This window comes from Streptomyces dangxiongensis (assembly GCF_003675325.1).
Lineage (GTDB): Bacteria > Actinomycetota > Actinomycetes > Streptomycetales > Streptomycetaceae > Streptomyces > Streptomyces dangxiongensis.
This window is the reverse complement of the sequence record NZ_CP033073.1, coordinates 6,599,693-6,657,363: the sequence shown is the minus strand read 5'-3', so window position 1 is coordinate 6,657,363 and position 57,671 is coordinate 6,599,693. Positions and strand designations below refer to the sequence as shown.

38 protein-coding genes, 3 rRNA genes, 5 pseudogenes and 1 riboswitch (1 of these 47 cut by a window edge) are annotated in these 57,671 nt (G+C 70.0%); of the genes and pseudogenes, 20 read left to right on the top strand and 26 right to left on the bottom strand.

Annotated elements, in window-relative coordinates; all coding sequences use genetic code 11:
- Positions 1-3: 3 nt before the first annotated feature.
- The 5 genes and pseudogenes from D9753_RS38250 to D9753_RS30080 all read left to right on the top strand — a co-directional run.
- The gene (locus tag D9753_RS38250; RefSeq protein ID WP_240468318.1) at positions 4-1,332 is read left to right on the top strand and encodes a transposase family protein; all 1,329 of its coding nucleotides are present in this window, start codon (positions 4-6) and stop codon (positions 1,330-1,332) included.
- A 272-nt stretch (positions 1,333-1,604) separates the two neighbouring features.
- Positions 1,605-2,625, top strand: a pseudogene (locus D9753_RS30100) (AAA family ATPase).
- Positions 2,626-3,455: 830 nt separating this feature from the next.
- Positions 3,456-4,307 carry a class I SAM-dependent methyltransferase gene (locus D9753_RS30095; RefSeq protein ID WP_121789863.1) on the top strand — a complete coding sequence of 284 codons (852 nt, stop codon included), beginning with the start codon at positions 3,456-3,458 and terminating at the stop codon, positions 4,305-4,307.
- 121 nt (positions 4,308-4,428) lie between these two features.
- The gene (locus tag D9753_RS39090) at positions 4,429-5,151 is read left to right on the top strand and encodes a TnsA-like heteromeric transposase endonuclease subunit (protein ID WP_338057993.1); all 723 of its coding nucleotides are present in this window, start codon (positions 4,429-4,431) and stop codon (positions 5,149-5,151) included.
- A gap of 178 nt (positions 5,152-5,329) precedes the next feature.
- Positions 5,330-5,965, top strand: a pseudogene (locus D9753_RS30080) (ATP-binding protein); the annotation flags it as partial.
- Positions 5,966-7,042: 1,077 nt separating this feature from the next.
- Here the strand turns inward: D9753_RS30080 and D9753_RS30075 are convergent.
- Positions 7,043-7,843, bottom strand: a complete 801-nt coding sequence (locus D9753_RS30075; protein WP_121791358.1) for a phosphotransferase — start codon at positions 7,841-7,843, stop codon at positions 7,043-7,045.
- A 48-nt stretch (positions 7,844-7,891) separates the two neighbouring features.
- Positions 7,892-8,566, bottom strand: coding sequence for a formylglycine-generating enzyme family protein (locus D9753_RS30070; RefSeq protein WP_121789862.1), 675 nt, complete (start codon positions 8,564-8,566; stop codon positions 7,892-7,894).
- Positions 8,567-8,929: 363 nt separating this feature from the next.
- Here D9753_RS30070 and D9753_RS30065 point away from each other — a divergent pair, with 363 nt between their 5' ends.
- Positions 8,930-9,742 carry a PhzF family phenazine biosynthesis protein gene (locus tag D9753_RS30065; RefSeq protein WP_121789861.1) on the top strand — a complete coding sequence of 271 codons (813 nt, stop codon included), beginning with the start codon at positions 8,930-8,932 and terminating at the stop codon, positions 9,740-9,742.
- A gap of 21 nt (positions 9,743-9,763) precedes the next feature.
- Here D9753_RS30065 and D9753_RS30060 read toward each other — a convergent pair whose 3' ends face one another.
- Both D9753_RS30060 and D9753_RS30050 read right to left on the bottom strand, forming a co-directional pair.
- Entirely contained in the window at positions 9,764-10,564 is an 801-nt protein-coding gene (locus D9753_RS30060; protein WP_121789860.1) for a CPBP family intramembrane glutamic endopeptidase, read from the bottom strand.
- A gap of 294 nt (positions 10,565-10,858) precedes the next feature.
- Positions 10,859-12,376: a glutamate-cysteine ligase family protein gene (locus D9753_RS30050; protein ID WP_121789858.1), complete on the bottom strand. Its 1,518-nt coding sequence runs from the start codon at positions 12,374-12,376 to the stop codon at positions 10,859-10,861.
- A 572-nt stretch (positions 12,377-12,948) separates the two neighbouring features.
- On the opposite strand from D9753_RS30050, the gene D9753_RS30045 reads away from it, so the two are divergent.
- The 8 genes from D9753_RS30045 (at position 12,949) to D9753_RS30010 (ending at position 20,690) form a co-directional block, all read left to right on the top strand.
- Entirely contained in the window at positions 12,949-13,533 is a 585-nt protein-coding gene (locus D9753_RS30045) for a hypothetical protein (protein WP_121789857.1), read from the top strand.
- 346 nt (positions 13,534-13,879) lie between these two features.
- Complete coding sequence (locus tag D9753_RS30040; protein WP_121789856.1) at positions 13,880-14,086, top strand: DUF5999 family protein; 207 nt, start codon at positions 13,880-13,882, stop codon at positions 14,084-14,086.
- Between the two features lie 418 nt (positions 14,087-14,504).
- Positions 14,505-16,463 carry an APC family permease gene (locus D9753_RS30035; RefSeq protein WP_121789855.1) on the top strand — a complete coding sequence of 653 codons (1,959 nt, stop codon included), beginning with the start codon at positions 14,505-14,507 and terminating at the stop codon, positions 16,461-16,463.
- 70 nt (positions 16,464-16,533) lie between these two features.
- Positions 16,534-16,929 (top strand): TOBE domain-containing protein, encoded by a 396-nt coding sequence (locus tag D9753_RS30030; RefSeq protein ID WP_121791357.1) that lies wholly within the window; start codon positions 16,534-16,536, stop codon positions 16,927-16,929.
- A 313-nt stretch (positions 16,930-17,242) separates the two neighbouring features.
- Positions 17,243-18,052 carry a molybdate ABC transporter substrate-binding protein gene (gene modA, locus D9753_RS30025; RefSeq protein ID WP_121789854.1) on the top strand — a complete coding sequence of 270 codons (810 nt, stop codon included), beginning with the start codon at positions 17,243-17,245 and terminating at the stop codon, positions 18,050-18,052.
- Positions 18,049-18,909 carry an ABC transporter permease gene (locus D9753_RS30020; protein WP_121789853.1) on the top strand — a complete coding sequence of 287 codons (861 nt, stop codon included), beginning with the start codon at positions 18,049-18,051 and terminating at the stop codon, positions 18,907-18,909. Before modA ends, D9753_RS30020 begins: the two co-directional genes overlap by 4 nt.
- Entirely contained in the window at positions 18,906-20,243 is a 1,338-nt protein-coding gene (locus D9753_RS30015) for an ABC transporter ATP-binding protein (protein ID WP_394346769.1), read from the top strand. The genes D9753_RS30020 and D9753_RS30015 overlap by 4 nt, the downstream gene beginning before the upstream one ends.
- Before the next feature lie 27 nt (positions 20,244-20,270).
- Positions 20,271-20,690, top strand: coding sequence for a TOBE domain-containing protein (locus D9753_RS30010; RefSeq protein WP_121789852.1), 420 nt, complete (start codon positions 20,271-20,273; stop codon positions 20,688-20,690).
- Between the two features lie 55 nt (positions 20,691-20,745).
- Here D9753_RS30010 and gcvP read toward each other — a convergent pair whose 3' ends face one another.
- Entirely contained in the window at positions 20,746-23,631 is a 2,886-nt protein-coding gene (gene gcvP / locus D9753_RS30005; RefSeq protein WP_121789851.1) for an aminomethyl-transferring glycine dehydrogenase, read from the bottom strand.
- A gap of 174 nt (positions 23,632-23,805) precedes the next feature.
- A riboswitch (glycine riboswitch) is annotated at positions 23,806-23,900 on the bottom strand.
- 119 nt (positions 23,901-24,019) lie between these two features.
- Here gcvP and D9753_RS30000 point away from each other — a divergent pair.
- Entirely contained in the window at positions 24,020-24,409 is a 390-nt protein-coding gene (locus D9753_RS30000) for a PRC-barrel domain-containing protein (RefSeq protein ID WP_205614297.1), read from the top strand.
- A gap of 218 nt (positions 24,410-24,627) precedes the next feature.
- On the opposite strand, the pseudogene D9753_RS29995 reads toward D9753_RS30000, so the two are convergent.
- The 13 genes and pseudogenes from D9753_RS29995 to D9753_RS29935 form a co-directional block, all read right to left on the bottom strand.
- Positions 24,628-26,055, bottom strand: a pseudogene (locus D9753_RS29995) (DNA polymerase IV); the annotation flags it as partial.
- A gap of 68 nt (positions 26,056-26,123) precedes the next feature.
- Entirely contained in the window at positions 26,124-26,807 is a 684-nt protein-coding gene (locus tag D9753_RS29990; protein WP_121789848.1) for a MerR family transcriptional regulator, read from the bottom strand.
- Between the two features lie 260 nt (positions 26,808-27,067).
- Positions 27,068-27,541: a bifunctional nuclease family protein gene (locus D9753_RS29985; protein WP_026253112.1), complete on the bottom strand. Its 474-nt coding sequence runs from the start codon at positions 27,539-27,541 to the stop codon at positions 27,068-27,070.
- A 170-nt stretch (positions 27,542-27,711) separates the two neighbouring features.
- A complete protein-coding gene (gene ftsR, locus D9753_RS29980; protein WP_121789847.1) occupies positions 27,712-28,449 on the bottom strand; it encodes a transcriptional regulator FtsR in 738 nt (245 codons plus the stop codon).
- 44 nt (positions 28,450-28,493) lie between these two features.
- Complete coding sequence (locus tag D9753_RS29975; RefSeq protein WP_205614296.1) at positions 28,494-29,324, bottom strand: FHA domain-containing protein; 831 nt, start codon at positions 29,322-29,324, stop codon at positions 28,494-28,496.
- Positions 29,325-29,514: 190 nt separating this feature from the next.
- Entirely contained in the window at positions 29,515-30,411 is an 897-nt protein-coding gene (locus D9753_RS29970) for a DUF881 domain-containing protein (RefSeq protein WP_121789845.1), read from the bottom strand.
- A 5-nt stretch (positions 30,412-30,416) separates the two neighbouring features.
- Positions 30,417-30,749: a small basic family protein gene (locus D9753_RS29965; RefSeq protein WP_003988855.1), complete on the bottom strand. Its 333-nt coding sequence runs from the start codon at positions 30,747-30,749 to the stop codon at positions 30,417-30,419.
- Positions 30,746-31,663, bottom strand: a complete 918-nt coding sequence (locus tag D9753_RS29960; RefSeq protein WP_121789844.1) for a DUF881 domain-containing protein — start codon at positions 31,661-31,663, stop codon at positions 30,746-30,748. The genes D9753_RS29965 and D9753_RS29960 overlap by 4 nt, the downstream gene beginning before the upstream one ends.
- A 112-nt stretch (positions 31,664-31,775) precedes the next feature.
- Positions 31,776-34,259, bottom strand: coding sequence for a sugar phosphate nucleotidyltransferase (locus tag D9753_RS39085; RefSeq protein ID WP_338058015.1), 2,484 nt, complete (start codon positions 34,257-34,259; stop codon positions 31,776-31,778).
- Positions 34,260-34,380: 121 nt separating this feature from the next.
- Positions 34,381-35,008: pseudogene (locus tag D9753_RS29950) on the bottom strand (CDP-alcohol phosphatidyltransferase family protein).
- A gap of 111 nt (positions 35,009-35,119) precedes the next feature.
- Positions 35,120-35,236: ribosomal RNA gene (gene rrf / locus D9753_RS29945) — 5S ribosomal RNA — on the bottom strand.
- 89 nt (positions 35,237-35,325) lie between these two features.
- Positions 35,326-38,443, bottom strand: a 23S ribosomal RNA gene (locus tag D9753_RS29940).
- Between the two features lie 300 nt (positions 38,444-38,743).
- A 16S ribosomal RNA gene (locus D9753_RS29935) occupies positions 38,744-40,269 on the bottom strand.
- Together the 16S, 23S and 5S rRNA genes form the textbook arrangement of a ribosomal RNA operon.
- A gap of 558 nt (positions 40,270-40,827) precedes the next feature.
- On the opposite strand from D9753_RS29935, the gene D9753_RS29930 reads away from it, so the two are divergent.
- On the top strand, positions 40,828-41,277 hold the full coding sequence (locus D9753_RS29930; RefSeq protein ID WP_121789843.1) for a PTS sugar transporter subunit IIA: 450 nt from the start codon (positions 40,828-40,830) through the stop codon (positions 41,275-41,277).
- Between the two features lie 78 nt (positions 41,278-41,355).
- Positions 41,356-43,026 (top strand): phosphoenolpyruvate--protein phosphotransferase, encoded by a 1,671-nt coding sequence (gene ptsP, locus D9753_RS29925; RefSeq protein WP_121789842.1) that lies wholly within the window; start codon positions 41,356-41,358, stop codon positions 43,024-43,026.
- Between the two features lie 90 nt (positions 43,027-43,116).
- Here ptsP and D9753_RS29920 read toward each other — a convergent pair whose 3' ends face one another.
- Together D9753_RS29920 and D9753_RS29915 are read right to left on the bottom strand one after the other, a co-directional pair.
- Positions 43,117-44,010 (bottom strand): hypothetical protein, encoded by an 894-nt coding sequence (locus D9753_RS29920; RefSeq protein WP_121789841.1) that lies wholly within the window; start codon positions 44,008-44,010, stop codon positions 43,117-43,119.
- Positions 44,011-44,176: 166 nt separating this feature from the next.
- Complete coding sequence (locus D9753_RS29915; RefSeq protein ID WP_121789840.1) at positions 44,177-46,144, bottom strand: acetoacetate--CoA ligase; 1,968 nt, start codon at positions 46,142-46,144, stop codon at positions 44,177-44,179.
- Between the two features lie 214 nt (positions 46,145-46,358).
- On the opposite strand from D9753_RS29915, the gene D9753_RS29910 reads away from it, so the two are divergent.
- Complete coding sequence (locus tag D9753_RS29910; protein ID WP_163010825.1) at positions 46,359-48,659, top strand: glycoside hydrolase family 31 protein; 2,301 nt, start codon at positions 46,359-46,361, stop codon at positions 48,657-48,659.
- Positions 48,660-48,827: 168 nt separating this feature from the next.
- On the opposite strand, the gene D9753_RS29905 is transcribed toward D9753_RS29910, so the two are convergent.
- Positions 48,828-49,364, bottom strand: coding sequence for an NUDIX domain-containing protein (locus tag D9753_RS29905; RefSeq protein WP_121789838.1), 537 nt, complete (start codon positions 49,362-49,364; stop codon positions 48,828-48,830).
- A 295-nt stretch (positions 49,365-49,659) separates the two neighbouring features.
- On the opposite strand from D9753_RS29905, the gene D9753_RS29900 reads away from it, so the two are divergent.
- Positions 49,660-51,312 carry a GGDEF domain-containing protein gene (locus D9753_RS29900; RefSeq protein WP_121791355.1) on the top strand — a complete coding sequence of 551 codons (1,653 nt, stop codon included), beginning with the start codon at positions 49,660-49,662 and terminating at the stop codon, positions 51,310-51,312.
- A gap of 473 nt (positions 51,313-51,785) precedes the next feature.
- Here D9753_RS29900 and D9753_RS29895 read toward each other — a convergent pair whose 3' ends face one another.
- The 4 genes and pseudogenes from D9753_RS29895 to D9753_RS29880 all read right to left on the bottom strand — a co-directional run bounded on the left by D9753_RS29895 (position 51,786) and on the right by D9753_RS29880 (position 56,254).
- Entirely contained in the window at positions 51,786-52,391 is a 606-nt protein-coding gene (locus D9753_RS29895; protein WP_121789837.1) for a GTP-binding protein, read from the bottom strand.
- Positions 52,392-52,615: 224 nt separating this feature from the next.
- The gene (locus D9753_RS29890) at positions 52,616-53,011 is read right to left on the bottom strand and encodes a DUF742 domain-containing protein (RefSeq protein WP_121789836.1); all 396 of its coding nucleotides are present in this window, start codon (positions 53,009-53,011) and stop codon (positions 52,616-52,618) included.
- A gap of 9 nt (positions 53,012-53,020) precedes the next feature.
- Positions 53,021-53,455: a roadblock/LC7 domain-containing protein gene (locus D9753_RS29885; RefSeq protein WP_121789835.1), complete on the bottom strand. Its 435-nt coding sequence runs from the start codon at positions 53,453-53,455 to the stop codon at positions 53,021-53,023.
- Positions 53,452-56,254, bottom strand: a pseudogene (locus D9753_RS29880) (nitrate- and nitrite sensing domain-containing protein). Before D9753_RS29880 ends, D9753_RS29885 begins: the two are co-directional and overlap by 4 nt.
- A gap of 364 nt (positions 56,255-56,618) precedes the next feature.
- Here D9753_RS29880 and D9753_RS29875 point away from each other — a divergent pair.
- Positions 56,619-57,215, top strand: coding sequence for a hypothetical protein (locus tag D9753_RS29875; RefSeq protein WP_240468317.1), 597 nt, complete (start codon positions 56,619-56,621; stop codon positions 57,213-57,215).
- Positions 57,216-57,281: 66 nt separating this feature from the next.
- Here D9753_RS29875 and D9753_RS29870 read toward each other — a convergent pair whose 3' ends face one another.
- Positions 57,282-57,671: the 3' portion of a hypothetical protein gene (locus D9753_RS29870; RefSeq protein ID WP_121789834.1), read on the bottom strand. It continues 4,284 nt past the right edge of the window; only the last 390 of its 4,674 coding nucleotides appear in the window; its start codon lies beyond the right edge, outside the window; its stop codon occupies positions 57,282-57,284.

Below are 57,671 nucleotides of genomic sequence, written 5' to 3'. Positions count from 1 at the left end.
GGGGTGCTGGGCCTGGCCGATCACCGACCGGTCCGCAGGACAGCCGAGTTCGGGGAGGTCGACGATGCGGTGGTGGCCGCGATGCGGCAGGCGATCGAGGAAGCGGTGGACGCCTCGACCCGCACGGGGACGTTCATTTTGTGGCGGACTGGCGAGATCCTCAAAGAAGCACCTGACAAGCAGGGGGCTGGGCTTCCCTCGCAGAGGACGCTCTACCGGCTGCTGGCGAAGCTCACCTCGGGCACCCACACGTCCGGTTCGGCGGTGACCCGCCGGTCCAGGGCCCACGGGGCCACGACGCCGCACGGGGAACTGCCCGTCTTCGCGCCGGGCGAGGTCATGCAGATCGACTCCACCCCGCTGGACGTGCTGGTCCTGCTCGACAACGGCGTCACGGGCAGAGTCGAACTCACCGCCATGATCGATGTCGCCACCAGGACGCTGACCGCGGCGGTGCTGCGGCCGACCACGAAGGCCGTGGATGCCAGCGTGCTGCTGGCCCGCACCGTCACCCCCGAACTGATGCGGCCGGGCTGGACGGACGCGCTCAGGATGTCGCGCTCGGTGCTGCCGCACCGCAGGCTGCTGGCCCTGGACGAGCGTCTGGCCCATGCGGCGGCCCGGCCGGTGATCGTTCCGGAGATCATCGTCTGCGACCACGGCAAGGCCTTCCTCTCCCGCAACTTCATCTCCTCCTGCCGGTTCCTGGAGATCGAAGTGCAGCCGGCCCACCAGGGCTCGCCCTTCGAGAAGGGGCACATCGAGAAGATGCTGGGCTCGGTGGCCACGCTGTTCGCGCAGTTCCTGCCCCCCTACACCGGCCGCAGCACCGACCACCGCGGCCGGCACCTGGAACGCGAACGCGTGTGGTCCCTGCTGGAGTTGCAGGAGCTTCTGGATGAGTGGATCGTCGCGAAGTGGCAGAACCGCAAGCACGACGGTCTGCGCGATCCGGTCCACCCGGGCCGGCTGTTCACGCCGAACGAGAAGTACGCCGCTTCGGTGGAGGCCTGCGGCTACGTCCCGGTCGCACTCAGCGGCGACGACTACGTCGAACTCCTGCCCGCAGAATGGCGGGTGGTCAACGACTACGGCATCAGGATCAAGAACCGCACCTACGACAGCCGGGCCTTGGGACCGATGCGCCGCCAGAACTCCGGCGTCCGGGCCAGACGCGGGCTCTGGGAGGTCCACCGCGACCCCTACGACGTCTCCCGGATCTGGGTACGCAACCACCGCGGTGACAACGAGTGGGTCCCGGCCACCTGGAAACACCTGAACCGGGCACCGGTCCCCTTCGGTGACCCGGCCTGGGACCACGTCAGCCCCTAGCTGCCCCGCGCCACCGAGGCGGAGATCGCCGACGCGGTCGCGGCCCTGCTCACCCGGGCCCACGGCGGCCCGCAGACCGAGCAGGGACCAGGGTCCGGCAAGCGCGACCGACGGGTGGCGGCCCGCACCAAAGCTGCAGGTCCCGTCGTCCCCATGTCCGTTGCCGGTCCTCAGACAGAGCCCGAGGACGAAGCGGACGAGAGTGAGGACTCGGTGGCCGAAGTGATCCCGCTCGGACTGTTCGACCCGCTGGAAGACCCCTGGAAACGCTCATGACGGCATCGTCCGCTCTGCCCCAGGACTCCCAGCGGCACCTGACCACGATCGACGGCTGGCGCCGCTTCGTCGAAGGACCACCGGGCCCGCCGCCCCGGCTGACCGACGCTCAGTACGACGCGCTGGGCGAGGCCGGCCAAGCAGCCTTCGACGAGGCCCGTCTCGACCATCACGGCCGTCTGCTGGTGGTCGCCACCTCCGTCGTCCGTCACACCGTCGCCACCGGCCGCCGCCTGGTCGTACTGAACCGGCACGCGATCAGCGCCCGCCGGGGGCCTGATCGTCTCCGGCCCCGCCGGCACCGGGAAAACCATCGCGATCACCCAGCTCGGACTGTCCCACGAGCTGCTGGACCGGGCCCGGCACCCCACCGCCACCGACCGCAAGCCGGTCATCTACATCACCGTCCCGCCCGCCGCGACACCCCGCATGATCGCAGCCGAGTTCGCCCGCTTCCTCGGACTGCCGGTGATGGCCCGCATGAACATCACCGACCTCATCGAGTCCGTCGTCGGTGTCTGCACCGACGCCCGCACCGGCATGATCCTGGTCGACGAACTCCACAACATCTCGCTCACCACCCAGCACGGCGCCGAAGTCGCCGACACCCTCAAGTACTTCTCCGAGCGGATCCCCGCGACGTTCATCTACGCAGGCATCGACATCGAGCACGGCAGCCTGCTGACCGGCACCCGCGGAGCCCAGATCGCCGGCCGCTTCACCCTGATCCCCACCCACCCCTTCCCTTACAACAGTGAGTGGCGGGGCCTGGTCGCCACCATGGAGAAGACTCTTGCCCTGCGGCGGCACCGGCCCAGCACCCTGGCAAGACTGGACCGCTATCTGCACGACCGGACCGGCGGCATGATCGGCGCCCTCTCCCACCAGATCCGCGGAGCCGCGATCGACGCGATCTTCAACGGCACCGAGAAGATCACCAAAGCCGGGCTGAAGGCCGTCCCGCTGGACGTCGCCGCCGAATCGCCTCACTTCCGCGGGCCCAGGTCCTCCCGATGACCCACGAGAACGTCCGCGTCCTGCCCTTCCAGGTCCGGCCCCGGTCCGGCGAAGGCGTCCGGTCCTTCATCGTCCGCCTGGCCCACGCCAACCACCTTCCGCCCCGCTACCTGCGGACCTACCTCTGCGAACCGCCCGAACATCTCGGTCTTCCCAGCTGGACACGGCTGGCCGCCGCGACCGGCCGCGACCCGGAGACGCTGCTGGCCACCCTGGAAACGAGGCGCTGTCTGGAGTGCGAGGGGGAGATACCGCCGTCCGACGTCATCGGCCGCCAGGCCCTGCGCTGTTCCCAGGCCTGCCGCGAGAAGGCATACCGGAAACGTCATCCTCGGGCTCCAGTGCAGAAGGCCCCCTGCAGAGAGTGCGGCAAGAGCATGAAGATCCAGCCCGGACAGCGTTATCGCTTGTGTTCATCCGCCTGCCGACGAGCCAACTACCTCAAACACGAAGAAAAGTGGTTAGCCGAAGCAGACCCGGCCGATCCATCCGGACCACGTGTCTGTCCCGTCTGCGACGGCCGGATGTTCTCAGCAGCACGCCGGACATGCTCAGACCGCTGCCGCCAGCGAGCACGTCGCCAACAGCCCAGGCAGCTTCCCGCGACCCCACCTTCCCAACCGCCGTTGACATCGCCGACACCACAACCCGCACCACCACCCCTGCCACCCGAACCAGCCCCCACGGCATCAACGAGACCCTGCGAGACCTGCGGAGGACCACTACCAGCAGGGCCCTGCCAGCAACAACGCCGGACGTGCTCACAGCGCTGCCGCCAGAAGGCATACCGGCAGCGGAAGGCACAGCGGGCCTCCGCCTAAGCTGGCGCGGTGACTGATGAGCAGGAGCGGGTGCAGCCGTCGGGAGTGTGGGCCACGGCGGTGGGGGTGGCCAGGGTGCGGGCGCTGGAGACCAAGCGGGAGAACGCGCTGTTCCACGACCCACTGGCACAGGCCTTCGCCACCGCCGGCGGCCTATGGCCCTCATCGCCGCCGCTGCCCGATGACGAGGCCGCGCGACGCCGCCGACTGGCCGTGTCGTTCTCCATCGTCATCAGGACGAAGTTCCTCGACGACCTGTTGCAGCAGGCCTCCGCGTCCGGGGTCCGGCAGGTCGTGCTGCTCGGCGCCGGCATGGACAGCCGAGCCTTCCGGATGGACTGGCCCGAGGGCACCCGACTGTTCGAGGTCGACACCGCCGCGCCACTGGACTTCAAGGCTTCGGTGCTGCGCCAGGAGCGGGCCGTCGCATGCTGCGAGCGGATCACCGTCGCGGTGGATCTGCGTGAGGACTGGCCAGGCGCGCTGGCCGCCGCAGGGCACGACCCGGCCGTGCCGACCGCGTGGATCGCCGAAGGACTACTGATCTATCTGCCCGAGGACGCGGTGGAGCTGCTGCTGGCCCGGATCAGCGCGCAGTCGGCGGCAGGCAGTTGGATGGGGCTGACGTTGGGCTCGCGCGGCGTGATCGAGCGCTTCGGCGCGGACGCCGTGCCGGGATCGGCGGCGTCCATGTGGGTCTCGGAGATGCCCGACGACCCGGTGAGCTGGCTGGCCGGGCATGGCTGGGAGGCCGACAGCTACACCCTGCGCGAGAGCGCTGCCGCCTACGGCCGCCCGATCAGCACCCCTCCGCAGCGCGAGGAGCGGCCCGGCGGACTGATCTCGGCGGTCCGCCGATAGAGCGCCTCCAGGCGGTCAAACTTCAGTGGCAATCGGTCAAGGTTCCCTGTCACAGGACACTGATTGACCTGTGTCAGTGATCGCTGATCGACTGCCACTGAAGGATGATCAACGCTAGTTTGTGCCACCGCAGGTTGATCATTCGGTGTACAGGTACGCGGGGGACGTGGTTGGGGCACCTGTCGGTGTGTTCGAAGAGGCTGTCCTTGATGCCTTTGACCTGGCCTTTTCGATCGCCTCACAGCCGTTCTGGCTGCACTGGCACGACGGCACCCGCAAGCGCCGGCACGCTCCCGACTACTTCGTCCGGCTGTCCGACGGCGGCGCCCGCATCGTTGACGTCCGGGCCGCGGACGAGCTGGATGAGGCGACGGAGGAGGCGTTCGACGCGACCGGGCATGCCTGCCGGGCCGTGGGCTGGGAGTTCGAGTGGGCCGGGCGGCCCGAGCCGGTGTTCATGGCGAATGTCCGCTGGCTGCCCCGGTATCGGCGGGCCCGCTGCGCTCGACCGGTGCCGGTGGCGGACCGGCTGCTGGAGGTCTTCCGTGAACCGATGGGGCTCTGGGACGGCGCCGGGCTGGTCGGAGACCGTCTGCAGGTTCTGCCGGTGCTGTTCCATCTGCTGTGGTCCGGTGCCTTGAAGACGGACCTGGTGGGAGGACTGATGGAGACCGACAGCCTGGTCTGGACGGAGGGAAACGCATGGGCAGCCTTAAGCGGCCGCCGGCCTTGGCGGTCGGCCAGCGGGTCCGGTTCGAGGGCCAGGTCAGGGGGGTTCTCGAGGTCACCGCACAGGCGGCGGTGCTTGAGGACACCGAGGCACCGCACCGAGTGGTCACTCTAATCGACCTGTTCGAGACGGCGGACTTCGAGATCCTGTTCCAGCCCGAACGCATGCCGCTGCCCCCGTCCGGGCTGCTGGAGACTTTCGCTCCCGAAGTGATGAAGCGGGCACTTTGGTGGGAAGAGCACATCCTCGAGGTTCTGCACGGCCTGCCGCCCGGCGTCGAACCCGGCACACCGCGGACGAGCGCATACCGGTCATCTACATCACCGTCCCGCCCGCCGCGACACCCCGCATGATCGCCGCCGAGTTCGCCCGGTTCCTCGGTCTCCCGGTCCTGCGAAGCTCCAACATCACCGACCTCACCGAAGCCGTGGTCGGCGTCTGCACCAAGGCCCGCATCGGCCTCGTCCTGGTCGACGAGATCCACAACATCTCGCTGCAGACCCGCACCGGAGCCGACGCGTCCGACACACTCAAGTACTTCTCCGAGCGGATCCCGGCGACCTTCGCCTACGCGGGCATCGACATCGAGGACAGCAGTCTCCTGACCGGCACCCGCGGCGACCAGATCGCCGCCCGGTTCACGGCAGTGGACACCCACCCCTTCCCCTACAACGCGGAATGGAAGGCCCTGGTCGCCCAATTGGAGGCGAACCTTTTGCTGCACCAGCACAAGCCCGGCACCCTCACCCGCCTGGACCGGTTCCTCCACACCCGCACCGGCGGCATGATCGGCACCCTGTCCCACCAGCTCCGCGGGGCCGCCGTCGACGCCATCCTCACCGGCACCGAGAAGATCACCAAAGCGGGACTGCTGGCCGTCGACCTCGACATCGCCTCCCGCCGCAAGCAGCCCGGCACCGACGGATGACGTCGTCGGCCCCGGACACCGAGGTCGCCCGCCTTCCGTTCAAGGTCCGTCCACGACAGGGAGAAGGAGTCGCCTCGTTCATCACCCGCCTCGCTAAGGCGAACTGCCTTCCTCCCGCCTACCTGCGCAAATACCTCGCTGAACCGCCCATGCACCGGGGCAGTCCGACCTGGCCCCGCGTTGCCGCCGCCGCTGGCCGCGACCCGGCCGAGCTCCGGCAGATCCTGAACACGGTCAACTGCGAGGAATGTGGGGCCCCCATACAGTCCAAAGCGAGCTTCGGCGTCAAGCCGCTGACCTGTTCGAGAGCCTGCCGACAGAAGAGATACCGCAAGCGCTACCCCGCCAGCCAGTGGCGCCGGGAACGCTGCCGGATCTGCAGGAAGATCATTAGGATGCGTATCGGACAGCGCCGCCCTCTCTGCTCGTCGGCCTGCCGACGAGCCGCCTACCTCGAACGACAACAGCGACGCACGCAACAGCCCGAAGCGCCTTCCGGACCAGAGACCGACTCATCACCGGCCTGTCTGATCTGCGAAGTCCCTCTGCCACCGAGCACTGCCAAGAGCGGGCGCCGCACCTGTTCTCAACGCTGCCGACAAGCGGCATATCGCTGGCGGACGACACCATCGCGTCCAACTCGCCCATCGGCCCAACCCCGGAACCCGACACCGACACCCCTGGGGACATGCGAAGTCTGCGGGCACCCGCTGCCTCCCGGGCGCGGACAGTCACGACGCCGCACATGCTCAGCACGGTGTCGGCAAAGAGCCCACCGCTGGCGCACCCATCCATCCGAAGAACACCGCACTCAACAGACAGCCCCAGCGTCCCCGGACCCCAACCCACCGCCCGAACCCGCGGCTTCACCCACCACGGTCGGGGCGAGGGTTGGCGCCCTCGCCCCGACCCGCAACGAATCCCTGGAAACGCCACCCTGCACAGTCTGTTCGGGCCCCCTACCCGAAGGACGCAGCAGGCCACAGCGCCGGACGTGCTCCCAGCGCTGCCGCCAGAAGGCATACCGCCAACGCAAGGCGATGCTTTTGTGAGTCTGTCCCCGAACGTCCGGTCCGGTCAGTTCAGCAGGGCACTCGTGAACGTCTGGCGGTGGTCCACCAGCCAGGTCTGCATGCGGTCCCAGCGTTCCCATCCACCACGCTCGGCCAACGCCTGGAGATAGACGGGGTCTCCGTCGGCCACGCGGCGGCCGACGAAGGCCCGGCAGACCTCTGTGGCCTGCTCGATGACGGCGGGCAACTCGGCGCGGTTCCCCGCCGAGAGGCCGTAGCTGTCGGCAAGAATCCGCAGCCGTGCGGCCGCATCCAGGCCGGAAGGATAGAAAGCAGCCGCAGACCCGGGATCGAGCATGGGCACCCAATAGCGGGCGGTCATGGCGAAGTCCCAGAGGGCACGGCCCGGGGCCGCCAAGTCGAAATCGATCAGGGCGGCGGCACGACCGTCGCGGAAGACGACGTTTTCCGGGCACACATCGTTGTGGCACAACATCGTTCCCCCCTCCGGGTCGGCGAGGTCCGGGGGCCACTCGGCGCGGGTGTCGACCGCGACGGCCGCGCTGGTCTCATGCAGACGCCGCAGCAGGCTCCCCACCGATTCGAGGGCAGAACTCGTCATCGCCCAGACCGGGAACGGCGACAGAGCCACGTCGCCAGGGATGAAGGTCAGCTGCTCACGGCCATCCGCGGTGAGACCGACAGGGGCCGGCGCCGCGTCGAAGCCGTGCTCCTTCAGCGCAAGGAGATAGGCATGCAGGGCGCCCGCGTTGCGCGGTGCCGGTCGCTCCACCAACTCCCCCCGGCGGAAGACCGCCCCCGCGTTCACCATCCCGCCGACCAGCGCCTCGTCTTCAGCCGTCATGAGGACCACGCTATCGCCAGATCGACCCCGCGCGAGCCGGACTGTGGATCAACGCACGACAGAACGCGCGACGCGGAATCCCACGTCGTCGACCTGGAAAGTCGGGTGGCTGCGGCGCCGCGCGGAGGCCCGGCAACTCCAGTGCTCATCGAACCAACCACCGCCACGGAGCACCCGGTAGGCGCCATAGACCTCGGCGTCGTAGACGTCCCAGCACCAGTCCCAGACGTTGCCGAGCATGTCGTAAAGCCCCCACGAGTTGGGGAGTTTGCCGCCCACCTCGTGGATGCGCTCGTGCGAGTTACCGCGGTACCAGCCGATCTCGTCGAGATCCCCGTAGTGCGGCCCGGTCGTCCCTGCACGGCAGGCGTGCTCCCACTCGGCTTCGGTCGGCAGTCGATACCCGTCGGCGGACGCGTCCCACACGACATCTTCGGCCTCGGCACGGAAGTGGTACGCGGGCGTGAGGCCGGCGCACTGGGACAGGGCGTTGCAGAACCGCGCCGCGTCCCACCAGGAGACGCACTCGACGGGCAACTGGTCCCCCTGGGCGGTACTCGGCCGCTGGCCTGTGATCTGTGCGTACAACGCCTGGGTGACCGGGGATGCCGCGAGCTGGTAGGGCGCAAGCTCGACCGACCAACTGCGCCGCGTCCGCCGATCCGACAGCATCACCTGCCCCGGCGGGACGGCGATCATCTCGTTCCCCATCATCACGTCCATGATCAGGAGATCCTAACGAGACCTGCCAGTGCGAAATGACAGAACCACCAACGGTTGCCCTTGGCTGACACGAATCTGCAAGTCGTCATCCTTCACTGGCACAGACAGCCATCGATCACCCTTCAGTGGCAATCGATCAACGTTCACTGGCACAGGTCACTGATGACAGGCGGCGGCAGTGGACGCGCTCAGGAAGAAGATCGCCGCCTGACGACCCTGGAGCTGACGACGGACGGTCGACCGAATGATCTTCGAACTCGCACTCACGCGCCGCCGGCCACAGCGGCGCGTGGCCCTCCCACGGACCAGTTCTGGCGAATCGGCCGTGGGCCAAAGGCCCGCGCAGCCGCTAGCGTCAGCGGCATGCGTATGCGAATCGTGGATGCCTTCACCGACCGCCCCTTCACCGGCAACCCGGCCGGAGTCCTGCTCCTCGACGACGTCTTCCCGGACGACGACTGGCTCCAGAACGTCGCCATGGAGGTCAACCACGCCGAGACGGCATTCGCGCACCGGCTGCCCGGTGGCGGTGAGGCGGACTGGGCGCTGCGTTGGTTCACACCCGTCGCCGAGGTCGCGATGTGCGGCCACGCCACACTGGCCACCGCCCACGTGCTGCACACCACCGGCACTCACACGGGTTCCGTACGGTTCGCCACCCGAAGCGGTGTCCTCGTCGCCACCACCGCCGCCGACGGGTCGATCACGCTCGACTTCCCGACCGCCCCGCTCATCCCCGTCGAGCTGCCGGCCGGGGTCACCGAGGCGCTGGGCGCGGCGCCGGTCGCCGCCTTCGACACCGGGCCGAACGTCGGTGACCTGCTGGTGGAGCTGGCCGACGAGAAGACCGTCCTCGGCCTGTCTCCCGACCACAGGGCCCTCGGAGCCTTCTCGTCCCGCGGTGTCATCGCCACCGCCCCCGCCGACGACCCGGCCCGGGGATACGACTTCGTCTCCCGCTGCTTCTTCCCGAACGTCGGCATCGACGAGGACCCGGTCACCGGCAGCGCCCACACCGCACTCGCCCCGCACTGGTCCGCCCGCCTCGGCCGCGACGACCTCACCGGACTCCAGGCCTCCCGCCGCACCGGACTGGTCCGTACCGGGCTGCGGGGCGAGCGGACGCTGCTCACCGGCCGCGCGGTCACGGTCATCGACGGCGAGCTGCGCGCCTGACCGGCCCGGCCGCGTCGCTGTTCAGGCCGTCGGCAGCCAGCCCACCTTGCCCGCGAGGAGGGCGTAGCCGACGAACGCGCCGATGTCGAGCAGTGAGTGCGCGACGACCAGCGGCCCGACCCGGCCCCAGCGGCGGTACAGGTACACGAACACCACGCCCATGACCATGTTGCCGAGGAAGCCGCCGATGCCCTGGTAGAGGTGGTAGGAGCCGCGCAGGACCGCGCTGGCCACCAGCGCGGTCCCCGGGGTCCAGCCCAGCCGGCCCAGCCTGCGCAGCAGGTAGCCGACGACGATGACCTCTTCGAGGATCGCGTTCTGGAGGGCGGAGAGGATCAGGACCGGGTACTTCCACCACACGTCCGGCAGTGCCTCGGGGACGACGGTCAGGTTGAAGCCGAGACCGCGGGCGGCCAGATAGAAGGCGATGCCGGTGCTGCCGATCACGGCGGCGACGCCGGCGCCCCGGGCCAGATCGGGCCCGGGGCGGGTGCGGTCGAAGCCCAGCGTGCGCAGGCTCGCGCCCTCCCGCAGCAGCAGGTGCGCGACGAGGGCCACGGGGACCAGGGCGCTGGCGATGCCGAAGAGCTGCCAGGCCAGGTCGAGCCACGGGCGGCCGGGCGCGGCGGAGGCGTTGAGGGTGGCCGCCTGGTCCTTGAGGCCGCCCGGCCGGGTGACCGAGCCGATGAAGCTGATCAGCGCGGACACGCCGCTCGCGCCGAGCGAGAGCGCGAGGACCAGCAGTGTCTCGTCCCGCAGTATCCGCCGCGGGTCCCTCGCCCGCGCCGGGGAACCGGCCACCGAGTCAGCTTCCACCTGCACCCCTGCCTCCAGCCGCCTCACGGGCCCCCGGCCCACCTTCGCCCGGCAAGGATCCCAGAAGACGCCTCGGGCGACGCGCACCGGGCCCGCTGTGTGAGGGGCCGCGGGCCATCTCACCGGATGCGGCACGGGCACCTCACCGGACGCGGCGGCCGACGCCCCGCCCAGGGCCCGGGCGTCCTCGCGCAGGACCTCCGGCGCCCCGCCCGGGAGCCCCGGGGTGAGGCCCGGGTCGTCCCGCGCGAGGGCCTTCGGTGCCCGGCGCGGAAGCCGCCGCGGGGTGAGGGCCTGGCGTCAGCCCAGGGGTACCGGGTCCGGCAGGCCCACCGGCCACGTGTGCACCGGCTCCCCGACGTGCATCAGCTCGGCGTACCGCCGCGTCGTCGCCGCCAGTGCCGCGTCACGCGACATGCCCTTCTCCAGTGCCCGGTGGAACGTGGCCGCCTGCCAGGACGCCCCGTTCACCCGGCGCCGGCAGCGTTCCTCGATCACGCCCAGGTAGAGGTCCCGGTCCGCGGCCTCCACGCCCCACGCGTCCAGCCCGGCGGCGGCGAGCGGCAGCAGTTCGTCGCGGACCAGCGTGACCGCGTCGACCTCGCCCGTGCCGCCGTACCGGCCTCGCCGGGGCCAGACGAAGCGGGCGTCGATGCCGTGCCGGCACGCCGCGTCGAAGTTCGCCTCGGCCGCGGCGAACGGCAAGCGCGTCCACACCGGCCGGGGCTCCTCGGCGAGGGCGCGGACGAGGCCGTAGAAGAAGGCCGCGTTGGCGATGATGTCGATGATGGTCGGCCCGGCGGGCAGCACCCGGTTCTCCACGCGCAGGTGCGGGACGCCGTCCGCGATGCCGTACACCGGCCGGTTCCACCGGTAGATGGTGCCGTTGTGCAGGACGAGTTCGGCGAGCTTGGGCACCCCGCCGGCCTCGATGATCTCCAGCGGCTCCTCGTCGTCGCAGATGGGCAGCAGAGCCGGGAAGTAGCGCTGGTTCTCCTCGAACAGCTCGTACGCGGACGACACCCACCGCTCGCCGAACCACGTCCGCGGCCGTACGCCCTGCGCCTGCAGCTCGGGCGGGCGGGTGTCGGTGGACTGTGTGAACAGCGGGGGCCGGGACTCGCGCCACAGCTCGTGACCGAAGAGGAACGGCGAGTTGGCGCCGACGGCGATCTGCGCGGCGGACGCGGCCTGCGCCGCGTTCCACACGTCGGCGAACCGGTCCGGGGTGACCTGGAGGTGTAGCTGCACCGAGGTGCACGCGGCCTCGGGGACGATGGACTTCGACGTGCACACGAGATGCTCCACGCCCTCGATGTCGAGCCGGAAGTCCTCCCCGCGCGCGGCCACGATCTGGTCGTTGAGCAGGGTGTAGCGGTCGACCTCCGAGAGGTTGGAGGAGACCAGGTCGTCGCGGCCCAGCGTGGGCAGGATGCCGATCATCACTATGCCCGCGTCCACCTCACCGGCCTTGCGGTCGGCGTAGGCGAGGGAGGTCCGCAGCTCCTCGGCGAGCTGGTCGAACACCCGGCCGCCCAGGCGGTGCGGGGCTATGTTGACCTCCAGGTTGAACATGGCGAGTTCGGTCTGGAAGTCACGGCTGGCGATGCGCTCAAGTACCTGTCCGTTCAACATTTTCGGCATGCCGTCACGGCCGGCGAGATTCAATTCGATCTCGACCCCCATGAGGTTCTTGGGACGGTCGAATCGCTTCTCTGCCAGCAGTCGCTCCAGCCCCGTCAGGCACTTTTGGAGCCTTTCACGGTAGCGCTGGCGATCGGACAGGTCGAACTGCCCTGCCACGACCTTCTCCCCCATGGAAGTGTCCCTCCTCGGACGGGCGGGCCGACGATCCGTTCGCCGGGCTCCCACGTCAGGAGGGATGATGCCCAGCCGAAGCGATCGATAACGTCCCGTGTCGGACCGCCGCCCGCTACTCTGTCGGAATGTTCCCCGCGGCACATTCACGGGGCATGCCGCAGCTCGCACCTTCGGGTGCCCCGTATGCCTCGTGAAAAACGCCGACTACATTCGGCCGACCGCTACCGGCGCGTACGACGAGGTCAGCGGCGAGGGGTCCCCCGCGAAATCGGGATTTTCTCCGCGAATCAGCGGCCCAATTCCGCCTTGTCCGTCACGCGGAAAGGGGATAGCCGAAACACCGGCCGAACACGCGTCGTATAAACTCTGTCCACAAGGCACAAGGTTGGCGCCCTCGGTCCTGGTTCCTGCCGTGTTTCTGCCGTCACGGTTGACGGGCGAAAGACAGAGCCGCACCCTCATCCACACCCGACCAGGGCCCCCACCTCTCCGGCCTTCCGTGAGCAGACAGCGTCGTCCGCCCCACCCTCCTCGCGCCGCCGCGCCTGTCGAATGAGAGGCGACCCACCATGCCGTTGCATGTTCCCCCTGCCCCCGCGCCCGCCCTGCGCTCCGTCCTCGCCGCCCTCGGTTCCCCCACCGCGGTCCGTGAGGCACGTACCCCTTCCCTGCGTGCCGCGCAGGGTCCCGCGACGCCCGAACTCCCTTTGCCCGTTCACGTGTTGGACCGGATCACCGCCCAAGGCCTGTCCGCGACGCGGCTGGCCGGCTGGCGCTTCCTGATCCGGTGCGGCGATCGCGCGGTGGCCGCGGCCGAGACCATGCTCACTCCCGACGGCTGGGCCTTCTCGCACTTCTTCGAGGGCCCCTACGTCGCCTCCACCGAACGCGCCCTGCAGCAGGCCGAGGCGCTCCAGCAGCCGTACCAGGCACGGCTGCTGTCCCTCCCCGGTCTGTACATGCTCACCCTCTGGCTGCACGACGACTGCACCGGCGACGGCACCGAGGGCCATCCGGCCACCGGTGACCTGCTCGTGCCGCTCGCCCCGGCACCGCCCGGCATCCCGGCGCACCGCCCGTTCCGGGTGGCCGAGTTGCTGCCGGTGCTGACCCATCGGGCGACTCCCCTCCCGCTGCTCGGCTCGCCTGCCTGACCGACGCTCGCGTACCCCGCTGCCCGGGAGGGAAGCGGGGTACGACTCTTTTTCCACGGACACCGCCCGCACGTCCGGGAGGCGGGCCCGCCGGCACGGGCGTTCGAGATTGGCATATGCCAGCGGATCGGTTCCATATGGACTAGCCCTATCCGGTCAGTGCGAACCACCCAAAGGGACAGTGCAGTTGGACTGAACCGACCGGGGCGGGTGACGCGTCATGAACCTGTGAGAAGCGGTGCCGTGAAATCCCTGCGGAACGACGCCCAGAGGACAACACTGGAATCCGACCGACTCATCACCACGGGGGACGGACATGACCACGACAGAGCGAGAGATCCCGCCCATGTGCCAGCACCAGCCGCCGTGCCCGACAGCCGAATCCGCCGACCGGGAGTCCGCCCGCCTCATGGCGCACCACCCGGAGCAGGGGTGGAGCCTGCTGTGCAACGGCGTCCTGCTCTTCGAGGACACCGGCGAGCTGCTGCCCGACGGCAGCGTCATCGCCCCGCACCGCCCGCTCGGCGCGGAGCAGGTGATGACCGCCGCCTGAGAACGACACGGCAACCGAGGGGCCGGCCGCACCCACCTGGTGCGCACCGGCCCTGACGCATGTCCGTCAAGGCTCAGGGCGTAGGAACGCCTGACGGGCGTCCGGCCGGAGGTGACGGGGACCGGCGTCCGGGCGGGTGACGCGTACGGGCGTCCGGCCACGGAGTGACGCTCGGTGGTCGTCGGCCGTCCGGCGGACCCTGCCCCCACTCCTCCGCCCGGCCCTGCCCCCGTCGGCCGCCATCGGCCTCCCGCCTCCCCATTTCGTGCGGCCTCCGCACGCGCGGGCCATTCTTAACGCAAGCTTGACGCCGTCCGAGCCCTGGAGCACAGGCCTCGACATCACGCTCTGCTTACGCTGTTGCCGCCGTCCCGCGTGATGGCCGGAAAGAGCTGAGCCGCACGTCAGGAGCACGCCGATGGCCACGACCGAGCACCCTCCCAGTACCAGCCGCCTGCGCGCCTGGATGCTGGAAGGGCTGTCCGACATGGGGAAGAGCGGTGGCCATACGGGGCCGCACGCCGAACCCGAGCCCGCGCACAAGGGACAGCGCTGGTGGCGGGTGATGTGCCTGACCGGTGTCGACTACTTCTCCACCCTCGGCTACCAGCCGGGCATCGCCGCGCTCGCGGCCGGCCTGCTCTCCCCGGTGGCGACCGTCGTGCTCGTCGTAGTGACCCTGGCCGGCGCCCTGCCGGTCTATCGCCGGGTGGCCGCGGAGAGCCCGCACGGCGAGGGCTCCATCGCGATGCTGGAACGCCTGCTCTCCTTCTGGCAGGGCAAGCTGTTCGTGCTCACGCTGCTGGGCTTCGCGGCGACCGACTTCCTGATCACCATGACGCTCTCCGCCGCCGACGCCTCCACCCACCTGGTGGAGAACCCGCACCTGACCAACGCCCTGCAGGGCAAGCAGATGCTGATCACCCTGTTCCTGGTGGCGTTGCTCGGCGCGGTCTTCCTCAAGGGCTTCCTGGAGGCGATCGGGGTCGCCGTCGCCCTGGTCGGCGTCTACCTCGGGCTGAACGTCGTCGTCGTGATCGTCGGCCTGTGGCACGTCATCACCGCCGGCCACCTGGTCACCGACTGGGCCGGTGCCCTGACCACGGAACACGGCAACGTCTTCGCGATGGTCGGCGTGGCACTGCTCGTCTTCCCCAAGCTCGCCCTGGGCCTGTCCGGCTTCGAGACCGGTGTCGCCGTCATGCCCCACGTCAAGGGTGACCCTGGCGACACCGAGCAGCGGCCGGCCGGCCGGATCCGGGACACCAGGAAGCTGCTGACCACGGCCGCGCTCATCATGAGCGGCTTCCTGATCGCCACCAGCTTCATCACCACGCTGCTGATCCCGGAGCGGGAGTTCAAGGCCGGCGGCAGCGCCAACGGCCGCGCGCTCTCCTACCTCGCGCACGAGTACATCGGCGGCGTCTTCGGCACGGTGTACGACGTCTCGACCATCGCCATCCTGTGGTTCGCCGGCGCCTCCGCCATGGCCGGCCTGCTGAACCTGATGCCGCGCTACCTGCCCCGCTACGGCATGGCCCCGCACTGGGCGCGTGCCGTGCGCCCGATGGTCATCGTCTTCACGCTGGTCGCCTTCCTGGTGACCTGGATCTTCGACGCCGACGTCAACAAGCAGGGCGGTGCCTACGCCACCGGTGTACTGGTGCTGATCAGCTCGGCCGCCATCGCGGTGACCATCGCCGCGCGCAAGGCGGGGCAGCGGGGCTGGACCATCGGGTTCGCGGTGATAGCGGCGGTGTTCCTCTACACGACCGTGGTGAACGTCATCGAGCGTCCGGACGGTGTGAAGATCGGCGCCTGCTTCATCGCGGGCATCATCCTGGTCTCCCTGCTGTCCCGGCTGGCCCGCGCCTTCGAACTGCGGGTGACCAGCGTGACGCTGGACCCGCTGGCGGAACGGTTCGTCCGCGACGTGGCCCACCGGAAGATGCGGTTCATCGCCAACGAGCCGGACCGCCGCGACCAGGCCGAGTACCGCGAGAAGATCGAACAGATCCGGGCCGACAACGACATGCCCGAGCAGGAGGACTTCATCTTCGCGGAGGTCACCGTGACCGACCCCTCCGAATTCGAGACGGGCCTGACCGTACGCGGCGAGGTCCTGCACGGCCGCTACCGCGTGCTGACGCTGGAGCACTCCTCCATCTCCAACGCGCTGGCCGCGCTCCTCCTCCACGTCCGGGACACCACCGGCTGCACCCCGCACATCTACTTCGAGTGGACCGAGGGCGGTCCGTTCACCAACTTCCTGCGCTTCTTCCTCTTCGGGCAGGGCGAGGTCGCCCCGGTGACCCGTGAGGTACTGCGCGAGGCGGAACCGGACCGGGCACGCCGGCCGCGGGTGCACACCGGGTGAGGGCACGGCCTCTGTCCGGCGCCGAACCCCAGGTCCGCGGTGTCCACGGCATGGCCCTATCGTGACCGGCATGCAGTCCTACACGATCGGCCAGGCCGCACGGCTGCTCGGCGTCAGTCCCGACACCGCCCGCCGCTGGGCCGACGCCGGCCGGATGACCACCCACCGCGACGAGTCCGGCCGGCGCCTCATCGACGGCCGGGACCTGGCCGCTTTCTCGGTCGAACTGGCCCGGGCGGGCGGCGGCGAGGAGGACGTCTCCCACACCTCCGTGCGCAACGCGTTCCCCGGCATCGTCACCGCGATCAAGCTCGGTGACGTCGCCGCCCAGGTGGAGATCCAGGCGGGCCCGCACCGGCTCGTCTCGCTGCTCACCCGGGAAGCCGTTGAGGAACTCGGCCTCGAGGTCGGCATGGAGGCCACCGCCCGCGTGAAGTCCACCAACGTGCACATCGACCGGGTCTGACCGGCACCTCTCACGACCTCACGGCGCCGCCCACCGGCCGGGCCGATCACCTCTCCGTCCCCCTGCCGCCATCCGTGCGGCTCGGCGCCCGCCGAGCCGCCTATTCGTCGTCCCCCGGGCCAGGACAATGCCCTGCCCGCCCGGAAGCGCCGTACGAACGCACATGCAAGCTACAAACGGCGAGTTGGCGGCTCATGCGATGCGACAGGAGACTTCCGGCTGGCAGATGCGGCAGTATCATCGCCGCACGGCCGATGCCCGGCCCTCCAGGGGCGCGACAGCTTGATCCACCGAACCGAGGAGTAGCTCCGTGATGACCCGTTCCGTGCGCCGGACCCGGCGGACACTGAAGCCGGCCGGCGTGGCGGCAGTCGCCCTGATGGCGCTCAGCGCATGCTCCTCCTCGGACTCCTCGACCGACCGGGCGGACAAGCCCGCCCCGAAGCTGTCCGGCACGGTCACCGTGCTCGCCGCCGCTTCCCTGAAGGAGAGCTTCACCGCGCTGGGCGGGGAGTTCGAGAAGCAGCACCCGGGCACCGAGGTCAGCTTCAGCTTCGGCGGCAGCGACAGCCTGGCCGCGAACATCACCGGCGGAGCGCCCGCGGACGTCTTCGCCGCCGCCAGCCCCAAGACCATGGCGATCGTGACGGACAGGAAGGAGACCGCCGGCACCCCGGCCACCTTCGTCCGCAACCGGCTGGAGATCGCCACCGTGCCGGGCAACCCGCACAAGCTGTCCTCCCTGAAGGACCTCACCCGGTCCGGTCTGAAGGTCGTCCTGTGCGACAGGACGGTGCCGTGCGGCGCCGCCGCCCAGAAGGCCCTGACCGCGGGCAAGGTGAAGCTGACCCCCGTCTCCTACGAACAGGACGTCAAGGGCGCCCTGACCAAGGTGGAGCTGAAGGAGGCCGACGCGGCCGTCGTCTACAAGACCGACGTGAAGGCCGCGCACGGCAAGGTGGCGGGCGTGGAGTTCCCCGAGTCCGCCGACGCCGTCAACGACTACCCGATCGCCCTGCTGAAGGACGCGCCGAACGCCGAAGCCGCCAAAGCGTTCATCGCCCTCGTGCGGTCCGCCGAGGGCCAGCGGGTGCTGAGCGGGGCCGGGTTCCTCAAGCCGTGACCCCGCTCGACGAACCCGGCGCCGCGGCCGGCCCCCGCACGCGCCGGCCGGGGCACCTCCGCGCCGGCACGGGGGGCCGGCGCGGAGTGCCGTTGCCACTGCTGCTGCCGGGGCTGCTGGCCCTGGCGTTCCTGCTGCTGCCGCTGCTCGCCCTGCTCGTCCGGGCGCCCTGGCGCAGCCTGCCGGAAGAGCTGACCAGCATGGAGGTGTGGCAGGCGCTTGAGCTGTCCCTGGTCACGGCCACCGCGGCGACCGCCGTGTGCCTCGTCCTCGGCGTACCGCTGGCCTGGCTGCTGGCCCGTACGGACTTTCCCGGCCGTGGCCTCGTGCGCGCCCTGGTGACACTGCCGCTGGTCCTGCCGCCGGTCGTCGGCGGCGTGGCCCTGCTCCTCGCCCTGGGCCGCAACGGCGTCATCGGCAAGTGGCTGGACTCCTGGTTCGGGATCACCCTGCCGTTCACCACCGCGGGCGTCGTGGTCGCGGAGGCGTTCGTGGCCCTGCCGTTCCTGGTCATCAGCGTGGAGGGCACGCTACGCGCCGCCGACCCGCGCTACGAGGAGGCGGCCACCACGCTGGGTGCCTCCCGCTTCACCGCGTTCCGTCGGGTCACACTGCCGCTGATCGCCCCCGGTGTCGCGGCGGGCGCGGTGCTGGCCTGGGCGCGCGCGCTCGGCGAGTTCGGCGCGACGATCACGTTCGCGGGCAACTTCCCCGGCCGCACCCAGACCATGCCGCTCGCGGTCTACCTGGCCCTCCAGAACGACCCCGAAGCCGCCGTCTCCCTCAGCCTCGTCCTGCTCACGGTGTCCATCGCGGTGCTGGCCGGCCTCAGAGACCGCTGGACAACCACCTCATGAAGAACACCGACCCCGAACCCACCGACACCCCCGCCGACACCCTGGGCCCAGGCACACCGGCGGCCACCGGCGCCCCCGAATACCCGCCGAGCCCAGATACCCCGACAGCCACCGGCGACCCCGCCCCACGCCCACTCCCGCAGGCACCGGCAGCCGCCGACGGCGCTCGCGCCCCGCAGGGGCCACCGGCACCCGACGACGAGACCCGCTCGTGCGGTGCGGGTGGCAACCCGAAACCGGCCGAAGGCCGGCCGACCGCCCCCCACCCGCACCCACACCCGAAACGGCCCCCTCACGAGGGCCTGGACGCTCACCTCGTCGTAGACCGCCCCCCGTTCCGCCTGGACGTGACTCTGACGGCCACCCCAGGGGACGTCGTCGCCCTGCTCGGTCCCAACGGCGCCGGCAAGACCACCGCCCTGCGCGCCCTCGCCGGTCTCACCCCGCTCGCCGACGGCCACCTGCGCCTGGACGGCACCTCGCTGGAGCGCACTCCTCCGGAGTCCCGCCCGGTCGGCGTGGTCTTCCAGGACTACCTGCTCTTCCCGCACCTGTCCGCCCTGGACAACGTCGCCTTCGGCCCCCGCTGCCGGGGCGCGGGCAAGGCCGAGGCCCGCGCGCAGGCGGCGGTCTGGCTGGAGCGCATGGGGCTGGCCGCTCACGCGGGCGTCAGACCGCGCCGCCTCTCCGGCGGCCAGGCCCAGCGCGTCGCGCTCGCCCGCGCCCTCGCCACCGGTCCCCGGCTGCTGCTCCTGGACGAACCGCTGGCGGCCCTGGACGCCCGTACCCGCCTGGAGGTCCGCGCCCAGCTCCGCCGCCACCTGGCCGAGTTCGAGGCGGTCTGCGTACTGGTCACCCATGACCCGCTGGACGCCATGGTCCTCGCGGACCGCCTGGTGGTCGTGGAGGACGGGCGGGTCGTGCAGGAGGGCACGCCCGCCGACATCGCCCGCCACCCCCGCACGGACTACATCGCCCAGCTCGTCGGCCTCAACCTCTACCGCGGGCAGGCCGCGGGCCACACGGTACGGCTCGACGCCGGGCCCGCGATCACGACGACGGAGGAGCTGTCGGGACCGGTCTTCGTGGCGTTCCCGCCGTCGGCCGTGACCCTGTTCCGGGACCGGCCCTCCGGCGCCAGCGCCCGGAACGTGTGGCGCTGTGAGGTAGCGGGCCTGGAGACGCACGGCGACCGGATCCGCGCCGACCTCACCGGCGGACTCGCGCTGACGGCGGACCTGACGACGGTCGCCGCGGCCGAGCTGGACCTGCACCCCGGTGCGCCGGTCTGGGCGATGGTCAAGGCGACGCAGACGCACGCGTACCCGGCCTGACGCCCTGGCCCACTACGGTGAGGGCCCATGAGTCTCAGCATCCGCAACCAGTTGCCCGGCACCGTCACCGAGGTGCACCCCGGCGAGGTGATGGCGACCGTCGGCGTCCGCCTGAACGGGGGCCAGAACCTGACGGCGGCCATCACCCTGGAGGCCGTCGAGCAGCTCGGTCTCGCCCCGGGCTCCCCCGTGCACGCCTTGGTGAAGTCGACGGAGGTGTCCCTGGCCACCAACCGGGTCGCGGGCCTGTCGATCCGCAACCAGCTTCCCGGCGCGGTCACCCACCTCGTGGTCGGCGACGTCATGGCCTCCGTGAAGGTCACCGTGGACGGTGGTGAACTCACCGCCGTCATCACCAGGGACGCGGCCGAGGACCTCGGCCTCTTCGTGGGCTCCGACGTCGTTGCCCTGATCAAGGCGACCGAGGTCTCGCTGGCGACGGCGTAGCGGAGACCCGAAGGTCCCGCCCGGATTCCGGGCGGGACCCTCACCAGAGGCTCGCTCAGTCCTCGTACGCGTCCAGCGGCGGGCAGGAGCAGACCAGGTTGCGGTCGCCGAAGGCCTGGTCGATGCGGCGCACCGGCGGCCAGTACTTGTCGGCGGCCGAGACACCGGCCGGGAAGACCGCCTCGTCGCGGCTGTACGTGTGCTTCCACTCACCGCCGAGCGCGGCGGCGGTGTGCGGGGCGTTGCGCAGCGGGTTGTCCTCGGCGGGCCACTCGCCGGAGCCGACCTTCTCGATCTCCGCGCGGATGGTGATCATCGCCTCGCAGAAACGGTCCAGCTCGGTGAGGTCCTCCGACTCGGTCGGCTCGATCATCAGCGTGCCGGCCACCGGGAAGGACATGGTCGGGGCGTGGAAGCCGTAGTCGATCAGGCGCTTGGCGACGTCGTCGACGCTCACGCCGGTCGCCTTGGTCAGCGGGCGCAGGTCGATGATGCACTCGTGCGCGACCAGACCGCCGGGGCCGGTGTACAGGACCGGGTAGTGCGGCTCCAGGCGCTTGGCGATGTAGTTCGCCGACAGCACGGCCACCTGCGTGGCGCGCTTCAGGCCCGCACCGCCCATCAGACGGACGTAGGCCCAGGAGATGGGCAGGATGCCCGCGCTGCCCCACGGGGCGGCCGAGATCGGGCCGACGCCGGTCGCCGGTCCCGCGGCCGGCTGGAGCGGGTGGTTGGGCAGGTACGGTGCCAGGTGCTCGCGGACGGCGACCGGGCCGACGCCCGGACCGCCGCCGCCGTGCGGGATGCAGAACGTCTTGTGCAGGTTGAGGTGGGAGACGTCACCGCCGAAGTGACCCGGCTTGGCCACACCGACGAGGGCGTTGAGGTTGGCGCCGTCGACGTACACCTGACCGCCCGCCTCGTGGACCCGGGCGCAGATGTCGGCGACGTGCTCCTCGAACACACCGTGCGTGGACGGGTAGGTGATCATCAGCACCGCCAGCTCGTCACGGTGCTTGGCGATCTTCACCCGCAGGTCCTCGATGTCGATCTCACCGTCTCCGGCGGTCTTGACGACGACGACCTTCATGCCGGCCATCACGGCGCTGGCCGCGTTGGTGCCGTGCGCGGAGGACGGGATGAGGCAGACGGTCCGCTGCTCGTCGCCGTTGGCGCGGTGGTAGCCGCGTACGGCGAGCAGACCGGCCAGCTCGCCCTGCGAGCCGGCGTTCGGCTGGAGGGAGACCTTGTCGTAGCCGGTGACCTCGGCGAGACGTTCCTCCAGCTCACGGATGAGCGTCAGGTAGCCCTCGGCCTGCTCGGCGGGGACGAAGGGGTGGAGCTGCCCGAACTCGGGCCAGGTGACCGGCTCCATCTCCGTGGTCGCGTTGAGCTTCATGGTGCAGGAGCCCAGCGGGATCATGCCGCGGTCGAGCGCGTAGTCGCGGTCGGCCAGCCTGCGCAGGTAGCGCAGCATCGCGGTCTCGGAGCGGTGCTGGTGGAAGACCGGGTGGGTGAGGTAGGCGTCGGTGCGCAGCAGCGCCTCGGGCAGGGTGTCCTCGGCGGCCCGGTCCAGCGCCTCGACGTCGGCCTCGACGCCGAACGCGGACCAGACGGCGTCCAGCCGGGCCCGGCCGGTGGTCTCGTCGCAGGCCATGGAGACGTGGTCGGCGTCGACCATGTGCAGGTTGACGCCCTTGTCCCGGGCGGCGGCGACGACCTCGGCCGCCCTGCCGGGCACGCGCGCGGTGACGGTGTCGAAGTAGGCGCCGTGGACGATGTCGACCCCGCCGGCCTCCAGGCCGGCGGCGAGCAGCGTGGCGTAACGGTGGGTGCGGCGGGCGATGGTCCGCAGGCCCTCGGGACCGTGGTAGACGGCGTACATGCCGGCCATCACGGCGAGCAGCACCTGCGCGGTGCAGATGTTGCTGGTGGCCTTCTCACGGCGGATGTGCTGCTCACGGGTCTGCAACGCCAGGCGGTAGGCCTTGTTGCCGTCGGCGTCGACGGACACACCGACCAGACGGCCGGGCAGGCTGCGCGCGAACTTCTCCTGGACGGCCATGTAGCCGGCGTGCGGCCCGCCGAAGCCCATCGGCACACCGAAGCGCTGGGTCGTGCCGACGGCGATGTCCGCGCCCAGTTCGCCGGGGGAGGTCAGCAGGGTCAGCGCGAGCAGGTCGGCCGCGACCGTCACCAGAGCGCCCAGCTCGTGCGCCTGGTCGATGACCGCCTTGATGTCCCGTACGGCACCGGAGGCGCCCGGGTACTGGATCAGCACGCCGTTGATCTCGCGCTCGGCGATCCCGGCCGGGATGCCGTCGCTGAGGTCGGCGACGACGACCTCGACGCCGGCCGGCTCGGCACGCGTCTCGATCACGGCGATGGTCTGCGGCAGTGCGTCCGCGTCGACCAGGAACAGGCCCTTCTTGTTCCTGCCCATGCGCCGGGAGAGCGCCATCGCCTCGGCGGCGGCGGTGCCCTCGTCCAGCAGGGAGGCACCGGAGGTGGGCAGGCCGGTGAGGTCGGCGACCACCGTCTGGAAGTTCAGCAGGGCCTCCAGGCGACCCTGGGAGATCTCCGGCTGGTACGGCGTGTAGGCCGTGTACCACGCCGGGTTCTCCATGACGTTGCGCAGGATGACGGGCGGCGTGAACGTCCCGTAGTACCCGAGACCGATCATCGAGCCGAGGACCTGGTTGCGGTCGGCGAGGGAGCGCAGCTCGGCCAGCACCTCGGCCTCGGTGCGGGCGTCCGGCAGGTCGAGGGCGTCGGCGTTCTTGATCACATCCGGGACGGCGGCCGCGGTCAGCTCGTCCAGCGAGCCGTACCCGACCTGCGCGAGCATCTTGGCCCGCGCCTCCTGGTCAGGGCCGATGTGGCGCTGCTCGAACGGGATACCCGCTTCGAGTTCGGAGAGCGGAGTGCGATGGGCGGTCATGGCGGAGGCCTCCTGGTCTGACGCGACCTTCGAGGGGCACCCCGGTACGGATACCCCGACGGCCTCCCCCTCTGTCATCTCGACCTGAGAGCTTCACCGGGCCCCCGCGGGACCGGCTTTCACCGTCGGTGAGAGCGGGACGCCGTGCACACCCGCCCTGCTTTCCAGAGTGACCTCGTCCGTGCGGTACGTGAGCCTGAGAGATTCCGGGGAGGATTTGCTCCTTCGGCGCCTCCGACGTGGTCGGAGGACTCTCCCGCGCGGGGTCAGCAGCCGCTGTCAGCCTACCAGCGGGGTCGACGCCCGAGCCCTCGAGTGGCCGCTTCCCTGAATCTGCTCTTTTGTAGTGCTTACGGATGAGTTGCGACCACGTGGAAAGAGAGGGACCGTGCGAACCGACATCGATCCGCGCAACCTGATCGGCCGCAAGGCATTCGACGTCAATGGCGCCAAGATCGGCACCATCGACGAGGTGTATCTCGACGACGCGACCGGCGTGCCCGAGTGGGCGGCCGTACGCACCGGTCTCTTCTCCCGGGACGCGTTCGTCCCTCTGGGACCCAGCGAACTCCTCGACGGCACGCTGCACGTCCCTTTCGACCGCGCCCTGATCAAGGACGCTCCCGACTTCGGCGTGGGCCGCCACCTCTCACCCGAGCAGGAACTCCAGCTCTACCACCACTACGGACTGGACACGGCGCCCCCGCCCAAGGCCCCGGACCACGACTTCGGCCCCCTGGCACCACCCGAGGAGACCCGGTCCACACCGGGCCCCTGATCCCCACCGCCGGGTTGTCCACCGCCGGGTTGCCCCTCGCCGGAGGCGTCCGCGGGGTTCTCCACACCCGGGGCGCCCGGGGCGCGCTTCTCTTCCGACGGCTGCCGCACGTCCCGCCCCGCGCACGCGCCCTGCCCCCCACCCGAGAGCCGGCCCTCACTCGAGAACCGGCCCTCGACCGGAACCCGGCCCTCAGCCGAGGCCGGATGCCCAGGTCGCCCGCCCGAAGCCGGCCGCACGGCCGCGACCGGGTCCGGGGCCGGGGCCGCGTCACCGCTCGGCCCGCCGGGAAGGCCGGCCGGGTGGGCGAGGCCGGTCCCCGGGACCAGCGGCAACGGCTCAGCCGGCGCCAGCGCGGGATCGTCGACCCGGAACGTCCGTACCCGGCCCGGCCCGGACTGCGGGGTCTCGAAGCGCACGGTGACCCGGCCCAGCCCGCTGCCCTGCACCCACCCGTGCCCCCAGTCGTCGTGCCGCACGTCCTGCCCGGCCCGCCACTGCCGCTCGGCCGGTTCCACCTGCTCCGCCGGAGCCTCCGGCACGGTCTCCTCGGCGAGGTCCACCGCCCGCTCCCCCGCCGCCTGCGCGAACAGGTCCTCCTGCGTGTAGTCGGCGAGCCCGGACACGCCGACGCCGAGCAACCGCACCCCGCCCGTGGTGTCCACGGAGTCCAGCAGCCGCGCCGCCGCCTCGCGGATGACCGCGGGATCGTCCGTGGGCCCTCGGAGCGTCTCGGAACGGGTGAGGGTCGAGAAGTCGTACCGTCGCACCTTCAGCACGATGGTCCGCCCGGACAGCCCGGCCTCGCGCAGCCGCCGGACACACCGGTCGGCCAGCCGCTGCACCTCCAGGCCGACCCGCAGCCGGTCGTGGATGTCCACGTCGTAGGTATCCTCCACCGACACCGACTTGGTCTCCCGCTCAGCCACCACGGGACGCTCGTCCCGGGCCAGCGCCATGGCGTACAGCGCGTGTCCGTGCGCCTTGCCGAGCATCCGGACGAGTTCGTCCTCGCCCGCCTCTGCCAGCTCCTCGACCGTGGTGATCCCGGCCCGGCGCAGATGGTCCCCCGTGGCCGGCCCGACCCCGGGCAGGATCCGTACCGGCATCGGCCCCAGCAGCGCCCGCTCGGTCCCCGGCTCGATCAGTACCAGGCCGTCCGGCTTGGCCTGCTCGGAGGCGATCTTCGCGAGCATCTTGGAGGCGGCGAGCCCCACCGACCCGGTGACCCCGGTGACCGCCCGGATGTCCGCGCGCAGCCTCTCCCCGGCCCGCCGCGCCGACTCCTCGTCCCAGGCCGCTCCCCCGGCCTCCAGGTCCACGAACGCCTCGTCCAGGCTGAGCGGCTCGATCAGCGGTGACAGCTCCCGCAGCAGGCCCATCACCTGCTCGCTGACCGTCCGGTACAGGGTGAAGCGCGGCACCAGGTAGGCGGCGTGGGGTGCCAGTCGGCGTGCCTGCCCCATGGGCATCGCCGAGTGGACGCCGAACACCCGTGCCTCGTACGACGCGGTCGCCACCACACCGCGCGGCCCGAGCCCGCCCACGACGACGGCCTTCCCGCGCAGGCTCGGCTTCGACGCCTGCTCCACCGAGGCGAAGAAGGCATCCATGTCGAGGTGCAGGACCGTGGGCGCGTTTCTCACATCTCCGATGCTGCACCACGGCACTGACAACGCGGTGACGCCGGGGGGCACCGCGCGGGATCCGGCGGTCAGACCGCCCGGTTACGGCGCCGCGCCAGCTCGTCCGCGGGGTTCTGCCCGACGAGGGTCTCCCCGGTGTCGATGCGCTCGCCGTGTAGCTGGGAAAGCGCGCTCTCCACGTCCCGCCACACCACGCCGACGGCGATCCCGAAGACGCCCTGACCGCCCTGGAGCAGGGCGTGGACCTCGTCCGGCGAGGTGCACTCGTACACGGTGGCGCCGTCGCTCATCAGGGTCATCCGCTCCAGGTCACGGAAACCGCGTTCTCTGAGGTGCTGGACGGCGGTGCGGATGTTCTGGAGCGACACCCCGGTGTCCAGGAACCGCTTCACGATCTTCAGGACGACGACGTCCCGGAAGCTGTACAGACGTTGGGTGCCCGACCCGTGGGCGGGCCGCACGCTGGGCTCGACGAGGCCGGTGCGGGCCCAGTAGTCGAGCTGTCGGTAGGTGATGCCGGCGGCCGCGCAGGCCGTGGGCCCGCGGTAGCCGATCTGCTCGGACGTCATGGACGCCACCCCTCCGCCGTTCGGCACCGCCGTCGGCGGCTGCGGAGCGTGATCGGCCGCGCTGCCGGGATGGGGGTAACCCCCGCTCGAGCGCAGCCGCGAGTCCGGGGGCGGGTACGGACCGCTCTCCCCGAAACCGCGTCCGGGGGCACCCCCAGCCGTACCGTCGCCGCTGGTTCTCACGCCGACCTCCGTCCTTGACCTGCCTTCTCGACGGTAGGCAGTCACCAGGGGTGCGTCAACGATCGCCACACTCGGCACGCCGAGTGATAATCACCCTGAGAGTGGTTTCCCGTGTCCCACCGCGGGGAAAGGCTAGCCGAATGCGCTCGCGGGAAGCCGTAGGACGCTCTCAGTGGCCGGAGGCAATTGCCGGGACAGCGGCCCCGCGAAGCCGCCCACCGTCCCGGGGGAGCCGGGGACCGGCAGGCCGGCACCGCGTCTCACTGGCTGCTGGTGCCGAAGTCCTCGGGCGAGATCTGGTCGAGGAACTCACGGAACTTCTCCACCTCGTCCTCCTGCTCGTCCGGAATGGCGATGCCCGCGTCGTCCAGCACCGTGTCACTGCCGTAGATCGGCGTTCCGGTGCGCAGGGCCAGCGCTATGGCGTCGGAGGGGCGGGCGCTGACCTCGACCCCGCTGGCGAACACCAGTTCCGCGTAGAAGACCCCTTCCCGCAGATCGGTGATGCGGACTTCGGTCAGCTCCTGGCCGACGGCCTCCAGCACGTCCTTGAACAGGTCGTGGGTCAGCGGTCGCGCGGGGGCCATGCCCTGCTGGGCGAAGGCGATCGCCGTCGCCTCCCCCGGCCCGATCCAGATGGGGAGGTAACGATCGCCTCCCACTTCGCGCAGGAGCACGATCGGTTGGTTGGAGGGCATTTCGACCCGGACACCTACGACATCGAGCTCGTTCACACAGCAACCCTAGGCCGTGCCCGGGACGTTTGGGTAGTCGGGCCGGGAACAGGTGCCCGATCCGGCCGCCCGGACGCCTCGCCGCTCCCCCGTCCCAGAGCCGGCCACGGCCGGGCCCCGGCTGGTTCCAGCGCGGTCCCGGCAGGGTTCAGCGAAGCCCCACGCGGGTTTCAGGGGAGCCGTACGCCGAGTGCGGTCCTCACCAGAGCGGCGTGCAGCTTCGTCGTCTGCGCCGCCAGTTCCTTCGTACGGGCTTCGGCGAGTGCCCGGGTCTGCGGGTTGCGGTGGCGCTTGAGCGGGGCCACCACCTGGTCCACCAGCCCCGCCTCACGGTCCGCGGCGGCCTTCATCACCCGGAGGTGGCGCGGCTCGATGCCGAAACGGCCCAGGTCGGCGATGAGCGCCGCCACGGTGACCGCCTCGGCGTCGTACACCCCGTCCTCCACGGGAGCGATGAGCCCGTAGGACTCCCACTCCTTCAGTTCGCCCTCGTCGATGTCCGCGGCGGCCAGCAGCTCGGCCTTGCCCACCCTGGCCACCGTGGGCCTCTCCTGCGGCTCCGGGCCGTCCTCCGCGGTGCGCTGGCGCCCGACCAGGGGCAGCGGGGCGGCCTCACCCCGCTCCACGGCGTCCAGGTACTCCCGGATCACCTTGAGCGGGAGGTAGTGGTCCCGTTGCATCCGCAGGACGTGACCGAGGCGCTCGACGTCCCCGGCACTGAACTTGCGGTACCCCGACGGGGTCCGCTGCGGCTCGATGAGCCCCTCCGACTCCAAGAAGCGGATCTTGGAGATCGTGACTTCGGGGAACTCGTCGCGCAGCACGCTCAGCACCGTGCCGATGCTCATCAGCCCACTGTCCCTGGCGGCGGTACCGCTTCCGGCACCGCCGCTCGGTGTTCGCAGCATGGACCTTCCCTGGGGGTCCCCCCGGACGTCGGTCCGGGGGTGGGTCAGATGCCCTGCCGGCTCGCGTAGAACACCAGCCGGTACTTGCCGATCTGCACCTCGTCACCGTTGGCCAGGGCGACCTGGTCGATGCGCTCCCGGTTGACGTACGTGCCGTTCAGGCTGCCCACGTCGGCCACCGTGAAGGAGCCGTCCGGGGAGCGCCGGAACTCCACGTGCCGCCGGGAGACCGTCACGTCGTCCAGGAAGATGTCGCTCTGCGGATGACGGCCGGCCGTGGTCAGGTCGCTGTCCAGCAGGAAGCGACTGCCCGAGTTCGGACCCCGGCGCACCACCAGCAGCGCCGAGCCCAGCGGCAGCGCGTCCACCGCGGCCTGCGCCTCCGGAGAGAGCATCGGCAGCGGCGTCTGGCCGGTCGCCTCGGAGTCGTAGGCCTCGAGGCCGGAGATCGAGATCGTGGACGTGGTCTCGGAGGCCCGTTCGGGTGCCACTCCGGGGCGCAGCGGCGCGCCGCAGTGGGAGCAGAACCGGGCGTTCTCCGCGTTACGGTTACCGCACCTCGTACACACCAGGACCGACATCGACGGATCCTCCTGCCGCGGCTGCCCCGCGGGGGCGTTGGACGCGTACGGGCCGGAGGCGAACCCTCCACCCGCACCTGAGGTTGACGGTTGCCCGAAACCTATGCCGCCGGCCTGGGCAGGGTCAACAGACGCCGCGCCCTGACCACCGGAAATGTCACCGCCCGGACCAGCGACCTGGTCCCGGAACAGCGGGCGCTGGCCCTCCGCCTCAGGCTGCGCGCGATGACGGGCGGTGGCGTTGTCGCCGCCCTCTCGCGCGCTCTTGCCGAACAACTTCGCAAACAACTTCACGGGCGATTCCCCTTGACCGAAACAGACCCGCCCGTGGGGCAGGACGAACCCTGATTGCCTACACCGGCCGAGCCGGACATCTTCACAACGTCCGTATCCACCAAACAGTTTCCATCACGCGCCATCTCTTCGGTGCGCCGACCCCCCGCAAGCTCATGCCCGTGCGCGACAGCCGCCATGCACCGGCGGTTCACCGGGAGGACGACCGAGCGTAGTCAGGCCGCTTCGCCTGTCGCAAGGCAGCCACGACGATCTTGTCCGACTGCTCCACGGTCGCCGTGGCCTGCTCCTTCTCCAGGGTCTGCACCACGCCTCCAGGAATGTTGAGCGCCGGCTCGAGGTCCTGCGGCTTGCCGATGACCTTGAAACGATAGGGGGCGTTGATCTTGTTCCCGTCGACGCTCACGCTCTTGCCGGAGTCGGTGAGGTAGGTGCCGGCGACCACCCGGACCTCGTTGACCTGGATCGCCTCCGCGCCGGCCGCGCGCAGCTCCTGGATCGCGTCGAGCAGCATGTCCGCCCGGACCGTCCCCTTCGTGTCCTCGATCGTCATGGTGATGCCGGGACCCTGCGCCGCCACGGTGCCCGCCAGAATGCCGAGTTGCCTCTTCTTCTCGGCGGTCTGCCTGCGTGCCTCCGCGGCCTGGTCGGAGCTGCTCTGGAGCTCCTGACGCTGCTTCTCGAGTCCCTGCTTCTCATCCTCAAGACGCTGAGTACGCGAATCCAGTTCATCGAGGATGCGGACGAGGTCTTCCTGACGTGCGCCGCGCAGCGCGCTGTCGGTGTCGCTGTTCGACGCCACCTGGACGGCCAGGCCGAAGCCGAGGCCGAACAACAGCACCGCGACGATGAGTTGGGCGCGGGTGAAGCGCGGCGGCCACAGACCTGTGACGAGCCGCTGCCGTCCGGTCAACGGCTGCTGGGGCTGCTCCCCGGCAGCCTGCCCGGCCCCGGGCGCGGACTCGGCCCCTGACGCGGGCACTTCGGCGGGCAGTTCCCTGCGCAGCCCGTGCTCCGGCCGGTTGCTCTCCGGCTGCCTGCTCTCCGGCCGGTCGTTCCGGTCGTCGTGTGCGTGGTGTTCGCTCATCGGTGTCACGCCCGGAAGACGTGTCGCCGGATCGCCGCGGCGTTGGAGAAGATCCGGATGCCCAGGACCACGACGACGCCCGTGGACAGCTGCGCGCCGACGCCCAGCTTGTCACCGAGGAAGACGATGAGGGCGGCGACGACCACGTTCGACAGGAACGACACCACGAAGACCTTGTCGTCGAAGATGCCGTCGAGCATGGCCCGCAGTCCGCCGAAGACGGCGTCCAGCGCCGCGACGACGGCGATCGGCAGGTAAGGCTCGACGACCGCCGGAACCTCGGGCCGGACCAGCAGGCCGGCCACGACTCCCACGACGAGACCCAGTACGGCGATCACGATGTGCCCTTCTCGCTGTTCTCGTTGCTCGGCTGTGCTGTACGTACGATCACACTGGGTGCGGCGGGCAACCGGACGTCACCCTCCGGGGAGATGGTGGCGCGGATACCGTAGTTCTCCACCAGGGCATGCAGATACAGGCCGTCGGCGCTGTTCTGGAACCTGGTGCCGAGCCGCTGCCCGTCCCCCACCGCCAGCACCGTGTACGGCGGCACCAGCGGCCTGTTGTCCACCAGGATCGCGTCGCCCGCGGCCCTGATCGCGGACAGGGCCGTCAGCCGCTGCCCGTTGATGGCAACCGCCTCGGCCCCCGAGGCCCACAGCCCGTTGACCACACGCTGCATGTCGCGGTCACGCAGCCGGCCGGTGTCGGAGAAGCCCGACGTCTCCCGCGGGTTGGACCCGTCCCCGCCGCTGGTGGCTTCCTTGGCGTCGTTCACGACGAGCTTGACGCCGGGCCCGTGCACGGCGGTCGCACCGGACAGCACGCCCACCAGATCCGCGTCGGCACTGCCGCCGCTGGACTTGAGGGCCGCCCGCTGACGCGCGCCGACGTCGTCGCGCAGCTTGTCGACCGTGCTCTCCAGCTTGTCCGCGTCCGCGGTCCCGCTGTCGACGCGGTCGATCAGTTCCTGGCGTTCCTTGGCCACCACGGGCGCCGCCACGCGCGCCTGGGCCGCACCGACGGTCACGACCAGCGCCGCGAGGACGAGGCCGGCGGCCAGCCCCAGCTTGGCCCGGAGCGTCTTCGGCAGACCGCCCTCGCCCCGGGCCTTCTTCCGGGCGGCGGCCTCGGCGTATCCGTCGTCGAGGCTGTGGTCCATGACGTTGGTGATCAACGACATGGAGGCGTCCGGGCGCTGCGGCCGCGCGGGGCTGCTCCGAACGGGGGGTTGCTGCGGCATGCCGCACATCGTCGCATGTCGCGAGCAGTACCTCCGAACGGCCCCACCGGCGTGCCGGACGGGCCCCCTTGGGGAAGCCTGTCCGGCACGCCGGCGTGCGGCGGCTCGCGCCGCCCCGCAACTACCGGCCGGCGCTGTCCACGACGGCCGCCCACTCGTCCAGCAGGGCCTGCGCGGAGGTGTCGTCCGGCCCCTCGGCCCACAGGTGCGTGACCGCCTCGGCCGGGTCGGGCAGCACCATCACCCAGCGCCCGTCGGTCTCCACGACCCGGACACCGTCGGTCGTGTCGACGAAGCGGTTCCCGGCCGCCTCGACCACCCGCCGCATCACCAGTCCCTTGACGGCCCACGGCGTCGCCAGGTCCCGCTTGAGGACGTGCGCCCGCGGGATCCGCGCGTCGATCTGGCTGACGGTGAGCTGGGTGCGTGCCACGAGCCCGATGAGCCGCACGAAGGCCGCTGCGCCGTCGTAGACGCTGCTGAACTCGGGGACGATGAACCCGCCCTTGCCGTCACCACCGAAGATGGTGCCTTCCTCGCCGCCCACGCGCGTGAGGTCGTCGGGCGAGGTGGTGGTCCACTCGACCTGGGTGCCGTGGTAGGCGGCCACCTGCTCGGCGATCCGGGTCGTGGTGACCGGAAGCGCCACCCGCCCGCTGCGCCGCTCGGCGGCCACCAGGTCCAGCATCACCAGCAGGGCCCGGTCGTCCTCGATGATCCGGCCCTTCTCGTCGACCAGCGACAGCCGCTCACCGACCGGGTCGAACCGGACACCGAACGCGGCACCCGACGACGCGACGATCTCGCCGAGCCGCACCAGGCCCTTGCGCCGCATCTCCACGGTCTCCGTCGGCCTGGACTCGTCGAGACCCGGGTTGATGATCAGCGAGTCCACACCGAGCTTGCCGAGGAGGCTGGGCAGCACGAGCCCGGCACTGCCGTTCGAGGCGTCCACGACGACCTTGAGACCGGCCTCCGCTATGCCGGTCGTGTCGACGTTGCGCAGCAGGGATCCGGTGTACGAGTCGAAGACGCTCGCCGGGAAGTGGAGATCGCCGATCTCACCGGGGAACGCCCGCCGGTACTCCTGCCGCGCGAACACGCGGTCCAGCTTCCGCTGGCTGCCCTGCGACAGGTCCGCGCCCTGCGAGTCGAAGAACATGATGTCCACCGAGTCGGGGACGCCGGGCGAGGTACGGATCATGATGCCGCCGGCGCTGCCCCGCGCGGTCTGCTGCCGGGCGACGGGCAGCGGCACGTTCTCCAGGTCGCGTACGTCGATGGCGCTGGCCTGGAGCGCGGAGATCACCGCCCGCTTGAGCGCGCGGGCACCTCGCGAGTGGTCGCGGGCGGTGGTGACCGTGGCGCCCTTCTTCAGGGTCGTCGCGTAGGCACCGGCGAGCCGGACCGCCAGCTCGGGAGTGATCTCGACGTTCAGGATGCCGGAGACGCCGCGGGCGCCGAACAGGTTGGCCTGTCCCCGCGACTCCCAGATCACCGAGGTGTTGACGAAGGCGCCGGCCTCGATGGTCTTGAACGGGTAGACGCGGACGTTGCCCTGGACGATCGATTCCTCACCGATCAGGCACTCGTCACCGATGACCGCGCCGTCCTCGATCCGGGCGGCCCGCATGATGTCGGTGTTCTTGCCGACGACGCAGCCACGCAGGTTGCTGTGCTGCCCGACGTACACGTTGTCGTGGACGACCGCCCTGTGCAGGAAAAGGCACCGCTCTTGACGACGACGTTCGAACCGATGACGGAGTGCTCGCGGATCTCCGCGCCGGCCTCGACCTTCGCGTAGTCGCCGATGTACAGCGGTCCGCGCAGCTCGGCGTCGGGGTGCACCTCGGCACCTTCCGCCACCCACACGCCCGGGGAGATCTCGAAGCCGTCGATGTCGACGTCGACCTTGCCCTCGAGGACGTCCGCCTGGGCCTTCACATAGCTCTCGTGGGTGCCGACGTCCTCCCAGTAGCCCTCGGCGATGTAGCCGTAGACCGGGCTTGCCTTCCTTCATCAGCTGCGGGAAGACATCGCCGGACCAGTCGACAGGGACATCGGGGTCGACGTAGTCGAAGACCTCGGGCTCCATGACGTAGATGCCCGTGTTGACGGTGTCGGAGAAGACCTGTCCCCAGGTCGGCTTCTCCAGGAAGCGCTCGACCTTGCCTTCCTCGTCCACGATGGTGATGCCGAACTCCAGCGGATTGGGCACCCGGGTCAGGCAGACCGTGACCAGCGCACCCTTCTCCTTGTGGAAGTTGATCAGCTCGGTGAGGTCGAAGTCGGTCAGGGCGTCGCCGGAGATCACGAGGAAGGCGTCGTCCTTCAACGCCTCCTCGGCGTTCTTGACGCTTCCGGCGGTACCGAGTGGCTTCTCCTCGTTGGCGTAGGTGAGCTCCATACCGAGTTCTTCGCCGTCACCGAAGTAGTTCTTGACCAGCGAGGCCAGGAACTGCACGGTCACGACGGTCTCGTTGAGCCCGTGCCTTTTGAGCAGCCGTAGCACGTGCTCCATGATCGGGCGGTTCACCACGGGCAGGAGCGGCTTGGGCATGCTTGAGGTCATGGGGCGCAGGCGTGTGCCTTCGCCACCGGCCATCACGACGGCCTTCATGTCGGAAGCGTCCTCCTCAGAGACGACGGTCTAGCCGACTTCACCCGTCCAGATTGTCCCGCACTTTTCCACCGCGGGCCAACGAGGCGTTACGCCAGGACTTACGTCAGGACAATCGCCGAGTTCGATCGACCGTGGCGTCCGCACGCACCAATCGGCGGACTTGCACCACGTAGAGCACTCCTGCCCACCAATAGAGGGTTGTACCCCATCCGGCGAACGCCCATCCGAAAATTGCGGCGAGTGACGCGATCCAACCGTGTCCGTCACTGAGCAGTAGGAGGGGGAAGGCGTACATCAGGTTGAACGTGGCGGCCTTGCCGAGGAAGTTGACCTGCGGCGGCGGATACCCGTGCCGGCGCAGGACGCCGACCATGACCAGGAGGACCATCTCCCTGACCAGCAGCAGGCCGGTCAGCCAGACCGGGAGGATTTCCCGCCAGGTGAGCCCCAGGAGCGTCGTGAGGACGTACAGGCGGTCGGCGGCGGGGTCGAGGAGCCGGCCGAGGCTGCTGATCTGGTTCCAGCGGCGTGCGAGCTTGCCGTCGAGGTAGTCGCTGATCCCGCTGAACGCCAGTACGAGGAGGGCCCACCCATCGCTCTTGGGGCCCCCGAACTCCGGCCTGAGGATCAGGCCACAGGAAGAGCGGTACGCCGACGAGCCGCGCCATGCTGAGGATGTTGGGGATGGTGAGGACCCGGTCTGTCTGGACGCGGGTCTCCTGGACCTCCACCCGGGGGGCCTCCTGTGCGAAATGAGCCGACGATGCCCCCTGACCCTACCTCAACGCAAAAAAGCTCCGGCTCCCGGGCAGTAATGCCCAGGAGCCGGAGCTATAAAAGGAGTTCGGCGGCTTCCTACTCTCCCACAGGGTCCCCCCTGCAGTACCATCGGCGCTGTAAGGCTTAGCTTCCGGGTTCGATATGTAACCGGGCGTTTCCCTCACGCTATGACCACCGAAACACTATGAAACACTTCAACCGAAACACCCCACACATACGGGGTGACGTGGTCGTGGTTTCAGAACCAACACAGTGAACGCGAGCATCAATGGACAAGCCCTCGGCCTATTAGTACCGGTCACCTCCACACGTTACCGTGCTTCCAGATCCGGCCTATCAACCCAGTCGTCTACTGGGAGCCTTACCCCATCAAGTGGGTGGGAGTCCTCATCTCGAAGCAGGCTTCCCGCTTAGATGCTTTCAGCGGTTATCCCTCCCGAACGTAGCCAACCAGCCATGCCCTTGGCAGGACAACTGGCACACCAGAGGTTCGTCCGTCCCGGTCCTCTCGTACTAGGGACAGCCCTTCTCAAGACTCCTGCGCGCACAGCGGATAGGGACCGAACTGTCTCACGACGTTCTAAACCCAGCTCGCGTACCGCTTTAATGGGCGAACAGCCCAACCCTTGGGACCGACTCCAGCCCCAGGATGCGACGAGCCGACATCGAGGTGCCAAACCATCCCGTCGATATGGACTCTTGGGGAAGATCAGCCTGTTATCCCCGGGGTACCTTTTATCCGTTGAGCGACGGCGCTTCCACAAGCCACCGCCGGATCACTAGTCCCGACTTTCGTCCCTGCTCGACCCGTCGGTCTCACAGTCAAGCTCCCTTGTGCACTTACACTCAACACCTGATTGCCAACCAGGCTGAGGGAACCTTTGGGCGCCTCCGTTACTCTTTAGGAGGCAACCGCCCCAGTTAAACTACCCATCAGACACTGTCCCTGATCCGGATCACGGACCCAGGTTAGACATCCAGCACGACCAGACTGGTATTTCAACGACGACTCCACAACCACTGGCGTGGCTGCTTCAAAGTCTCCCAGCTATCCTACACAAGCCGAACCGAACACCAATATCAAACTGTAGTAAAGGTCCCGGGGTCTTTCCGTCCTGCTGCGCGAAACGAGCATCTTTACTCGTAGTGCAATTTCACCGGGCCTATGGTTGAGACAGTCGAGAAGTCGTTACGCCATTCGTGCAGGTCGGAACTTACCCGACAAGGAATTTCGCTACCTTAGGATGGTTATAGTTACCACCGCCGTTTACTGGCGCTTAAGTTCTCAGCTTCGCCCACCCGAAAGTGAGCTAACCGGTCCCCTTAACGTTCCAGCACCGGGCAGGCGTCAGTCCGTATACATCGCCTTACGGCTTCGCACGGACCTGTGTTTTTAGTAAACAGTCGCTTCTCGCTGGTCTCTGCGGCCACCCCCAGCTCAGAGCGTAAAGCTCATCACCGGACATGGCCCCCCTTCTCCCGAAGTTACGGGGGCATTTTGCCGAGTTCCTTAACCATAGTTCACCCGAACGCCTCGGTATTCTCTACCTGACCACCTGAGTCGGTTTAGGGTACGGGCCGCCATGAAACTCGCTAGAGGCTTTTCTCGACAGCATAGGATCATCCACTTCACCACAATCGGCTCGGCATCAGGTCTCACCCTGCATGAGTGACGGATTTACCTACCACTCGGGCTACACCCTTACCCCGGGACAACCACCGCCCGGGATGGACTACCTTCCTGCGTCACCCCATCACTCACCTACTAACCGCTTGGTCCGGCGGCTCCACCACTTTCCTTTCCCCGAAGGGTCCGGAACGGCTTCACGGCCTTAGCATCACGATGCTCGATGTTTGACGCTTCACAGCGGGTACCGGAATATCAACCGGTTATCCATCGACTACGCCTGTCGGCCTCGCCTTAGGTCCCGACTTACCCTGGGCAGATCAGCTTGACCCAGGAACCCTTAGTCAATCGGCGCAAACGTTTCTCACGTTTGTATCGCTACTCATGCCTGCATTCTCACTCGTGAACCGTCCACAACTCGCTTCCGCGGCTGCTTCACCCGGCACACGACGCTCCCCTACCCATCCAGCACCCGTTGGGCTATATGCTGCAATGACACGACTTCGGCGGTACGCTTGAGCCCCGCTACATTGTCGGCGCGGAATCACTAGACCAGTGAGCTATTACGCACTCTTTCAAGGGTGGCTGCTTCTAAGCCAACCTCCTGGTTGTCTGTGCGACTCCACATCCTTTCCCACTTAGCGTACGCTTGGGGGCCTTAGTCGATGCTCTGGGCTGTTTCCCTCTCGACCATGGAGCTTATCCCCCACAGTCTCACTGCCGCGCTCTCACTTACCGGCATTCGGAGTTTGGCTAAGGTCAGTAACCCGGTAGGGCCCATCGCCTATCCAGTGCTCTACCTCCGGCAAGAAACACGACGCTGCACCTAAATGCATTTCGGGGAGAACCAGCTATCACGGAGTTTGATTGGCCTTTCACCCCTAACCACAGGTCATCCCCCAGGTTTTCAACCCTGGTGGGTTCGGTCCTCCACGAAGTCTTACCTCCGCTTCAACCTGCCCATGGCTAGATCACTCCGCTTCGGGTCTTGAGCGTGCTACTGAAACGCCCTATTCGGACTCGCTTTCGCTACGGCTTCCCCACTCGGGTTAACCTCGCAACACACCGCAAACTCGCAGGCTCATTCTTCAAAAGGCACGCAGTCACGAGAACAAGGCAAGCCTCGTTCCGACGCTCCCACGGCTTGTAGGCACACGGTTTCAGGTACTATTTCACTCCGCTCCCGCGGTACTTTTCACCATTCCCTCACGGTACTATCCGCTATCGGTCACCAGGGAATATTTAGGCTTAGCGGGTGGTCCCGCCAGATTCACACGGGATTTCTCGGGCCCCGTGCTACTTGGGTGTCTTTCAAACGAGCCGTTGACGTTTCGACTACGGGGGTCTTACCCTCTACGCCGGGCCTTTCGCATGCCCTTCGCCTACATCAACGGTTTCTGACTCGTCTCACGGCCGGCAGACCGTAAAAGAAAGATCCCACAACCCCGTATACGCAACCCCTGCCGGGTCTCACACGCATACGGTTTGGCCTCATCCGGTTTCGCTCGCCACTACTCCCGGAATCACGGTTGTTTTCTCTTCCTGCGGGTACTGAGATGTTTCACTTCCCCGCGTTCCCTCCACTTGCCCTATGTGTTCAGGCAAGGGTGACAGCCCATGACGACTGCCGGGTTTCCCCATTCGGAAACCCCCGGATCAAAGCCTGGTTGACGACTCCCCGGGGACTATCGTGGCCTCCCACGTCCTTCATCGGTTCCTGGTGCCAAGGCATCCACCGTGCGCCCTTAAAAACTTGGCCACAGATGCTCGCGTTCACTGTGCAGTTCTCAAACAACGACCAGCCACCCATCACCCCGAACCAGAAGTCCGAGTGCACTGGGGCCGGCGACTGAGGAAAAATCCATTCCCTCAGACACCCAACAGCGTGCCCGACACCCTCACCCCACCCAACTCACGTTCCACGCCGAAGCAGTACTAGTGACCTGAAGCAGGCCGAGTGTGCCGAATAGTCAACGTTCCACCCATGAGCAACCAGCATCAGACATTCGCCGATGTACTGGCCTCTGACCAACCGAAGCTGGTGAGAAGTGCTCCTTAGAAAGGAGGTGATCCAGCCGCACCTTCCGGTACGGCTACCTTGTTACGACTTCGTCCCAATCGCTAGTCCCACCTTCGACAGCTCCCTCCCACAAGGGGTTGGGCCACCGGCTTCGGGTGTTACCAACTTTCGTGACGTGACGGGCGGTGTGTACAAGGCCCGGGAACGTATTCACCGCAGCAATGCTGATCTGCGATTACTAGCAACTCCGACTTCATGGGGTCGAGTTGCAGACCCCAATCCGAACTGAGACCGGCTTTTTGAGATTCGCTCCACCTCACGGTATCGCAGCTCATTGTACCGGCCATTGTAGCACGTGTGCAGCCCAAGACATAAGGGGCATGATGACTTGACGTCGTCCCCACCTTCCTCCGAGTTGACCCCGGCGGTCTCCTGTGAGTCCCCATCACCCCGAAGGGCATGCTGGCAACACAGGACAAGGGTTGCGCTCGTTGCGGGACTTAACCCAACATCTCACGACACGAGCTGACGACAGCCATGCACCACCTGTACACCGACCACAAGGGGGGCACTATCTCTAATGCTTTCCGGTGTATGTCAAGCCTTGGTAAGGTTCTTCGCGTTGCGTCGAATTAAGCCACATGCTCCGCTGCTTGTGCGGGCCCCCGTCAATTCCTTTGAGTTTTAGCCTTGCGGCCGTACTCCCCAGGCGGGGAACTTAATGCGTTAGCTGCGGCACCGACGACGTGGAATGTCGCCAACACCTAGTTCCCACCGTTTACGGCGTGGACTACCAGGGTATCTAATCCTGTTCGCTCCCCACGCTTTCGCTCCTCAGCGTCAGTAATGGCCCAGAGATCCGCCTTCGCCACCGGTGTTCCTCCTGATATCTGCGCATTTCACCGCTACACCAGGAATTCCGATCTCCCCTACCACACTCTAGCTAGCCCGTATCGAATGCAGACCCGGGGTTAAGCCCCGGGCTTTCACACCCGACGTGACAAGCCGCCTACGAGCTCTTTACGCCCAATAATTCCGGACAACGCTTGCGCCCTACGTATTACCGCGGCTGCTGGCACGTAGTTAGCCGGCGCTTCTTCTGCAGGTACCGTCACTTTCGCTTCTTCCCTGCTGAAAGAGGTTTACAACCCGAAGGCCGTCATCCCTCACGCGGCGTCGCTGCATCAGGCTTTCGCCCATTGTGCAATATTCCCCACTGCTGCCTCCCGTAGGAGTCTGGGCCGTGTCTCAGTCCCAGTGTGGCCGGTCGCCCTCTCAGGCCGGCTACCCGTCGTCGCCTTGGTGAGCCATTACCTCACCAACAAGCTGATAGGCCGCGGGCTCATCCTTCACCGCCGGAGCTTTACACCATCAAGGATGCCCAAGATGGTCATATCCGGTATTAGACCCCGTTTCCAGGGCTTGTCCCAGAGTGAAGGGCAGATTGCCCACGTGTTACTCACCCGTTCGCCACTAATCCCCACCGAAGTGGTTCATCGTTCGACTTGCATGTGTTAAGCACGCCGCCAGCGTTCGTCCTGAGCCAGGATCAAACTCTCCGTGAATGTTTTCCCGTAATCGGGATGACACCACGAGAGCGGTGCGAGAGGAGGAATGATCCTCTCGCACACAGCGTCCTCGCTGTGTTATTTCAAAGGAACCTCGCCCCCTCGTAACCGAGAGGAACGGGGTATCAACATATCTGGCGTTGACTTTTGGCACGCTGTTGAGTTCTCAAGGAACGGTCGCTTCCTTTGTACTCACCCTCTCGGGCTTTCCTCCGGGCGCTTCCCTTCGGTCTTGCGTTTCAAACTCTACCAGGGTTTTTCCGTCTCCCTGACCACCACCCTGCGAGCACGCAGAAGGTGATCCAGAGATAGGATCTGACGAGTTTGGGTTCTGCCGAGTGGGGACGCGGTTGCGCGCCGCTCCGTCCCGAGCAGGGTTACGACTGTACACGGAGCCGCGGAGCGGGTGCAAATCTGTCCGGTTGGTGGTCTAGACCACTAGCTGGTAGCTTCCCTACGGAACCGCCACTTCACATGACATACCCTGCTGCTCGACGCGCCGTTCGGGACAACCGGTGACGGCCCGCGAGCGGCTCCACTGCTGGGAGGCTTCCCATGACCACCGTGACGTCCCCGCTGCCCGGACGGGCCATCGGACTGGCCGCAGTGCCGGATCCGGTCTTCTCCGGAGCCATGGTCGGCCCGGGTACCGCGATCGACCCCGTGCGTGAGCCCTCCGAGGCCGTCGCGCCCGTGGACGGCGTCATCGTTTCCCTGCACCCGCACGCTTTCGTCGTGGTCGACGAAAGCGGACACGGCGTGCTCACGCACCTGGGCATCGACACGGTCCAGCTCAACGGCGAGGGCTTCGAGCTGCTCGTCAACAAGGGCGACACCGTGCGGCGCGGCCAGAGCGTCGTCCGCTGGAACCCCGCCTCGGTCGAGGCCGCCGGCAAGTCGCCGGTGTGCCCGGTCGTCGCGCTCGAAGCCACCGCCGAGTCCCTTGCCGACCTTCGTGACAGCGGTGACGTGAAGACCGGCGACGGCCTCTTCTCCTGGAACTGACGGCAGTGCCGTCGTAGGGCGACGGACAGCACGACCACCGCGGCGGCAGGGCCTGCCGCACTATCGGAGACGGGTGAGATGGAGACAACGCTACGAGGCGTCGGCGTGAGCCATGGCGTGGCGATCGGCGAGGTTCGGCACATGGGTACGGCGGTGCTGGAGCCGCCGGCCAAGCAGATCCCCCCGCAGGACGCGGAGCGGGAGCAGGGCCGCGCCCGCCAGGCCGTGGACGCGGTCGCCGCCGACCTGACGGCGCGCGGCAACCTGGCGGGGGGTGAGGCGCAGGCCGTGCTGGAGGCGCAGGCCATGATGGCCCAGGATCCCGAGCTGATGGCGGATGTCGACCGGCGGATCGCCGTCGGGAGCACGGCCGAGCGCGCCGTGTACGACGCGTTCGCGGCGTACCGGGAACTGCTGGCCGGTGCGGGTGAGTATCTCGCCGGCCGTGTGGCCGACCTCGACGACGTGCGGAACCGCATCGTCGCCCGGCTGCTGGGCGTCCCGATGCCGGGTGTCCCGGACAGTGACCGGCCCTATGTGCTGGTGGCCCGGGACCTGGCCCCCGCGGACACGGCGCTGCTGGACCCGTCCCTGGTGCTCGGTTTCGTGACCGAGGAGGGTGGGCCGACCAGTCACAGCGCCATCCTGGCGCGGGCGCTGGGTGTGCCGGCCGTCGTGGCGCTGCCGGGCGCCGGTGAGCTGGCCGAGGGCACGGTCGTCGCCGTGGACGGCAGCACCGGCGATGTCTTCGTGAACCCCAGTGACGAGAAGAAGGCGCGGCTGGAGGCCTCGGCCGCCGAGCGCAGGGCCGCGCTGTCCGCGTCGACCGGGCCCGGGGCGACCGCGGACGGGCACAAGGTGCCGCTGCTGGCCAACGTGGGCGGCCCCGCCGACGTGCCGGCGGCCGTGGAGGCCGGGGCCGAGGGTGTCGGTCTGTTCCGTACCGAGTTCCTGTTCCTGGACGACAGCAAGAACGCTCCTTCCGAGGAGAAGCAGGTGGAGGCCTACCGGCAGGTGCTGGAGGCGTTCCCCGAGGGCCGTGTGGTCGTGCGTGTGCTGGACGCGGGCGCCGACAAGCCGCTGGACTTCCTGACGCCTGCGGACGAGCCGAACCCCGCGCTGGGTGTGCGGGGCCTGCGGACGCTGCTGGACCACCCGGAGGTGCTGCGCACGCAGCTGACCGCGCTGGCGCGGGCCGCGGAGGGGCTGCCCGTCTACCTCGAGGTCATGGCGCCCATGGTGGCGGACCGCAGGGACGCCAAGGCGTTCGCGGACGCCTGCCGGGAGGCGGGGCTGCGGGCCAAGTTCGGCGCGATGGTGGAGATCCCGTCGGCCGCGCTGCGGGCGCGTTCGATCCTCCAGGAGGTCGAGTTCCTGTCGCTGGGCACCAACGACCTGGCGCAGTACACGTTCGCCGCGGACCGGCAGGTGGGTGCGGTGTCGCGGCTCCAGGACCCGTGGCAGCCGGCGCTGCTCGACCTGGTCGCGCTGTCGGCCGAGTCGGCCAGGGCCGAGGGCAAGAGCTGCGGGGTGTGCGGTGAGGCCGCGTCCGACCCGCTGCTGGCGTGTGTGCTGACCGGTCTGGGTGTCACCTCCCTGTCCATGGGTGCGGCGTCGATTCCGTACGTGCGGGCCACGTTGGCGAAGTACACGCTGGCGCAGTGCGAGCGGGCCGCGGCGGCGGCGCGTGCGGCGGACAGTGCCGAGGAGGCGCGCGGCGCGGCTCAGGCGGTGCTGTCCGGCGAGTAGCCGTACCGGCGCGCCTGCGGCGTGCGGGATTCAGGGGCGTCCTGCCTTCGGGCGGGGCGCCCCTGCTGTCCGTCCGGCCGCCGCCGGGTCTCAGTGGCGGTGGTCCGGTGAAGTGCCGTCCGCTCCGAGGTCGGGGGGCTGCCGGTAGTCGACGCCGGGCTCCGGGGAGATCAGGTCGCCGGTCTCGACGTCCGTGCAGTAGGCGTCGAAGACCTCGGACGCGGTCAGGGGTTCCAGGGCGCCGGCGCGCACTCGCCAGCCGTAGACCTGGTCGGCGGTGCCGGTGGCGGTGGTGCGGATGACGAGTCCGCCGGGGCTGCGGGTCGCGAGGCCGAGGGCGAGGACGCTGGTGAACTCGAGGGCCTCGGCCTCGTCCAGGCGGGTCGCGCCGTGGGGGTCCTGGTCGCCGTGCAGGACTGCGACGAGGGTGTCCGGGGCCGCGGAGACGGTGCAGACGAGGTGCCGGTCACCGGGCGGTGCGGTGTCGAGGATGCGGACCACCAGGTCGGCGGCGCGGGTGAAGGCCGCCCTGCCGATGTCCTCGCCGCAGGTGGGGCAGGGGCCGAGGCGGGTCAGGAGGGTGGTGGCGTACTCCCAGGTGGCCTGGCGTACGGCTTCGTCGACGAGGGCGGGCAGGAGGTCGGCGAGGGGCCGGCCGTCGTAGGGGACGGTGGGGCCGGTGGCCGCGAGTTCCGCGGTGAAGCGGGTGCGGCTGGCCGGGGCTTCCGGGTCCAGGCCGGTGTCCGCGCAGTACACGGCGTAGTCCTCGGGGTCGAACAGGGCGAGGGTGGTGTGGGTGCCCTGGGCGGCGCGGGTGCGCAGGACGGTCTCCAACTGCTGGAGGTAGGCCGTGTGATCGTCGAAGGTGAAGCTGCGGTAGCGCCGCATGACGCCGAAGTCGTGTTCGTCGGTGAGTACGCCGACGGTGCCGGCGATCTCGCGGTGCAGGACGCGTCGCATGCTCTGGTGGTCGGTGTGCGCCATGTTTCCCCCTGGTGCGCAGTCGATCGATACTCACTCACCGTAACCGGCGGCACTGACAATGGCGGTGCCGCCGGTGTGCAGGGATCGGTGAGGGGATCGTCTATGCAGGTCAGAGTTGCTCTGGGGCACAGGGGCAGATGATACGGAGGGTGATGCTCCGGGTGGTTCAGGCGCGTTCGCGGGCGAGTTCCTCGTAGAAGCCGAGCAGGGTGAGGTTGTCGATGGAGCCGGGGTTGACCGCCTTCTCCAGGGGGGTTCCTTGCAGGAGGCGTTTGACCGGGACCTCGATGCGCTTGCCGGTGAGGGTGTGCGGGATGCCGGGCACTTCGATGATCTCGTCGGGGATGTGACGGGGGGAGAGCTGTTCGCGGATGGATCGCTTGATCCGGTCCAGGAGTGACTCGTCGAGGGTGGCGTCCGGCGCGAGATGCACGAACAGCGGCATCCAGTAGCCGCCGTCGGGTTGTTCGATGCCGATGACGAGGGATTCGTGGATCTCCGGCAGCCGTTCGACGACCTCGTAGATGTCGGCCGAGCCCATGCGGACGCCCTGGCGGTTGAGGGTGGAGTCGGAGCGGCCATGGATGATCACGGTTCCGCGTGAGGTGACGGTGATCCAGTCGCCGTGGCGCCAGACGCCGGGGTAGGTGTCGAAGTAGCTGTCGTGGTAGCGGCTGCCGTCGGGGTCGTTCCAGAAGCGGATCGGCATGGAGGGCATGGGATTGGTGACGATCAGTTCGCCGACCTCGTCGACGAGGGGCTTGCCGCTCGGATCCCAGGACTGGAGGTCGGTGCCGAGGCCGGGCGCCTGGAGTTCGCCGGTGTACACGGGCAGGGTGGGCACGGCTCCGGCGAAGCAGGAGCAGACGTCGGTGCCGCCGCTGACGGAGGCGATCCACAGGTCGTCGCGGACCTCGTCGTGCAGCCAGCGGAAGCCGTCGGGGGGCAGCGGGGAGCCGGTGGTGGCGACGCACTTCACCGTGGACAGGTCGTGGTCGCGGGCGGGGTGGACGCCGGCCTTGCGGCAGGCCATGACGTAGGCGGCGGAGGTGCCGTAGAGGGTGGCTCCGGTGCGTTCGGCGATCCGCCACTGGGCGCCCGTGTCGGGGTAACCGGGGCTGCCGTCGTACAGGACGATCGTGGTGCCCGTGAGCAGGCCGGAGACGAGGAAGTTCCACATCATCCAGCCGGTCGAGGTGTACCAGAAGAAACGGTCCTCGGGGCCGAGGTCGCAGTGCAGGCCGAGCTGTTTGAGGTGTTCGACCAGGATGCCGCCCTGCGACTGGACGATGGCCTTGGGAAGACCGGTCGTGCCGGAGGAGTACAGGACCCACAGCGGGTGGTCGAACGGGACCTGCTCGAAGACCGGCTCGATGTCCCCGGTCGTCAGTGCCGACCACTCCAGGGCGCCTTCGGGTGCCTCGGTGCCCAGCAGCGGGATGTGGACGACGGCGCGCAGGGTGGGCAGCTCGCGGCGCAGCTCGGCGACGGTCTCCCGGCGGTCGTGCTCCTTGCCGCCGTAACGGTAACCGTCGACGGTGAACAGGACGACGGGCTCGACCTGCTGGAACCGGTCGAGGACGCTGCGGGCGCCGAAGTCCGGGGCGCACGAGGTCCAGACGGCGCCGACGGCGGCTGTGGCGAGGAGGGCGACGACGGCCTGCGGGATGTTGGGGAGGTAGCCGCTGACGCGGTCGCCGGGGCGTACGCCGAGGGTGCGGAGGGCGGCGGCGAGGGAGCCGACCTCGCGGCGCAGCTCGGACCAGGTCACCGGGCGTGGCTCATGGGTCTCGTCGACGTACAGGAGGGCGGGTTCGTCGGCGCGGCCGGCCGCGGCGCGCAGGGCGTGTTCGGCGTAGTTGAGGGTGGCTCCGGGGAACCAGTGGGCGCCGGGCATGGCGCGGTCGCCGAGCACGCGCGCGTAGGGGGTCGAGAACCGTACGTCGAACCACTCGGTGACGGCTTGCCAGAAGGTGTCCAACTGGTCGACGGACCACCGGTGCAGAGCCGGGTAGCCACCGTCGGCGGGGGCGCCGTGGTGTGCGGCGGCCCATGCCTGGAACTGGGTGATGCGGGCCTGGGCGATCCGCTGGGGATCGGGCTGCCAGAGCGGCTTGGGGTTCGCGGTCGACATGGGGCGGCTCCCGGGCTGTGCGCGTCGTGGGCGTCGGTCCGCGCACGGGCTGGGGTGTGCGCGTGACGCGGCTGACAGGGACGATGCCATGTGATCGATCTCTACACCAGGGCGGGCTCCACATAGTCCGTGGCATGGAGATGTGGTGCCGGCACGGGTGAACGGCAGTTGAACGACGCACGCGCGTGGGTCGCTCGATGGCAGGGTGAGCAGCATGGACGGTCGTGACCTGGTGCGTTCGGTGAGTGTGGTCGGTTCGGGGTGGGCTGCTCGGGGGTTGCGTACCGTACGGGCCGCCTGGCGCGGGAGGCGGCTCGACGCCGCTGGGCCGCCGTCGCGGGGGCCGGAGCGGGCCCGCGTGCCGGGGCGGATGGAGGGTGTGGAGCCGGGTCCCGGGGGTGGTCTGCTCCGGTTCGGCCGCTCGGAGCTGCGGATCGTCGTCGCGGCGAACGGGGCGGTTTTCTGGGGGTGGGACGGGGCCGGTCCGCAGCCGTCGTACGCGCTCGCGGGCGGCGGTCCCGAACCGGATCCGCGGGCCGTGCTGGAGCCGGACAAGGACGGCGGCTGGCGGGTGGTGGCCGAGCGCATGACGGTCGTCGTCTCGCGGTACGGCGCGGTGGAGGTGTGCACGCCGGGCGGGGTGACCCTGCGGCGGGATCTGCCGCCGCGCTGGTGGGAGCCGGTCGGCGGGGGTGCGGCCCGGTGGGTGCAGCGCTCGGAGGTGGCGGCGGACGCCCGGTTCTTCGGCCTGGGCGGGCGCGCGTGCGGGCCGCGGCTGCGGGACGGCGCGTACCGGCTGGGGGACGCCGCTCCCGGCCGTGCGTCCGGGCCGGGTGACGATCCGCTGGAACCGACGATGCCGGTGCAGCTCGTGGTGGCCGACGCCGGCACGCATCTGGTGTTCCACGACACCACCTGGGACGGGACCGTGGTGCTTCGGGAGGGAGAGGAGGGCGCCGGGTCCGGGCACGACCGCGTGGGCCACTGCGAGCTGCGGATGGACGGCGGGCCGCTGCGCTGCTGGGTCGTGGTGGGCACTCCCGCGCGCGTGCTGCACGCGTGGGCCGCGCTGACCGGGGCGCCCGCGCTGCCGCCCGCGTGGGCGCTGGGCCACCAGCACGCGTGGTGGGGCCCGGGCGGTGAGCAGGAGGTGCGCCGGGTCGTCGCGGGCTACCAGGAGCGGGGGCTGCCCCTGGACGCCGTACACCTCGATGTCGGTCGTCACGACGACCGGCGGGTTTCCGTCGGCGGCGAGGAGCGTTGGCCCGAGCTGCCCGTGCCGGCGGAAGAGTCGCGCCGGGACGGCATCCGGCTGGTGTCGATCGTCGACCCGGCGGTGCGGGCGGAACCGGGCGACGCCGTGTACGACGGCGGTTCGGCCGCGGACCCTTTCGCCCGGGTCGCACGGGACCGCACGGTGCGGGATGCGGCGGGGGCCGGCGAGTCGGTCTTCCCGGACCGCACGCACGCGGGTCTGCGCGCGTGGTGGGGCGGGCTCCACGCGGAGGGACTGGAGCAGGGCTTCGCGGGACTGTGGCAGGACGGGCACGCGCCGGTGCCGGGCGGCGACCGGCGGGGAGTGCGCAACGTGTACGGGCTGTGCATGGCCCGCGCGGGTTACGAGGCGCTGCGCGAGTCGTCGCCCGGGGAGCGGCCGTTCCAGTTCTCGCGCGCGGGCTGGGCCGGGTCGCAGCGGTACGGCGGCACCTGGTCGGGGGACGGGGCGACAGGCTGGCCGGGGCTGCGGGCGTCGTTGTCGCAGGTACTGGGGCTGGGACTGTGCGGGGTGCCGTACTCGGGCCCCGACGTGGGCGGTCGCGACGGCAGTCCGTCACCGGAGCTGTATCTGCGGTGGCTCCAGCTAGGAGCATATCTGCCGCTGTTCCGCACGCATACGCGTCCGGGGGCGGGGAGTGGGGAGCCCTGGGGGTTCGGCGCCGAGGTGCTGGAGCACGCGCGCGTGGCGCTGCTCGAACGGCGGCGGCTGCTGCCGTACTTCCTGACGCTGGCGCATCTGGCGCGGCGGACCGGTGCGCCCTACGTGCGGCCGTTGTGGTGGGCCGCGCCGGAGGACCGGGCGCTGCGCGACTGCGAGGACGCGTTCCTGCTGGGCGACGGGCTGCTGGTGGCCCCGGTCCTGGATTCCGGTGCCCGCCGGCGCGCGGTGCGGCTGCCGCGGGGCCGCTGGTACGACACGGTGACGGAGGAGGTCCACGAGGGCCCGGCGCGGGTCCTCGTGGACGCGCCGCTGTCACGGATACCGGTGCTCGCGCGCGCGGGGGCGGTGCTGCCGGTGCGGGGCGCCGACGGCGGGCTGGAGCTGGAGGTGTGGGCGCCCGCGCCCGGACGCACGGGGGGCGGCCTGGCCGTGCCGGACGCGGGCGACGGGTGGGACGACCCGGAGATCGAACGCTACGTCGCCCGCCGGCAGGGCGACCGCGTGGTGGTCACCCGGGAGCGGGAGGACGGCGCGGGTGAGCCGCCCTGGCCGGTGCGCGTGCGGGGGCTCGGCTGAGGTTCCCGGATCCGCCGTGGCGGTTCATCCGCGCGTGCTCCGCTGAGGCTCCCGGATCAGCCGTGGCGTTCCTTCCCGGAGGCTCCGCCGAGGTGCCGGACCCGGGCTCGGCTGAGCCACCGGACGCAGACACGACGGCCTTCCGATGGCTCCGCTGAGGCGTCCGGATCAGACGTAGCGGCCCTCGAACCACGCCTGCACCGCGGCGGTGTGCAGCGGGAAGGCGAGTTTCGCGGGTCTGCGCAGCAGGTGCCGGCCGTCCGTCTCGGTCGTGGGTACGAAGGGCGGAAGTCCGTCGGCCGGGCGTTCGGGCAGGGCTCCGAACAGCAGCAGGTGCCCGTCGGGTGCGCTCATGGCATCCACGAGCCGCACGTCCCGGGCGGCTGCGTCGATGCCGGTCTCCTCACCCAGTTCGCGTACGACGGCCTGCTTCCAGTCCTCGCGGTCGTCGATGTAGCCGCCGGGCAGGGCCGTGCCTCCGCGCGCCGGGGCGACGGTACGGGTGATGACGACCAGGGCTGTGCCCTTCGTGTCGTACACGGGCTGGAGCGCGACGGCGACGGGCAGCGGGTTGCGGTAGGCGACGGTTCCGCAGATCGGGCAGGTGCGGGGCCAGCCGGAAATGCCCTCTCCGTAGGGCGCTCCACAGCTCGAACAGTGCGAGTTCGGCGCGGAGTTGACAATCGGATGTTGAGTTTCGGACACGCGCGGACTGTATCCGATCAGGGGACGGACGTCTTCCGCCGGTGATGCGCGGGGAACGAGCGGAACAGAAAGGGTGGCCGGAATCACCCCCGTCGATCCCGGCCACCCTCCCTCAACCACGACGCCGTACAGGGCCGTTCGGTTCACGTGAATCGCCCAGCACCCAAGGCTTCTTCCGAGGCGCGGGCGTCCGCTGCGCGACCGGGACGCCTACGCTGTGTGATCAGCCCGGAATGCCGCGTGAACGTCTCATGAACTGGGCTCGGGCGTGCGCGGGCGGCGCCATCATGCTGCCGTGCACTCCTGGACGGATACTCTGCGCTTCGCCTTCCAGCCGGTGGTCAACCTGAGGACGGGCGCGGTCGCCGCGCTGGAGACGCTCGCCCGCCCGGAGAGCGGCGATGTCCTGGCCGAGGCCCGCCGCGATCCCGAACTCGACGGCAGACTGGCCGTGCTGGCGTTCCGTGCCGCGGCGCGCAAGGAGACGCTGCTGCCGCTGCACCTGAACGTGTTCGCGGCGACGCTCGCCGACCTCGGCGGTCTCACCCCGCTGCACGACGCCGTGCGCGCGGCGGGGCGCCTGCCCTGGGAGGTGACGGTCGACATCGTCCCGCCCTGCACGCACGTGCCGCAGCGGGCTCTGCTGGAGGCGGTGGCCTCGCTGCGGGAGCAGGGGTTCCGGATCAGCGCGGACGGCATCGGTGACGGCGACGTGCCGCTCAGGCTGCTCACCGACCTCTCCCCCGATGTGGTCAAGCTCGACGCGTCCCTGCTGGCGCGGCCGGCCGCGGTGCGGGCGATGCGGACGCTGTGCGAGGAGCTGGGCGCCCTGGTCGCGGTGGAGGGCGTGGAGACCGAGCGGCAGTACGCGGTGGCGCTGTCGGCCGGCGCGCAACTGGCCCAGGGCGAGTTGTTCGCGCCGCCGGCCCGCATCCCCGTCGCCGACGTGTACCTTCCGCCGCGGGCTCCCGGTGCCCCGGCCGCGCCGCGCTCCGGTCCCGCGGTGCGGGAGTTCGTGCGTCCCGCCGCCATCCTGCCGGTGACCGCGTCGGCGGGGCAGGTGCGGGCGCTGCTCACCGGGTCTCCGGACGTCTCCGGAGTGCTGCTGGTGGACCGCGTCGGGCGGCCCGTGCGGTCGGTGCACCGCTCGCGCTTCCTGCTGTCGATGTCGGGTCGCTACGGGCACGCGCTGTACGCCGACCGGCCGGCCGTCAAGCTGGGGGACGCGCCCCGCACGGTCGGCGCCGGCGCGACGGCCTGGGAGGTGCTGGACGTGGTGGCGGTCGGCGGCCGGGACCGGACCTCCGACGACGTGGCGGTGGTCGACGAACACGGCCGGTGCGTGGGGGCCGTACGGCTGGCGGACCTCGTGCGGGCGCTGGCCGAGAGCCGGATCGAGGAGGCGGCCGGGCTCAACCCGCTGACCCGGCTGCCCGGTTCGGACGCCATCGTCGGCGAGGTGGACCGGCGCATCTGCGACGGGCGGGCGTTCGCGCTCAGCTGGCTGGACATCGACGACTTCAAACAGTTCAACGACGGCGCCGGATTCGCCGCGGGCGACGAGCTGATCCGCGCGGTGGGCCGGGCGCTCCAGCAGGCGGTGGCGGGGCACGCGCGCGTGGGGCACATCGGCGGGGACGACTTCCTGGTGCTGGCCGACGAGGACGCGCTCCGTCCACTGGTCGCCGCCGTGCTCGACGCCCCCTGGTCGGCGGGCGGCCGGCCGGTCACGCTCTCCCTGGCGACCGTCGTCTGCGGAGCGGGCAGCGTGAGCGACCACCACCAGGCCGCCGCCCAGCTCGCTCCGCTGAAGAAGGCGGCCAAGGCGCTGAACGGTGCGAGCTGGGTGCTCGGGCGTGCCGGGCTCCCCGGCCACGAGATCCGGCGCGGCAGCCCGGGGCCGGCCCCGGCGCAGGCCGGGTACGCGACGGCCGAGCCGCAATGGTGAACCGCTCCCGCGGGTGCGTGCGTCGCCATGCGCCCGCTCCGCCGGGCCTGGTGGGCGGGCCGGTGTCACCGTTGCCGTCGGCAACCTTGACGCCCCCGGGACGCCGGTGAACACTTCCCGGTGTCGGCCGACATCGCCGCACATTCTCGGCGTTATCAGGCCCTGTGGCAGAGGTCTGTCCTGCTCCGCGATCCGTCTCTCGGGGCGGTGCGCCCGCGACGGCACGCTCGGCGTGAACGCCGGGCGGGGTGGCGGGGCCGGGCCCTGGCTCGGCCGGAAGTGGGCCACGGGAGCCGTCCGGCACGGGAACGCCGGTTCCGATCGCCTCGTACCGGTGCCGAGGAAGGCGCGCACGGCCGCACAGGACCGCGGCCCGTACCCCGGTCGGCGGGGGTACGGGCCGTGCCTGCGACTCGGTGGCGGCCCGCGGGGGACGCGGTCAGCCGGTGACGGCCCGGCGGTAGTCGAGGCGGTCAGCCCGTGACGGCCCGGCGGCGGTCGGCCGCGTACTCCATCGCATGGCTGACGACGCCGATGAGCACCTCCTTGACCGACTCCCGGTCCCGGGCGTCGCACAGCAGCACGGGCACGTCCTCGTCCAGGTCGAGGGCCTGGCGGACGGCCCCGGCCGGATAACGTGCGGCGCCCTCGAAGCAGTTGACGCTGACCAGGAAGGGGATGGAGCGCCGCTCGAAGTAGTCGACGGCGGCGAAACAGTCCTCCAGGCGGCGTGTGTCGGCGAGGACCACCGCGCCGAGCGCGCCCTCGGACAGCTCGTCCCACATGAACCAGAACCGCTCCTGCCCGGGCGTGCCGAAGAGGTACAGCACCAGGTCCTCGCGCAGGGTGATGCGGCCGAAGTCCATGGCCACCGTGGTGGTGTGCTTGCCCTCGACACCGCTGGTGTCGTCGACCGGCCGCCCGGCCTCGGTGAGCAGTTCCTCGGTGCGCAGCGGCCTGATCTCGCTGACCGCGCCGACGAGGGTCGTCTTGCCCACGCCGAAGCCGCCGGCCACGAGGATCTTGAGCGTGACGGGCTCGACCGGGGGCTTGCCGCGCTCAGAACGCCCGAAGATCATCGATCTCTTCTCCTGCTTGATGGGGGTCGGGCGACGGTCGGCCGCAGCCGCCGGCACCAGGGGTTTCAGGGGCGGGTACGCCGTCGGCACCGCTGTCCGCCGGGATCTCGGGGAGGCCGGCGGTCGCTCCACGACCGGGTCGTGGGGGGCCGGCCCGAGGCGCCGCACCCGACGGCGTGGCGGCGCCGCCGGCCGGTCACGTCACCGCCCCGCTTCCGCGCCGGTCACAGCGCTCGGAGGCCGTTGATCACATCGCGCAGGATGCTCTCGTCCGGCAGCTCGGCCGGGGGCACCGGGCGCGTCACATGGACGAGTTCGGCGTGCACGAGGTCGCCGATGAGCACGCGGACCACGCCGACGGGCAGGTCGAGTTCCGCGGCCAGCTCGGCGACCGACTGTGGTGTGTCCCGGCAGAGCCCGACGATCTCCACATGCTCCGGCGACAGGGTCGGATCGGCTTCCGGGTCCCCGGTGCCGGGTTCGGTGACGACCACCGCGATCACGTCGAGGCGGTGCTGGCCCGAACTCGTGGTGCGGCCGCGTGTCATGGCGTACGGACGGACGACCGGCCCGGCTTCGTCGTCGAACCAGTGGTTTCCTGCCTGACCGTCTGCGCTCATGTCATCCCACTACCCGCCTGCGGACAGATCGGTGCGCGGGGCGGTGCCCAGATGCACGCCGACCCGCTTGACGAGGAGCGTCATCTCGTAGGCGACCTGTCCGACGTCGGAGTCCGCGTCCGAGAGGACGGCGAGACAGCTACCGTCCCCGGCGGCGGTGACGAACAGGAAGGCCTCGTCCAGCTCGACCACCGTCTGCCGGACGCTGCCCGCGTCGAAGTGACGGCCCACGCCCTTGGCGAGGCTGTGGAAACCGGAAGCCACGGCGGCCAGATGCTCGCCGTCCTCCCGGGTGAGGTCCTTCGACACGCCGGTGGCCAGTCCGTCGCCGGACAGGACGACGGCCTTGCGGATGCTGGCGACCCGGTCGACGAGGTCGTCCAGGAGCCAGTTCAGCTCCCCCTGGTTCGTCGCCGTGTGGCCGGTCGCCTTCGGTGCGGTCATCGACCGTCCCCCTTAGTCGTTCCTTGTGCTGTGCCGTTCCGGGCCCCGTCGCCCGAGGCGTTCTCCTCGCGGCCACGCTGCCAGCCGCGCTGGAGCGAGGCCATCCGGCTGCGGACCTCGTCGGCATCGCGGTCGGCGGGTTCCGCCGCGCGCTCGGCCGGCCGCTCGGTGGTCCGCTTGAGCTGGGGGGCCAGGCTGGCCTGGCGTACGCGCCGGGGCAGCGGGCCGGTGTCCGGTTCCGCGGACGGGTCACCGGCGGGTGCGGCGGCACCGCCGCGCGGAGGTGCCGTGTCGCCGGGGCCGGCCGCGCCGGACCGGGTCCGCCTGGGCAGTTCCGGCACCCCGGGTGTCTCGCCGGCGTCTGCGGTCCGGGGCGCCCCGGGTGTCTCGGCGGAGTCGGTGGGGCGCAGCGGGGGTCGTACCGCGGCGGCGGGTGGGCAGCGGCGCCGGGCCGCCCGTGTCGGCGCGGCGCGGCGCGGCGGCGGGCTGCTCGTCCGGTTCGCCGCGGCGGGACCGCTGGTCGGTGACGGGCTTGCCGTGCGAGCTGACCAGCTTGGGCGTCTGCCGCCGGGGCAGCGGTACGGCTGGGAGGTCGCCGCTCCCGTCGTGCGGGAGCCTGCCGGCCGGCGGGGCGGCTGCCCGGTCGTCGGCGGCCGAAGGGGGACGGCGGTGGCGGAACAGGCCGCCGCGCTCGCTGTCCTCGTCCGCGAGGACGCCGGGGAAGTCGTCGAGGGCGTCGAGATCGACGGGTGCCTCCAGTTCGACCGGGCCGTCCAGCAGGGAGGTCGGCAGGCCGGGTAGCTGGAGCGGTGCCGGGGACCGTCCGGCGGCGCGGTCCACCGCCTGTCCGGCGCCCTTGGCCGGGCGGTCCCGGTCCAGTCGGAAGCCGATGCCGTTGGTGTCCGGGACGTCGTCGGTCAGCAGCGCGTCGGGGATCAGGACGACGGCGGTGGTGCCGCCGTACGGAGACGGCTGGAGGGAGACGCGGACGTTCTGGCGCTGGGCGAGGCGGCTGACCACGAACAGGCCGAGCCGGTCGGTGTCGGAGAGTTCGAACTCGGGGGTCTCGGCGAGCCGCAGGTTGGCGTCCAGGAGCGCTTCGGCCGTCATGCCGAGCCCCCGGTCGTGGATCTCGAGGGTGAAGCCGTTGGCGACCCGCTCGCCGAGAACCTGCACGGCGGTGTGCGGGGGCGAGAACACCGTTGCGTTCTCGAGGAGTTCGGCCACGAGGTGGGTGAGGTCGGCGACGGCGGGGCCGGTGACGGCGACCCGCGGCAGCCGCCGGACCTCGATGCGCTCGTAGTCCTCGACCTCGGCGACGGCGGCGCGGACGATGTCCATCAGCTGTACGGGCCTGCGCCACTGCCGGGACGGTGCGGCGCCGGAGAGGATCACCAGGCCCTCGGCGTGCCGGCGCATACGGGTGGTGAGGTGGTCCAGGCGGAAGAGGTCGGCGAGTTCGTCGGTGTCCTCGGTCCGGCGTTCCATGGTGTCGAGCAGCGTGAGCTGCTTGTGCAGCAGCACCTGGCTGCGGCGGGCGAGGTTCACGAAGACCTCGGAGACACCGGACCGCAGCTCGGCCTGCTTGACGGCGGCTTCGACGGCGGCGCGCTGGAGGGTGTTGAGGGCCTGGCCGACCTCACCGATCTCGTTCTTGTCGTACTCCAGGCGCGGCACCTCGGTCTCGACGTCGACCTGTTCGCCCGCGGACAGGCGGCGCATCACGCTGGGCAGCCGGACGCCGGACGCCTCGTGCGCCTCCATGCGCAGCCGGCGCAGGTCGCGGATGAGGCGACGGCCGATCCGCACGGAGAGGACGACCGAGAACAGCAGGGCGGCCAGTCCGAGGAAGCACGAGACGGCGGCCTGGAGGATCACGCCGACGGCGACGGGGTGCGTACGGTCCTGGAGACGGTCGCCGACCTGGTCGTCGAGGGTGCCGAGCTCGTCCAGGACGGAGCCCGCGGCGGCGTCCCAGCTCTTGGCGGTGACACCGCGCGGAGTGCCGGACTCCGTGCCCGCGACGGTCTGTTCGGCCATCCGCAGCGGAGCCGTGGTGGCGTTCTTCCAGACACGTTCGTAGCGCTCGCACTCCTCGGAGGGCAGCAGCGGCAGGCTGATCTCGTACAGGAGGATGCGCTGGGCAACGAGGTCGGAGATGTCGCGGCTCTCCTCGGCGGTGATCCGGCCGACCACGAGGACGGAGCCGAGCAGGGCGTCCTCGCGGGAGAGCAGCTCGCGCGCGCGGAGGACGTTGACCAGGGCACGGGCCTGCTTGTCGAGTTCCACGTCGTCGATGCCGTCGAGGGTGGCGAGCAGGGCGAAGCAGGGGTCGACGAGGCGGTTGTAGGCGTCGAGGGCCTGGGCGCGGGTGACGGTGCCCTCCTCGACGCCGCGGCGCAGGGGGTCGAGGCCGCCGAAGGCGTCCAGGACGGTGGTCAGGACGTCCCTGTCGTCGGCGTCCATGCCCTCGCGCGCGTCGTGGCCCCTGGCATTCCTGCGGAGCTCGGCGATCGCCCGGTCGGTGGCGATGCGTGTGCGGTGCAGGGCGGTGAGGGTCTCGGAGGCCCGGGGGTCGGCGAGGTAGACGAGGGTCTGACGGCGCTCCTGCTGGAGGACGCGCACGGCGTCCTCGGTGGGATAGCCGATGCCCTCCTCGACGTCGGACACTCGGAAGAGGTGGATGACCTCGCGTCCCGTGAGAACCGTGGCGAAGCCCCAGACTGCGGTCAGGGACACCAGCGGCACGAGAAGCAGCGCCACGATCTTCCGGCGGATCGACTTCCCGCGAAAGCGCATGGCCTCCCCCAGCTCGACCCCCGCCGGCCGGCCGGGGGCGCACATATCCGTCAACAAACGGCGCGAGCCTACTACCGCCGCACGGTTAACTCGAAGACATGTCCGGAGGGCGAACTTCCGCCCCGGAGGCGAGAGATGACGAGTTGTCCGGGCATTGCGGGAGATTGCCACCGCCCTCCGGGCACCCCTGGCGCGCAGGGTCGCGGCCTTGCGGACAGGGGGTTGGCCGAAACTTTTCGCCGGGCGGGAATCTTCGGACGGTCTCGTTCGTCCTTCTACGGCAATTGGGGGCGGAATGGGCCACGGGAGTCGTGTCCCGCACCCCGGCGGCGTAAAGCAGCGCGAGCCGGGCAGCCACTGGGTAATGGGGTCTTCGGGCTTCGGGGCGAGCGGTCTGCTGGCGGTGGGGAGTGACACGGTGATGGGCACGGCGGAGCGGGAGCGGCGCGAAGCGCCCGAGGAGAGCGTGGCGGCGCGCTCACGGGGACGGTGGGGGCAGGAGGGGTCGGATCCCGACATTCCGGTGCAGCGGCGCTTCGGTGCGGCCACCGGCGGCGACCAGCATCAGTACGACCGGCCGTTGTGGGTCGAGGAGCCCGCGCGCCGGCACCCGACGCCCGATCCGGTGCGCAGGGCGGCGGTGCGGGCGGTCCTCGTCATATCGGTGACGCTGATCCAGGCGATGGTGGCGTTCCTGTGCGCGATGGCCGGCTCCTGGCCGGCGTTCCCCATGGTGATCAGCAGTGTGGCGAGCACGGTGGTCGCCACCTGGGCCGTGGTGGACGTGTGGGTGACCCGCCAGGTGTGGAACCAGCGGCACGGCGTGGTCTCCGAGCCGAGCAGCACGGCACGCGCCCTGCGCCGTGAGCGGCGCGCCCGCCGCCGCCAGGAGCGGACGGCCCTGCGGGACCGGGACCGGATAGCTAGGCGGGGCGGCACCGGCCGGCTGTCGCACACCTGACCCGGCCGGAGGCGTCCGCGGCGGCTCCGGGGTGGCAGCCGGCGCCACCACCCCGGCCTGCCGGGTTCAGCTCGTGGTCGGCGCCGGCTTCCTGAACATCCGGGTCGCCGTGATCTCGCTGTGCACCGTCTCTCCGGCCCGGGGCGGCTGGGGCAGTCCGGGCCGCAGGTGCTCCTCCACGCTGATGTACTTCAGGCCCGCCCGGAGGTCCGCGTCGTTGCGCAGGCGGATGACCAGCGGGAACTCGGCGAGGGCTGTCGTGTCGAACAGGCCTGTGGTGTACAGCAACTGCACGCCCAGCGCGTCGGAGACCGCGCGCTGGAGTTCCAGCAGGTACGTCGCGTTGGCGCGGCCGATCGGGTTGTCGAGGAACAGCGTGCCCGCGTGCCGGTGCTTGTCCCGGCCCCGGTCGTTGGAGCGCAGCGCGGCCATCGTGCAGTACAGGGCGATGGCGGC

Bases quoted from the DNA above. Each gene is read 5' to 3' on its own strand.
- D9753_RS30040 (WP_121789856.1), top strand. From the start codon at position 13,880: ATGTGCCAGCACCAGCCGCCGTGCCCGACAGCCGAATCCGCCGACCGG.
- ptsP (WP_121789842.1), top strand. From the start codon at position 41,356: ATGGAGACAACGCTACGAGGCGTCGGCGTGAGCCATGGCGTGGCGATC.
- D9753_RS30075 (WP_121791358.1), bottom strand. From the start codon at position 7,843: ATGACGGCTGAAGACGAGGCGCTGGTCGGCGGGATGGTGAACGCGGGG.
- ftsR (WP_121789847.1), bottom strand. From the start codon at position 28,449: ATGCTGCGAACACCGAGCGGCGGTGCCGGAAGCGGTACCGCCGCCAGG.
- D9753_RS29915 (WP_121789840.1), bottom strand. From the start codon at position 46,144: ATGTCGACCGCGAACCCCAAGCCGCTCTGGCAGCCCGATCCCCAGCGG.
- D9753_RS30045 (WP_121789857.1), top strand. From the start codon at position 12,949: ATGCCGTTGCATGTTCCCCCTGCCCCCGCGCCCGCCCTGCGCTCCGTC.
- D9753_RS29910 (WP_163010825.1), top strand. From the start codon at position 46,359: ATGGACGGTCGTGACCTGGTGCGTTCGGTGAGTGTGGTCGGTTCGGGG.
- D9753_RS29920 (WP_121789841.1), bottom strand. From the start codon at position 44,010: ATGGCGCACACCGACCACCAGAGCATGCGACGCGTCCTGCACCGCGAG.
- D9753_RS29895 (WP_121789837.1), bottom strand. From the start codon at position 52,391: ATGATCTTCGGGCGTTCTGAGCGCGGCAAGCCCCCGGTCGAGCCCGTC.
- D9753_RS39085 (WP_338058015.1), bottom strand. From the start codon at position 34,259: ATGGCCGGTGGCGAAGGCACACGCCTGCGCCCCATGACCTCAAGCATG.
- D9753_RS30010 (WP_121789852.1), top strand. From the start codon at position 20,271: ATGAGTCTCAGCATCCGCAACCAGTTGCCCGGCACCGTCACCGAGGTG.
- D9753_RS30050 (WP_121789858.1), bottom strand. From the start codon at position 12,376: ATGGGGGAGAAGGTCGTGGCAGGGCAGTTCGACCTGTCCGATCGCCAG.
- gcvP (WP_121789851.1), bottom strand. From the start codon at position 23,631: ATGACCGCCCATCGCACTCCGCTCTCCGAACTCGAAGCGGGTATCCCG.
- modA (WP_121789854.1), top strand. From the start codon at position 17,243: ATGACCCGTTCCGTGCGCCGGACCCGGCGGACACTGAAGCCGGCCGGC.
- D9753_RS30030 (WP_121791357.1), top strand. From the start codon at position 16,534: ATGCAGTCCTACACGATCGGCCAGGCCGCACGGCTGCTCGGCGTCAGT.
- D9753_RS29885 (WP_121789835.1), bottom strand. From the start codon at position 53,455: ATGACCGCACCGAAGGCGACCGGCCACACGGCGACGAACCAGGGGGAG.
- D9753_RS30015 (WP_394346769.1), top strand. From the start codon at position 18,906: ATGAAGAACACCGACCCCGAACCCACCGACACCCCCGCCGACACCCTG.
- D9753_RS29875 (WP_240468317.1), top strand. From the start codon at position 56,619: ATGGGGTCTTCGGGCTTCGGGGCGAGCGGTCTGCTGGCGGTGGGGAGT.
- D9753_RS30065 (WP_121789861.1), top strand. From the start codon at position 8,930: ATGCGTATGCGAATCGTGGATGCCTTCACCGACCGCCCCTTCACCGGC.
- D9753_RS30035 (WP_121789855.1), top strand. From the start codon at position 14,505: ATGGCCACGACCGAGCACCCTCCCAGTACCAGCCGCCTGCGCGCCTGG.
- D9753_RS29970 (WP_121789845.1), bottom strand. From the start codon at position 30,411: ATGAGCGAACACCACGCACACGACGACCGGAACGACCGGCCGGAGAGC.
- D9753_RS29930 (WP_121789843.1), top strand. From the start codon at position 40,828: ATGACCACCGTGACGTCCCCGCTGCCCGGACGGGCCATCGGACTGGCC.
- D9753_RS30070 (WP_121789862.1), bottom strand. From the start codon at position 8,566: ATGGACGTGATGATGGGGAACGAGATGATCGCCGTCCCGCCGGGGCAG.
- D9753_RS29890 (WP_121789836.1), bottom strand. From the start codon at position 53,011: ATGAGCGCAGACGGTCAGGCAGGAAACCACTGGTTCGACGACGAAGCC.
- D9753_RS29960 (WP_121789844.1), bottom strand. From the start codon at position 31,663: ATGTGCGGCATGCCGCAGCAACCCCCCGTTCGGAGCAGCCCCGCGCGG.